We start from the raw sequence: 56,236 nt of genomic DNA, 5'->3' as shown, positions 1-56,236 counted from the left end.
GCTCGGTGTCGAGCGCCTCGTCATCGGCGCGCTCGATGGCGCTCCGCGCGTGTTCGAAGGCGCGGGCCTGATTGCTTCGCTCTCGAATGCCTCGCAGCGTGCCGCATGGCTCGCGGATGCCGGCATCGATGTCGATCCCGCGCGTGCCACCCAGCTTGCCGAGATGCTGCGACGCGTCGTCATGGATATGGAGACCACCGAATGAGCGCCCCTGAACTGAATTTTCCGGAAGTCCGCGCGACGCGCATCGACCTCGACGTGAATGGTCGCCGGTACGCACTGGAGATCGAGGACCGCACGCACCTGGCCGACGCACTGCGCGACCACTGCGGCCTGACGGCCACGCATATCGGCTGCGAGCACGGTGTGTGCGGCGCGTGCACGGTGGAGATCGACGGCACGCCGCAGCGGTCGTGCCTGCAATCGGCGGTGCGCTTCGTCGGCAAGGCGGTGCGCACGCTCGAGGCGTTCGACGACGACGCCGTGATGGCGCAGCTGCGCGCGGCCTTCACGGCGGAGCACGCGCTCCAATGCGGCTATTGCACGCCCGGCATGCTGATGACCGCCCGGGACATCGTCCTGCGCCTGCCCGACGCGGACGAAGCGCGGATTCAGGAAGAACTGGCGGGCAACCTGTGCCGCTGCACGGGATATATCGGCATCGTGCGCGCCATCCAGCGCGTGCTGCGCGAGCGCCGTGCGCAACCCGAACTGGCCGCCTGAGGAGCGCTGCATGGAAATCGAACAACGTTTCACGCTGTCTACCGCGCCGGACGCCGTATGGCAGGCATTCCAGGATGTCCGCCTGCTGGTCAACTGCCTGCCCGGTGCGTCCATTCCGGACGATGCGGCGGTGGAAGGCAACAAGGTGCCGCTGCTGTTTCAGGTCAAGCTCGGCCCGATCGCCGCGCGCTTCAAGGGGCAGGGCGAGCTGGAGCAGGACGCCGCTGCCCGCAGTGGCGCGTTCAGCGGGTCGGCCGTCGATGGCAAGACGCAAAGCCGCGTCAAGGGAGTGGCGCGGTTCGCGCTGCAGCCGGACGGCACCGGGACCGAGGTCGTCGTGGCCGTGGACTATACGGTGACGGGCGCGCTGGCGCAGTTCAGCCGCGAGGGCATCGTGCGGGCGCTGGCAGAACAGCTGACGCGCGAGTTTGCGGCGAACTTGCAGGCGGCGTTGCCCGCGGAGACGCCGATGGCCGCCGAGGTTGCCGCGCGCACGGCGAGCGCGGAGGCGGCCCTCGGTGCGCCCACCGCTGTCGCCGCTGTCGCGGCACCCGCGCCGGCGTCGGCCTCCATCGACCTGTGGAGCGTGTTCAAGGCATGGCTGCGCCAGTGGTGGCGCGGCCGCAAGAATGCCGCCTGATTCCATCCCTTGCAGTAACCCATCGTCCTGTCTCATCTCGAACAAGGAGATCCCCATGTGGATCCGCAGCAAGCGCAGCGCCCCCATCCGTCATGCCGCCACTCTGGTGGCCACGTGCGTTCTCGCCTACGGCGCGTCGTCCGCGCAGGCACAGGAAACGATCAAGATCGGCGTCACCGAGCCGCTGACCGGCGCGGTGGCCGCGTCGGGCACCTACGTGACCAACGGCGCGCGCATCGCGGCGGACGTCATCAATAGCCGTGGCGGCGTGCTGGGCCGCAAGATCGAGCTGGTGATCGAGGACAACAAGTCGAACCCGCGCGAAGCGGTCAACTCGGCCGAGAAGCTGATCCTCAAGGACAAGGTGCCCGTGCTGATGGGCGCGTGGAGCTCCACGTTCACGCTCGCCGTCATGCCGAAGCTGGTCGAGTATGGCGTGCCGATGGTCGTGGAGACCGCGTCGTCGACGAAGATCACGACCGCGGGCAATCCGTGGATCTTCCGCACGAGCCCGACGTCGGCAATGGAAGCCGCGGCATTCGCCAGGCATCTGGCCTCGTTCAGCCCCGCCATCAAGAAGGTGGACTTCCTGTCGGTCAACAACGACTGGGGTCTCGGTGCCGCCGCCGAGTTCCGCAAGGCGCTCGAAGGCAAGGGTATCGCGGTAGGCCGCACGGAAACGATGGCGCCCGACGCCACCGACCTGTCGGCGCAGCTCGCCTCGCTCAAGAGCACGGGCGCGGACACGCTGATCGTCACGTCGGGCATCGAGCAGCTGACGCTCGCGATTCGTCAGGCGGCCGAGCAGCGCCTGCCGCAACGCATCATCACGACCGGCGGCTCGTTCCCGGAGCCGCTGCTGAAGACGCCGGGCCCGAAGGGCTACGCGAGCCAGCATCTGCTGTTCTTCGCGCCGTGGGCCGTGGAACGTGCGAAGTATCCGGAAGTGGCAAAGGACTTCGTGGAAGGCTGGAACGCGCGCAAGCTCGACTTCGCCGGCCAGACCGAAGGCTTCCGCGGCTATGACGCCATCCTGACCATCGCCGAAGCCATCCGCGTGGCCGGCAAGGCCGAGCCGGCCGCCATCCGCGACGCGCTGTGGAAGGTCAAGCTCAAGGGCGTGAACGGCGACATCGCGTTCATCAAGGAGGGCCCCGCCGGCAAGGAAAGCGGCCAGGCCGAGCCGAACATCTATGTGGTCGAGCTCAAGGATGGCGCGGTCGCGGTGAAGTAATACCGCAGCCACGCACGGACAGGGGAAACACAGTGGAATCGTTCCTGCAGCATGCGCTGAACGGACTCGTGCTTGGGGCGACCTATGCGTTGCTGGGCATCGGCCTGACGCTGATCTTCGGCATCATGCGGGTCGTCAACTTCGCGCACGGCGAGCTCTATGCGCTGGGTGCCTATATCGCCTACGCGGTGGTATCGGTGCTGGGCCTCAATTTCTTCGGCTCGCTGATTCTCGCGGCCGTCGGCGGCTTTGCCGTGGGCGCGCTGATCGAGTACGTGCTGCTGCGGCGGCGAAACCTCGCGGCCATGGACGAGATCATGCTGATCATGATCGGCGTGATGATCGTGATGCAGAACGGCGAACTGCTGCTCTGGGGCGGCGTCGCCAAGGCGGTGCCGTCGCCGTTCTCGCAGGAGCCGCTCGTGCTGGGGCTCGTATCCGTCTCGCCGATTCGCCTGTTCGTGCTGTGCACGGCCGTCGTGCTGCTGGGACTGTTCTACCTGCTGATCGAGCGCACGCGGCTGGGTCTCGCCATGCGGGCGACGTTCCAGGACCGCGACGCCGCGGAGATCGTCGGCGTCAAGGTGCCGTACATGTACACGCTCACCTTCGCGCTGGGCTCGTCGCTCGCGGCGGTGGCTGGCGCGCTGCTCGCGCCCGTGTTCGTGGTCAATCCGACCATGGGCGATCTGGCCAGCCTCAAGGCGTTCGCGATCGTGATCCTGGGCGGCCTCGGCAATCTGCCGGGTGCCGCGCTGGGCGGGTTCACGCTGGGCCTCGTCGAGGAGTTCGGCGCGGGCTACGTGTCCACCGCGTACCGCGATGCCATCGGATTCCTGGTCATCCTGATCGTCATGATCGTGCGGCCGCAGGGCCTGTTTTCCACCAAGGAGCGTGTGGGATGACTCTCGCAAGATTCACGCCGTTGGCCTGTGTCGCGGCGCTCGCATTGCTGCCCGTGCTCTGGCCGGACCCTTACGTGCTGTCGGTGATGGCCTCGTGCGGCATCTTCATCGTCGCGGCCATCAGCCTGAACCTGCTGCTCGGCTATACGGGGCAGCTGAGCCTTGGCCACGTGGCCTTCTTCGGCATCGGCGCCTACACCAGCGCGCTGCTCTCGCTGGGTTTCGACGTATCGATCTACGGTTTCGACACGCCGTTCGTCGTGGCGCCGAAGCCGGTCTGGGTGGCATTCGTTGCCGGTATCGCCATGGCCAGCCTGTCGGGCTGGCTCGTCGGCAAGCTCGCATTCCGCGTGCGCGGCGCCTATTTCGTCATCGTGACCATCAGCTTCGCGCAGGTGATGCGCATGGTCGCGCTGAACTGGGTGGACCTCACCGAGGGTCCGATGGCCTTGAACAACATTCCCGCGCTGACGATGTGGGTCCCCGGCCAGGGCGTGATGGACCTGACGACCAAGGCGGCGCGCTACTGGCTCGTGCTCGCGGCGGGAACCGTTGCATGGTTCACCGTGGCGGCGATCGTGCGCAGCCGCGTGGGCCGCGCGATGGTCGCGCTGCGCGAGAACGAAACGCTGGCGCGCTCGATCGGTATCGAGGCATCGCGCTATCTGCGCATCGCCACGCTGGTCTCGGCCGGCATCGCGGGTGCGGCGGGCGGCCTCTATGCGCACACCGTGCAGATCATCGATCCGGACGTCTTCATGTTCATGTTCACGATCACGATGGTCATCATGGTGATCGCGGGCGGCAAGGGCACGCTGGCCGGCCCCGTTGTCGGCGGCCTGATCTTCGGGCTGATGCCCGAAGCGTTGCGCGGCGTGATGGCTCCGGAAATGCAATGGATGCTCTACGGCACGCTGATGATCGTGATCCTGATCCTGCTGCCGCGCGGCATCGTGCCGGCGTTCGCCAGGCTGCGCCGCCGCGCGCGGCCGACGGCGGTGGCCTCGCCGATCGCCATGGCGGTGCCGGCAAAGGGAGACGAAGCATGAGCGCGGCCGTACTGACGCTGGGTGGGGTGACGATGGACATCGCCGGTCTCAAGGCGATGGACACCGTGAGCTTCGACGTGGAGGAGGGACAGATCGTCAGCCTGATCGGACCCAACGGCGCGGGCAAGACCACGACATTCAACGCCATCTCGGGCTATATGCGCCCGACCGCTGGCGAGGTTCGCGTGTTCGGCCGCAACGTGGTGGGACTGCCGCCCGAGAAGATCGCCGAGCTGGGGCTTGTTCGCAGCTTTCAGCGCACGAACGTGTTCCCCGGCTGCACGGTGTTCGACAACGTGCTGACCGCGCTGCATCTGCAGGGCCGTTCGGGATTGTGGCAGGCGCTGACGCGCGGCCGCCGCGTCCGCGAAGAGGAACGCGCGCTGCGTGCCCGCGCCGAAGAACTGCTCGCGTTCGTCGGTCTTGCGCATCGCGCGGAAGAACTGGCATCGAGCCTTGCCTATGGCGAGCAACGGCTGCTCGGCGTGGCGATTGCCCTCGCGGCGCGGCCGCGCATCCTGTTGCTGGACGAGCCCGCGGCCGGTCTCAACCCGTCGGAGACGGACGCCTTCAAGACGATGGTCCGGCGCATTCGCGACAGCGGTGTGACGGTACTGCTGGTCGAGCACGACATGCATATGGTGATGTCGATCTCCGACCATATCGTGGTGCTCAACCACGGCAAGCGCATTGCAACCGGCAAGCCGGCGGATATTCAGCAGGACCCGGAAGTTATCCGGGCCTATCTCGGATCGGGGCTCAAACGTGCTCAAGGTTGAACAGATTTCTGTACGGTACGGCCCGGCCGTCGGCGTCGAGCGCGTCTCGATCGAGGTGCGCGAAGGCGAACTGGTCACGCTGATCGGCGCCAACGGCGCGGGCAAGTCCACGACGCTGCGCGCGATCAGCGGCCTCGAGCCGCTCGTGCATGGCCGCATCACGTTCGACGGCCACCAGATCTCCGGGGCATCGGCCGCGGCGGTGATCGAGCGCGGGGTCGCGCACTGCCCGGAAGGCCGGCGTGTCTTCCCGCAGCTTACGGTGGCGGAGAACCTCGAGATGGGCGCGTATCGCCGCATCGATCGCAATCGTGTGCGGCAGGATCGCGAGCGCATGCTCGATCGCTTTCCGCGGCTGCGTGAACGATTGAAGCAGGCGGCGGGCACACTGTCCGGCGGCGAGCAGCAGATGCTGGCGATCGCGCGCGCGCTGATGGCGCGGCCGCGACTCGTGATGTTCGATGAGCCGTCGCTGGGCCTGGCGCCGAACTTCGTCGAGATGATCTTCGACCTGATTCTGGAAGTGCGCCGCGAAGGCACCACGGTGCTGATGGTCGAGCAGAACGCCTACGCCGCGCTGGAAATGTGCGACCGCGCGTATTTGCTCGAGAACGGGCGCGTGGTCAATGAAGGGCCGGCCGACAAGATGCTGGCGGACCCGAATATCCGGCGCGCGTATCTGGGCGGCTGACGTCCGCGCGCCATTCCGGGGGCTGCCTCGCCACAAATATGAGGTATGCCACGTAAATCAACGCTCCACAATGCACACTCACCTCACATGACGAAGAAGCTTTTGAAGGGCGGACGGGTGATCGACCCCTCCAGCCAACGCGATGGCGTGTTCGATGTGCTGATCGACGGCGGTACCGTCGCGGCCATCGGCGCGGACCTGGCGGCGCAGGCCGGCGACGCGGAAGTGATCGACTGCCGGGGCAAGCTCGTGCTGCCGGGGCTCATCGATACTCACGCCCACGTGTACGAAGGCGTGACCGGCCGCTTCGGCCTCAATGCCGACATGTGTGGCGTGCATTCCGGCGTGACCACGCTGGTGGATCAGGGCGGCCCAAGCTGCATCACGTTGCCGGGCTTTCGACAGTACGTCGCGCAGCCCTCGCATACGCGCGTGCTGGCCTTTCTCTCGGCCTATCTCGTCGGCGGGCTGGAGGGCCATTACTATCCGGAGCTGTATCGGCCCGAGTGCCTCGACGTCGATGCCACGGTCAAGTCGGCGCGCAGCAATCGCGACCTCGTGCGCGGACTCAAGGCCCATGCGGAGATTGGCGGTTTTGCGCGCTGGGGTGTCGATGTGATGCGCATTGCCACGCGTATCGGGCGCGAATCGCAGTTGCCCGTCTATATCCACTTCGGTCAGCTGTGGCCGAAACCCGAAGACGGCGGCCGTGCCGTGAATCCGGATTCGATCTTCAACCAGGTGGTGGAAATGCTGAAGCCGGGCGACATCCTCGCGCACCCGTTCAGCCGCCATCCGGGCGGTTTCGTGGAGATCGACGGCAAGCTGCATCCGCTGGTGCCGGAAGCGATCGCGCGCGGGCTCAAGATCGACGTCGGCCACGGCTCGCACTTCAGCTTCAAGACCGCGCGCATCGTGCTCGATGCGGGCGTCATTCCCGATACGCTCGGGGCGGACATGCATGGCTACAACACGTCGGTGCCCGCGCCGCCGGGCACGCCTGACCATCATCCGGACGAGGAGGACCATCTGTTCAAGGGCAATTCGCGCTTCGGCCTGGTCTCCGCGATGACGAGCATGATCGCGCTGGGCCTGCCGCTCGAGCACGTGGTGGCGATGGTTACGCGCAACGCCGCGCAGATGATCGGCATGGAAGGCGAACTCGGTGTGCTCAAGGTGGGCGGCGTGGCGGACGTGAGCGTCCTCGACGATGCGCGTGGCCGCTGGGTGATGCGCGACAACGAAGGCACCGAGGTCGTGACCGACCGCTGGCTCTCGCCGAGCTTCTGTCTGCGCGCGGGTCGGCGTTTCGACGCGCAATCGCCAATCCTGCCGCTGGCGCAGGCTGCCTGAGGAGCGTCCACGATGACCACGACTGCCGACCCGGCTGCACACGCCCTCGCGCGCCTGTACGCGCGTCCGTATGCGGCAGCGCTATGGCGTGGCGTGCAACGCCGCGACGCGGTGCTGCCCGATCTGCCGCGCACGGTGCTGCTGCATGCGGGACCGCCGTATGCCAGCGCGGCGGCCGTGCCGGCGCCCGTACGCAATGCGGCGATTCAGGCCGTGATGTTCGAGGGGCTTGCCCCGGACGCCGAAGCGGCAGGGCAATTGCTGGCCGGTGGAGACGTCACGCTGGCGCCCGCGCAGGACTACGGCGTGGCGACGCCGCTCGCGCAGGTGGTGTCGGCGTCGATGCCGCTTGCAGTCGTGGGTGACGGCGCGTCCCTCGCCTATGCGCCGCTGATCGAGGGACCGCCGCCCGCGCTACGCTTCGGCACCCGCGACGCCGCGGCGCAAACGCGTCTCGCGGCGGTTGCCGCCTGCGGCCTGGACGCACTCGACGGCTGGCTGCGCGAACATGCGGTGGCCATGGGACCGCTGATTGCCGAGGCGCTTGCCAACGGCGACGACTGTCACGGCCGCACGGTTGCGGCCAATGCGGCGCTGGTCACCGCGCTCGCGGGCCTGAAGCCGGAGGCGCTGGCCGTCGTCGGCGCCAATGCGGGTTTCGTACTGCCGATTCTGATGGCGACCGCATGCTGGCATCTGCGCAGGCAGGCGTCCGGCATCGCCGCCGCGGGAGGCAACGGCGTGGACTTCGGCATGCGTCTGCATCGCGCGGCGGCATGGCAGACGGTACCCGCGGCGCCGCCGGTCGGTATTCGTCTGCCGGGCCACGATGCGACCGTCGCGCTCGGCGCGATCGGCGACAGCGCGGTGATCGACTTCGGCGGACTCGGCGGGCAGGCGCTGATGCTGGCGCCGGCACTGCGCGCGGACTGGCAGCAATGGTTGCCGGCGGACCTCGCGACGCGCCGCGCGAGCGTGACCGATGCGGTCACGGGCATCGTCGATGCCGGCCGCGTACGCGAGGCCGCATGCGTGCCAATCGTGAACCTCGCCATCCTCGACGAGGCGGGCGACGCGGGGCTAATCGGACGCGGTTTCTACGCGCCCCCATCCGCGCTTTTCGGGTAGCCTCTGATGCACGGCGCATCGGGCAAATATGTCGCCCGATGTCAGGAGCCCGGCGTGTAACACCGTGACATGCCTTTCGGGTTTGGATCGCGCGGACCGACTTCTATAGTTCGTCCCGTCACCGGCACCGCGCCACCGCGGCGGTGCAGATCCGAACCGAAAGGAGTTCACATGAAATCGCTCAAGCTCATCTCCGCCGCCGCGACGCTCGTCATCGCCAGCACCCCCGCGTTCGCCAGCTGGACCGGTCACGGCACGGCCTACACCCCGCACGGCACGTACAACGGCGCGCATGCCGTTTCGTGCGGCGGCGGCACCTGCAACCATGCCGGCGGCGCCATCGGCCCGTACGGCGGCATCGGTACCAACACGGGCGCCGTCACGCGGACCGCGCCGGGCCAGTTCTCGAACAGCGGCACCGCGACCGGCCCCAATGGCCGCCAGGTGCAGCACGACGGATCGACAAGCTGCGCCGGCGGCACGTGTTCGCATACGGGCGACCTCACCGGCTCCGATGGCCGCTCGGCCACGACGTCGGGCAGCGTGACACGCGAGGCACCGGGGCAGTACAGCTCGAACGGCACGGTCACCACCGGCAACGGCAACACCTACAACCATTCGGCCGCGACCAGCTGCGCCGGCAACACCTGCTACCGCGGCGGCACCGTCACGGGCGGCAATGGCGGCACGGTCGTTCACGGCGGCACCGCGACGCAGGTGTCGGGTGGCGTCGTGACCACCGGCGGCGGCACGACCGTCGTGCACGGCGGCGTCGTGACGACGGGCAGCACCACCACTGCGGTCGTGGCGACCGGCGGCGTGACCACGGTCGGCGCAACGGTCGCCGTCGCCCCGGCGCCAGCGGTGGTGGTGCCTCCGCCGCCCCCGCCCGCCACGCCGTACGTGCTCCCGCCGGTCACCGTGTATGCGCCGGCCGCGCCGAAGCCGCCCGTCTACGTGGCGCCCGCACCCAAGGTCGTCTATGTGGCGCCGGCACCGAAGGTCGTATATGTCGCGCCGCCCCCGCCGCGCGTCGTGTATGTGGCGCCACCCGCACGCGTGGCCGTCTATGTTCCGGGCCACTGGATCGGCCGCGTCTGGGTACCTGGGCACTACGCCTGATATCGGGCGCTCCCGCGCTCTCCTGACCTATCCCTATTTCACCCGGCCGGCCATGTCGGCCACCCCACGGAGTCCATCATGAATCGGATGATTGCCGCACTTTTCTTGTGTATCGTTTCGGCAGGTGCCTATGCACAGGCCAGCCCGCAGCCGGCTGCGGCCCCCGCCGCGCCGAATCCGCGCATGGAGCGCGCCGAGCAGCAACTGCAGTCGCGCTTCGCCAACGCCAACACGACCCGCGACGGCAAGCTGACGCGGGAGCAGGCAGCGGCCGGGATGCCGATGGTCGCACGGCACTTCGACGAGATCGACACGCAGCGCGCCGGCTATATCACGCTGCCGCAGATCGAGGCGTTCATGGCGAAGCAGATGATGAGTCGATAGCTGACCCGCACCGGGAGACGCGCATGGAGCAGGCGAACAAGATCATGGTGCTCGACGACGAGGCCGAGCTCCGCAACATGTTGCAGCGGTTCCTGACGGGCCACGGCTTCAGCGTGCGGACCGTCGCCGACGGCAAGCAGCTGGACCGCTACCTGCAACGCGAACCGTACGACCTCCTCGTGCTCGATCTGATGATGGAGCCCGAGGACGGCCTGTCCGTCTGCCGCCGCCTGCGCGCGGAAGGGCAGACGCTGCCGATTCTGATGCTGACCGCCAAGGGCGATCCCGTCGATCGCGTGCTCGGTCTCGAGACCGGCGCCGACGATTACCTGGCCAAGCCTTTCCTGCCCGACGAACTGGTCGCGCGCATCCGCGCGCTACTGCGGCGGCAGAAGATGGCGGCTGGCGATCCCACCGTCACGTCGCGGACGCTACGCTTCGGGGACTTCGAATTCGATGTCGGCAGGCAGACGCTGCGGCGCGGCGGCGAACCGGTGGAAATGCACTCGGCGCAGATGCTGCTGCTGCACGCGCTGGGCTCGTCGCCGAACCGGCCGGTCAGCCGCGACAACCTGCTTGCCCGCGCGCGCGGCCGCGACCATAACGCGCTCGATCGCAGCATCGACGTCCAGATCCTGCGCTTGCGGCAGATCATCGAGGAAGACCCGTCCAAGCCCCGCTTCGTCAAGACGGTGTGGGGCGTCGGATACATGCTGGTTGCCGGCGTGGAGGCATGATGCGGCTGCTGCCGCGGTCGCTGCTCGCACGCAATATCGCGCTCCTGGTGGCGTTGGTCGCGTTCACGCAACTGTGTTCGCTCACCGTGCTGCTGCATTTCGTGCAGCGTCCCCGCATCGAGCGGGCCGCCACGATATTCGCCGACTACGTCAGGACGCTCGACACGGTGCTCGTCGCGATGCCCCGCGAAGCCGGGCAGGCGGTGGCCGCGAAACTCGGCGCGCAGACGCAGACACCGGGAGAGTCCCCGCACCGGGGGCAGGGCCTTTCGCACTTTTTCGGCACCTGGCAGCGCGAGACGTTCGTCCGCGCGCTGCGCACGCAGTTGCCGCCCGATATGCCCGTGCGATGGGAGAGCGGCGAGATCGAACGCCTCTGGATTCGCGTGCACGTGGCCGGAGAGCCACGCTGGGTGGCCCTGCCGATGACGGCCGACGCACAGGCGAGCGGCATCACGACCACGCTGTTCCTCTCGCTCGGGCTCGCCTTGCTTGCCGCGTTGACGGGTTTGCTGCTTCAGCGTTACCTGAACCGCCCGCTCCAGACGCTGGCCGGTGCCGCGCGCGAGTTGAGTGCCGGCCGCGCGCCGCCGCCTCAGCCCACCGATGGGCCGACCGAGATCGCGCAGGTGAGCCACGCGTTCAACCAGATGCTGCAGTCGCTGCAGCAGGCGGAAGCGACGCGCGCGCTGATGCTCGCCGGTATCTCGCACGATATCCGCACGCCGCTGACGAAGCTGCGGCTGGCCATGGCGATGTCCTTGCCGCGTGGCGCCGACGACAACTTCGTCGCGTCCGCCGAGGGTTACCTCGACCAGATCGACACGATCCTGCAGCAGTTCATGGACTACGCGGGCAGCGGCGAGCGCGAGGCGCCGGAGCCCGGCGATCTCAACGCGCTGGTCGGCCAGCTTGCATCGGACTTCGCGGGCCTTGGCCACGATTTCGCGCTGACGCTCGGCGATCTGCCGCCGGTATCCTTCCGGCCCATCAGCATGATGCGGCTGCTGATGAACCTGATGCAGAACGCCATCGTCTACGGCAAGAGCGGATTCGCGGTGCGCACGTGGCGCGAGGACGGCACGGCGTACGTCGCCGTCGGCGATCGCGGCAACGGAATTTCGCCGGAAGCGCTCGAGCGGCTCAAGGAGCCGTTCAGCCGCGGCGACAACGCGCGCACGCAGACCAAGGGCACGGGGCTGGGGCTGGCGATCGTCGATCGCATCGCGCGCCTGCACGGCGGCACCCTGCATTTCCGCGCGCGCGAGGGCGGTGGCATGGAGGCCGTGGTGGCGCTGCCCGCGCCGTGAAATCTCCGTGACATGTGTCGACATACTTGATGGCTGGATAGTTGGTCGCGTGTTTTCCATACTGGGTCCCAAGCAAACGACGTCGCGACCACCGCGGCGAAACCAGACCCGGAGATCATCATGCAAACCACCACCCGCCTCTTCAAGCAAGCCAGGATCGTCGTACTGACCGCCGCCGCCGCCGCGACGATGCTCATGACCGGCTGCGCCAGCGCGCAGACCGCCGACGTCAATCGCGCGCCCTTCGCTGCGCCCGTGCATGCCGACATCATCTACGTCACGCCGTTCGTCGCCACCACCGACATGGTCCGCCTCGACAGCGGCATGGTGAAGAAGGTGGCGAACATGGCCACCGGCGAGTCGTCCTCCGACCAGCAATATCAGGCCGTGATGCAGGCGCGCGAAGCCGTAGCGAACGGGATCGTGCAAGACCTCCGCGCGAAGGGTCTCAATGCCGAACGCCTGGATGGCCCCGTTCCCGCCGGCGCAAACGCGCTGATCCTCACGGGCGACTTCGACAAGATCGACGAAGGCAAGTCGCGCCGCCGTCTGCTGATAGGCCTCGGCGCCGGCAAGAGCGACGTGGGCGCGTCGGTGCAGGTCCTGTACAAGCCCGCCGATGGCGCACCGGTGTCGCTCGAGCACTTCACGTCGAACGCCGACAGCGGCCATATGCCCGGCGTCGCCGAAACCGCTGGTGTGGGCGCGCTGGCCGGCCACGTGGCCATGTCCGCCGCGGCCGGTGCGGGCGTGCATGGTGCCTCCGAGGTCAGGCACGACACCATCTCGGCCGACGCAAAGCGGCTCGCCGATGCGATCGCGCGGCAGGTCGTGACCGACACCGCTTCGAACGGCTGGACGCGTAGCATCACGATGTGACAAATCAGAATTGCGATGCGCCCGCAAGCTTCGCGAAATACGCTGTAAGCAACGGATGTTTTCAAACGGCACGTTCGTTGCTTACGCTCTCCCGTAGAAGAAGAACAAGAACCTTCACACTCAAACGGGAGTACGTAGTGAAATCCACGAAGAAAGGTCTCGTGATCGGGACCGTACTGGCAATGGCCGTCGCGGGCTGTGGTGGCGATTCCGATCCGCCGCCGACCGGCAGTACCGGCGGTACTGCCCCCCTGCCAGCCCCCCCGCCACCCCCTCCGATCCCTCCACACCGGTACGCAGCGTCAAGTTCGATCCCTCGCTATGCACGCAGCAGGCAGGTGCCCCCTACGGTCAGACGGTCGGCATCACGGGAACCAACATGATGGTGACGTCGGCCGACGTGAATGCCTCCGCGTCCGGCTGCAAGGTGCTCGCCAATGGCGGTACGGCGATTGACGCGGCCATTGCCGTGCAGGCGGTGCTCGGCGTGGCCGAGCCGTTCGCTTCGGGCATCGGTGGCGGTACGGTGATCACGTATTACGACGCCACGAGCAAGCAGGTGCGCACGTTCGACGGTTTCTCGTCGTCGCCCGCGACCACCGGCGGCGTGGCCGATATCTATCGCGCCACGGCGCAGGACGTCTCGACGACCGCGCCTTACAACGTCTGCAAGTCCGGGCTTGTGGCCAACGCGAGTATCTCGTCGCAGCAGGGCAACACCAATATCTCCGCGCGCGCGGTCGGCGTGCCGGGCACGCTCTCGGTGCTCGACATGGTGCACAACCTCTACGGCAAGACCGCGTGGAACCGGTTGTGGGACGACGCCATCAAGCTGGCGACCGATGGTTTCCCGATGACGCGGTACATGTACGAGACGCTGTACTCGGACTCCGGCGAATACGACGACGACGGCAACCCGGTGACGGCCGGTACGGCGGTGTCGGCCTGGGTGAATTCCGCCGGCACGGCCAAGGGCGCCGCGCGTTGCAAGTATCCCGACATTAACGCACGCTACTGCGATCCGGCCGATGCGGCGAGGCAGAAGCCGCTGCCTGTCGGCACGATCATCAGGAACCCGGAACTCGCGGCGTCGATGACGACCGTGCGTGACGGTGGCGCGGCAGCGTTCTACGATCCGGCCGGCACTATCGCTCCGGCGATCATCACCAAGCTCACCACGGGCCAGCTGCCGTGCTACTCCACGCTGCCGGTTGCCGGCACCACGGCCGCCCCGTCAGTGGCGGGCACGGTCGCCAGGATCCCGAGCCTGATGACGGCGGCCGACTTCGCCGCGTATCACGCGGTGGAACGCAAGCCGCTGGTGGGCACGCGCTTCGGCTTCACCATCTACACGCAGCCGTCGCCGTCGTTCGGTGGCGTGGTCCAGCTGTACAACCTCGGCCTGCTCGAGCGCAAGAATGTGGCGGCCACCGCGTTCAACGGCACGGACTACCTGCATCTGGTCACCGAAGGCAGCCGGCTGGCCAACGCCGACCGCCGCAATATCGTGGGCGACCCGGCGTTCTCGAACGTCAATGCCCGCGTGAACACGCTGTTGTCCCCGGCCTACCTCGACGCGCGCGCCGCGCTCATCACGAGTACGGCGATCGGCACCGTGCCGGCGGGCGGCACCGCCGACGGCATCGCCGCGTTCGCCGCGACCGATCCGACCGGTTACGACACGATGGCCGCGGTCAGCAGCAAGACGCTCAAGGGCGTAAAGACGGTGCGCTCGACGATGCTGGCGAAGGCCGATGCAAACGGCGCAGCGCTGCACGCCGAGGACTGGAACACCACGAGCAACGTGGCGATCGTGGACGGATACGGCAACGCGCTGTCGATGACCACGACGATCAACACGCACTGGGGCGCGCATATCGAGGCGGCGGGCATCATGATCAACAACGCGATGTCGAACTTCTCGGCCAGCACGCCGGGCCTCGACGTGAACGGATATGCGCCGAACAAGCGTCCGCGCAGCTCGATCTCGCCGTCGATCGCGTTCGATGCCGATGGGCGGATCCGGCTGGTCTGGGGCTCCGCCGGCGGCGGTCCGATTCCCGACTACATCGTGAAGACGTTCCTTGGCCACGAGATCTACGGCATGGACCTGCAGGCCGCGATCAACGCGGACAACTTCACGGGCCAGAACGGCATTGCGCAGCTCGAGGGCGGCAAGCCGATCGCGAGCCAGGTGGCCAACCTGATCGCGACGTACGGCAACACGACCGGCACCGCGCAGGTGACGGGGCTGACGAGCGGCCTCAGCGGCATCTCCGTCTCGTATGACGGCAATGGCTTCCCGGTGTATAGCGGGGCGGCCGACAACCGCCGCAACGGCGCCGCGAACGGTTACTGACCGATCTCGACGTGCGACGAAAGCCGGCCTCGCTTCGCGGGGCCGGTTTTTTTTGCGGTGTCCCCCGGCAGCATTGCGGGTCAAAGCGGTTACCGGTCCGCTATCATTGGGCGATATTCATCCCCCTGCCGCCCATGCCAAGCCGTATCAGCGAAGAAATCACCTTCCGCAAGCTCGAGGCCCTGCTCGCGTTCATGGAGACCGGCAACCTGGCCAAGGCCGCCGAGGCGCTCGACGTGAGCACCGTCAGCGTGCACCGTGCACTGCATTCGCTCGAGGAAGGCATGCGCTGCGCGCTCTTCCGGCACGAGGGCCGCAACCTGCTGCCGACCGAGGCTGCGCACGTGCTGGCGGACGTGGCGCGCGACGTGCTCAAGGCGATGGCGGACGGCATCCGCGTCACGCGCGAGGCGGCGGGCTATTCGGCCGACCAGCTCAAGATCGGCTCGCTGTACTCGCTGACCATCCGCACGGTGCCGCAGGTGGTCATCGGCATCAAGACGCGCCGGCCGGACCTGCAGGCGGAACTCGTGCTCGGCTCCAATGCCGACCTGCTGCACAAGCTCAAGCAGGGCGCGATCGACGCCGCGCTGGCCGGCATGCCCGAACCCGACCCCGAGATCGAGTCCATTCCGTTGTTCGAGGACGACATCTTCTTCGCCGCGCCCGCCGATTCCCGCTATGCCCAGATGGAAGCCGTCGATCTGCGCCTGTGCCGCGACGAGCCGTTCGTGTCGCTGGGCGAGGGGTTCGTGACGTCGAGCGGCTTTGTCGAGGCGTTCCGCATCGCGGACTTCGAGCCGAATATCGTGATGAAGGTCGGCGATATCTTCTCGCTGATGAACCTCGTCGGCGGGGGCATCGGCTACACGCTGCTGCCGGGCCGCGTGCGCGACATGGCGGCGGGCAACGTGGCGCTGATTCCGCTGACGGCAGAGTTCGGGATGAAGCAGACCATCGGGCTCAGCTTCCTGCGCCGCCGCGAGCGCGATCCGAACCTGCTGGCGCTGGCGGCGGTGTGCCGCATGACCCGGATCGCCCGCTAGGGAAAGGTTCCGCCTAACGTTCCGCCTAAGGGCGCCCGGGGCGTTTCCGCCGAGGTTAACGATTCGACGCAGTGCGTCATTGTTCGCCGGGCGGCGCGTGAGTATCTTGGATTGCATCGACAGTACATGCAGTCCATGGAGACGCGATGCCAACGCTCACCGCAAACAGACAATGGGACACGCGCCGCGCGGAGAAGCGCCGCCGCCAGGCGCTGGGCGCCCGCTTTGCCGACGGCAAGGTGGTGCCCACCGGCGATATCGTGCCGTTTCTCGAGGCCGTCACCGCCCCGCACGACCGCGTCGTGCTCGAGGGCAATAACCAGAAGCAGGCCGATTTCCTGTCCCGCTCGCTGGCGGAAGTGGATCCGGGCAGGATCCACGACCTGCATATGATCATCCCCAGCGTGAGCCGGGTGGAGCACCTCGATCTGTTCGAGCGCGGTATCGCCCGCAAGCTCGACTTCGCGTATGCCGGCGCCCAGAGCCTGCGGATTTCGCAGTTCCTGGCCGATGGCCAGCTCGAAGTCGGCGCCATTCACACCTATATCGAGCTGTACTCGCGCCTCTATGTCGACCTGACGCCCCAGGTGGTGCTGATCGCCGGCTACAAGGCGGACCGCGAGGGCAATCTCTATACCGGGGCCAGTACCGAGGACACACCGGCGCTGGTCGAGGCGGCCGCGTTCCGCGACGGGATCGTGATCGCGCAGGTCAACGAGATCGTCGATGATCCCGCCGACATGCCGCGCGTGGATATCCCGGGCTCCTGGATCGACTACGTGGTGCAGGCGGACAAGCCGTTCTTCTGCGAACCGCTGTTCACGCGCGACCCGCGCCTGATCAAGCCCGTGCACGTGCTGATGGCGATGATGGCGATCCGCGGGATCTACGAGCGCCACAACGTGCAGTCGCTGAACCACGGTATCGGCTTCAATACCGCGGCCATCGAGCTGATTCTGCCGACGTACGGCGAGAAGCTCGGCCTCAAGGGCAAGATCTGCAAGTACTGGACGCTCAATCCGCATCCCACGCTGATTCCCGCCATCGAGAGCGGCTGGGTCGAGAGCGTGCACAGCTTCGGCAGCGAACTCGGCATGGAGAACTACGTGGCCGCGCGGCCCGACGTGTTCTTCACGGGCGCGGACGGCTCGATGCGTTCCAACCGCGCGATCTGCCAGCTGGCGGGCCAGTACGCGGTGGACCTGTTTATCGGCTCCACGCTGCAGATCGACGGTGACGGTCATTCGTCGACGGTCACGCGAGGCCGGTTGTCGGGGTTTGGCGGCGCGCCGAACATGGGGCACAACCCCGGCGGCCGGCGCCATGCCACGCCGGCGTGGCTGGACCTGATCGAGACCGACGATCCGCTCGCGCGCGGCCGCAAGCTCGTCGTGCAGATGGTGGAAACGTTCCAGGCCGGCGGCAAGCCCACGTTCGTCGAGTCGATGGACGCCGTGCAGGTGGCCAAGGACAGCGGCATGCCGCTCGCGCCCGTGATGATCTATGGCGACGACGTGACGCATGTGCTGACCGAAGAGGGCATCGCCTATCTGTACAAGGCGCGCTCGCTCGAGGAGCGCCGCAGGATGATTGCCGCGGTGGCGGGGGTCACGCCGATCGGCCTGCGCCACGATCCGGCCACGACGCGCCAGATGCGCACCGATGGGCTGATCGCGCTGCCCGAAGATCTCGGCGTGCATCGCGGCGAGGCCACGCGCTCGCTGCTCGCCGCCAAGAGCATGGCCGACCTCGTCGAATGGTCGGGCGGATTGTACGAGCCGCCCGCACGCTTCAGGAGCTGGTAATGGCAACGCCCATGCTGCAGCCCGTTGCCGACGCGCTGTCGCCGCCGCTGCGGGCCTCGATGCTCGCCAGCCTTGCCGTCGGCGCGCTGCTCGATGAGGCGGCGCTTGCGCCCAAGCCGGGGCTCGTCGACGCGCGCGGCAGCGGCGCGCACACGGACCTGACGCTCGCGCTCATGCGCACGTCCGCCCATAGCCTGCGGCCCGCGTTCGCGGCCATGGCCGCCGCCGCGCTGGAGGCGGGCGTACCCGACCAGTCGCTGCGAGAGCGGCTCGGCGCGCTGGGCCGCGAGGCTGAAGTCACGATGATGGCCGCGACGCGCGGCATCAATACGCATCGCGGCGCGATCTGGTGCCTCGGGCTTCTGGTCGGTGCCGCGGCGCTGGCATCGACGCACGACGCGCGCACGGTGGCGGCGATCGCGGCGGCCATCGCCGGCCACGCGGACCGGCATCGCCCCGCGCATACGGGCAACAAGGGCGAGCTCGCATGCCGTGTGTACGGCGTGAGCGGCGCCCGCGGGCAGGCGGAGGCCGGTTTTCCGCACGTGATGCATCACGGACTGCCGACGCTGCACGCGAGCCGAGCGCGCGGCGCCGCGGAACCGAGCGCCCGCCTCAATGCGCTGCTCGCGATCATGGCCACGCTCGACGATACCTGCGTGCTGGCGCGCGCGGGCCGCGAAGGCCTTGCGCATATGCAGGCCGGCGCGGCCGCGGTGCTGGAGGCGGGGGGCGTGGGCACGGTGTGCGGACGCAGGCAGTTGCGCGCGCTCGAAGCGGGCATGCTCGCGCGGCGTGCGTCGCCCGGCGGTGCCGCCGACCTGCTGGCCGCCACCTTATTCCTTGACCGCCTGTCCTCGCATGATGACGTGCGGTGCAACGACATTCACGGAGACTGATGATGGAACGACTCCAGTTCGAATACCCCGCTGGCGACCCGGCGACGCAACGCGTGCTCGTGGGCGTGGTCGGCTCCGGCGATCTCGAGGTATTGATCGAGCCGGGAGAGTCCGGCAAGACGGCGATCGACGTCACGACGTCGGTCGATGGCTACGGCAAGGTCTGGGACGCGCAGCTGTCGCGCGTGTTCCGTGCCGAGCCGCGCGCGGCCATGCGCATCCGCATTCACGACTTCGGCGCGACGCCCGGCGTGGTGGGCATGCGGCTGGCCGAAGCGTTCGAGCAACTGGCGGCGAACCCGTCCGGCAAGGAGGCATCATGACGCAGACCGCATTGCTGTCGCGCGAAAGCTTCGTCGAACTCGGTGCGCGCGCACGGGCGCGGGCGCTGCTCGATCCGGGCTCGTTCCGCGAACTCGCCGGTCCGTTCGATGGGCTGGTATCGCCGTGGCTCGAGCGCCAGGGCGTGGTGCCGCAGGGCGATGACGGCGTGATCGTGGCCAAGGGCACGATCGGCGGTCACCCGACGGTGGTACTGGCGATCGAAGGTGCCTTTCAGGGCGGCAGCCTTGGCGAGGTCGGCGGTGCCAAGCTCGCCGGCGCGCTGGAGCTCGCGGCCGAAGACAACCGGCAGGGCATCGCCACGCGTGCGGTCATCTTGTTCGAGACCGGTGGCGTGCGGCTGCAGGAAGCTAACCTCGGGCTCGCGGCCATTGCGGAGATTCATGCCGCGATCGTCGATCTCCGTCGCTATCAACCCGTCATCGGCGTCATCGCGGGTACGGTGGGCTGTTTCGGCGGCATGTCGATCGCGGCGGGACTCTGCAGCAAGCTCGTGATGACCCGCGAGGGCCGCCTCGGATTGAATGGCCCCGCCGTGATCGAGCAGGAAGCGGGCATCGCCGAATACGATTCGCGCGACCGGCCGTTCATCTGGAGCTTTACCGGTGGCGAGCAACGGCTGGCCACGGGGCTCGCCGATGTGTACGTGGACGACGACTCGGCCGCCGTGCGCGATGCCGTGGCGACGCTCGTGGGCCAGCCGGCCAGTGAAGACGTGCGCAGCCGCCGGCAGGACGACTATCTGCATCGGCTCGCGGATTACGATGCATCGTCCCAACCCGAACCGAAGACGGTGCGCAAGCTGTATGGGCAAGGAGGTCAATCATGAGCAACGATGCAGCAGGCAGCCAGCGCGGCGAAGCGTGGCTCGCGGCACTGACGTCCAACGCGCCGCGCGTTGCGGGATTCCCGCGTTCGGTGCAGGTGGTCGATACGCGCATGGGCGGCGCACCGGCCCGCTTTATCGCCGTGGTGCCCGATGCGGACAGTGCGTTCCCGCGCGCGCGTCGCGGCGAAGTGGGGCTGCTCGAAGGCTGGTCGCTCGCACGCGCAGTGCAGGAGGTCGTGGCGGCCGATCGCGATGCCGCGGTCAAGCGGCCGATCGTCGCGATCGTCGATACGCCGAGCCAGGCCTATGGCCGGCGCGAGGAGGCGTTCGGCATTCATCAGTCGCTGGCGAGCGCGGCCGATGCGTACGCCACCGCGCGGCTCGGCGGTCATCCGGTCGTGGCGCTGCTGGTGGGCAAGGCGATGTCCGGCGCGTTCCTCGCGCATGGCTATCAGGCGAATCGCCTTCTGGCGTTGGCGGATAGCGGTGTGCAGGTGCACGCGATGGGCAAGGAAGCGGCCGCGCGCATCACGATGCGTTCGGTCGAGGCGCTGGAAGCGTTCGCCGCGACCGTGCCGCCGATGGCCTACGACATCGACAACTATGCATCGCTGGGGCTGCTGTGGAAGACGATTCCCGTGGCCGAGGCCGCCGCGCCGACCGCGGACGATCTGGCTGCCGTGCGCGGCACGATCGACGCGGCGCTGGCCGATATCGCGGCCGATCCGCATCGCGATCTGCGCGGCAGGCTTGGCGGCGAGAACCGGCAGGCGTCGTCGCGCGTACGCGAATGCCTGGCCGCGCAGTGGCGCGGATGACCGATGGACGCGCCGCGGCCGCATGACCTCATCTGGCTGGGCGATCCGCACGCGTTCGTGGTGGAATGCGCGCTGGGTGCCGCGCTGCCCACGTGGGCCGATGCCGCGTGGCTCGCGCGCGCGCCGGTGGTCGTGCGGCGCGACCGGGACGATGCGGGGCGCATTCCGGTCGGGCTGCGCGGCATCACGCGCGCGCAGCGGCACGCTGGGTGGCTGCGCAGCGAACAATGCGCGCGCGTGGTCACGCCGGGCGAGGTCGCGCGGCAGGCGGGTTGGCGCGACCATCCGCGCCATGAGAAAATCTCCGCGTTGCAGGCACTGGCCGGGATCTCGCGGCGCCTCGATTCCCGTGCCGCCGCGGGTCACTGGCACTGGGGCCTGACGGGTGCCGTGGGCTTCAGCCTCGCCTCGGGCATCGACGTGCTGCATGCCGGCAGCGATATCGACCTGCTGATCACCGCGTCCGCGCCGCTGACGCACGACGACATGCAGTGGATGAGCGAGCTTGCCGCGCTCGCCCAGTCGGCGCATGGCGTCAGGCTCGATATCCAGATTGCCACGCCGTACGGCGGGTTCGCGCTCGCGGAACGCCTGCGCACGGGCGGGCGCGTGCTGCTCAAGACCGATCGCGGTCCGGTGCTCTGCAACGATCCGTGGGATCCTTCGCACGCGCCGCATCCGTCATCGATATCCGGCGCCTCATGAGCACGCTGCTGACGTTTCCGGGGCAGGGCGCCCAGCGCGCGGGCATGCTCCACACGCTGCCCGATCACCCGATCGTCGCGCGCACGCTCGAGGCGGCCAGCGAGGTGCTCGGCCGCGATATCCGCGCACTCGATACCGCCGACGCGCTGGCGTCGACCGTTTCGGTACAGCTGTGCCTGCTCGCCGCGGGGGTGGCGACGGCACGCGTACTGTTGGACGCCGGCGCGGAGGCCGACGCCGTCGCGGGACTTTCGATCGGCGCGTTTCCGGCCGCCGTGATCGCGGGCGTGCTCGACTACGGCGATGCGGTGCGGCTGGTGGCATTGCGCGGCAAGCTCATGGAGGATGCGTACCCGCAGGGCTACGGCATGACGGCGATCCTGGGGCTCGACCAGGCTGCGCTCGAGCGGATCATTGCGTCGGTCCATGGGGCGGAAAGCCCCGTCTATCTGGCCAACCTCAACGCGCCCGCGCAATTCGTGATCGCGGGGGAGGCCGCGGCCATGGCGCGGGTGTCCGCGCTGGCCATGGAGGCGGGCGCGCATGCGGCCAAGCCCGTGGCGATTGCCGTGCCCTCGCATTGCGCGCTGCTTGCGCCGCAGGCGAAGGCGCTGGCGCGCGCTTTCGCGGATGTCACGCCCGGGCGGCCGAAGATGCGGTATTTCAGCGCGAGCGCCGCGCGGCAGTTGCGCGATCCGGCGCGCATCGTCGAGGACCTGGCCGGCAATATGGCGTTACCCGTGCGCTGGCACGACACGATGCAGCTTGCCCGCGAGACGGGCATGCGGCTCGCGGTGGAGATGCCACCGGGCAATGTCCTGACCCGGCTTGCCGCACCGGAGTTCGAGGTGGCGGTGGCCTGCGCCGACACGCGCGTGGACAGCGTGCTCGTGCTCGCGGCGCGCTACCGCGAGGCGTAGCGCTAGGCCATACCCTCTTCGATCCAGCGTTTTTTGTCCCGCAACGGCGGCGCGCCGAACAGCCGGCTGTACTCGCGGCTGAACTGCGACGTGCTCTCGTACCCGACCGTATGCGCGGCCATTGCCACCGTGACGTCGCCGGCCAGCATCATGCGCCGCGCCTCCTGCAGGCGCAGGTGCTTCTGGTACTGCAGCGGCGACATCGCCGTCACCTCCTTGAAGTGGAAATGCAGCGACGACGCGCTCATATGCAGGTCGCGCGCCAGCGTCTCCACACGCAGCGGCTGCGCATAGCGCTCGCGCAGCAGCCGGATCGCGCGCGCCACCCGATGCATCTGGCTGTCCTTGAGCGCGCTCTGCCGCAGCAACGTGCCCTGACCGTTCATCAGTAGCCGGTACAGCAGTTCCCGTCGCACGAGCGGCGCGAGGATCGGGATATCGCGCGGGGTTTCCAGCAGCCTGAGCAGTCGCAGCACGACGTCGAGCAGCGTGGCATCGAGCCGCTGCACGTACATGCCGCGCGGCGCGTGTGCCGGTGTGGGCGGCGGCAGATGCTCGTCGCCGATCAGCGTGCCGATCTCCTCGGGATCGATCGTCAGCCGCATGCCGAGGTAAGGCTGCGTGGGGCTGAACGTCGACACCTTCGACAGCACGGGCAGATCGACCGACGACACGAGGTAATGCATCGGATCGTATTCGTAGACCTCGTCGCCGATCAGCAGACGCTTGGACCCCTGCGCGATGACCGCGAACGCCGATTGCTGGAGCACGTGCTTGGGTGTTCCCGGATGACAGACGCGGTGGATCGACAGTCCCGGCACCGCGGTGTCCGTGGACCCCTCGAGGTCGCCCGTAAGCCGCGTGAGCAGCGTCACGAGTTCGGCGCGTGCCAGATCCTCCATGCAGGGCGCGCCCGCCGGTGCGGGCGAATGCGGCGCGTCTGCGGGAGGACGGGGCAACAATTGGGCAATAGCGGGCATGGTGGGCGCAAAGGGGCGAGAGGATACGCATCGGAAGCGACTGTTTGCAGCTTATACCGGAATGCAATCCTGCCCAATCCTCCAGTAGCAGGTCTGGAGGATCGTGCAAAAAGACAATAGGATCCGGCACCTCAGAAGGGGGTTGGCGTTCGCATAATTCGCCCTGCAACTTCGCAGGAAAGGAGTCGGAACCATGCGTTACAACACTCTCGGCAATACGGGCCTGTTCGTGTCGGAACTCTGCCTCGGCACGATGACCTTCGGTGGCGATGGCGCCGTGTGGAGCCAGATCGGTACCGTGCAGCAGGCGGAAGCGGACCGCATCGTGGCGGGTGCCATCGAAGCGGGCATCAACTTCATCGACACGGCCAATGTCTACTCCGACGGCAATTCGGAAGTCATCCTCGGCCAGGCGCTGCGTAACCTCAATGTGCCGCGCGAGAACGTGATCGTCGCCACGAAGGGCTTCGGCGAGTCCGGCACCCGCGGCATCAACTCGCGCGGCCTGTCCCGGCACCATCTGCTGGACGCGGCCAAGGCAAGCCTCAAGCGGTTGCAGCTCGACCATATCGATCTGTACCAGCTGCACGGATTCGACCCGGCCACGCCGATCGAGGAAACGCTGCATGCGCTGGACCTGCTCGTGCGCCAGGGCCACGTCCGGTACGTCGGCGTGTCCAACTGGACCGCATGGCAGATCATGAAAGCGCTTGGCATCTCGGCGCACCGCGACCTGCCGCGCTTTGCATCGCTGCAGGCGTACTACACGATCGCCGGCCGGGATCTCGAACGGGAGATCGCGCCGATGCTCCAGTGCGAGGGCATGGGCCTGATGGTCTGGAGCCCGCTCGCGGGCGGGCTGCTCAGCGGCAAATACGGGCGCGACCGCGACGCGCAGACTGGCAGCCGCCGCACGACGTTCGACTTTCCGCCCGTCAACGTCGATCGCGCATACAACGCGATCGACACGATGCGCGCGATCGCGGACACCCGCCGGGTATCCGTCGCGCAGATCGCGCTGGCATGGCTGCTGCACCAGAAGGTCGTCACGTCGGTGATCATCGGCGCGCGGCGCATGGACCAGCTCGAGGACAACATCGCGGCCACGCGTGTGCGCCTGAACGCGGAAGAGCTCGAGATGCTGGACAAGGTCAGCGCGCTGCCGCCCGAGTACCCGGGCTGGATGCTGAAGTACCAGGGCGAGCGCCGCCTGCAGCAGCTGGCGGCCTTCGAGGCGCGCTGACAAAGGGGAAAGACCGTCGGTCGGCAGGGTTTTCCGAAAATGGCTAAGATGGTCAACTTGTGGTTTTACAGGTTACGCATCATGACCCAATCCCTGAAGATCGACGTCGTCTCCGATGTGGCGTGCCCATGGTGCGCGGTCGGCCTGTCGTCGCTGCAGCGCGCGCTCGAGCGCCTGGGCGACGAAGTGTCCGCGGAGATCGTGCTCCACCCGTTCGAGCTGAATCCGCAGATGCCTCCGGAGGGCGAGCCGATCGTCGAGCATATCGGCCGCAAGTATGGCCGCACCGAGGCGCAGGTGCTCGAGGCACAGGCGATGATCCGCGAGCGCGGCGCGAGCGTCGGCTTCACGTTCGGCGCGCGCACGCATATCTACAACACGTTCGACGCACACCGGCTGCTGCAGTGGGCGCGTGAAGATGGCCCGGCGGGCGCGCAGCTCGCGCTCAAGATGGCGCTGCTGCGCAGCTACTTCGGCGACAACCGGGACACGTCGAGCCACGACGTGCTCCTCGATGCCGTGGAAGCGGCCGGCCTCGACCGCGCGCAGGCCCGCACGGTGCTCGATACGGACGCCTATGCGGACGACGTGCGCGAGGAAGAAGCCAACTACCAGCGCATGGGCATCCAGTCGGTGCCGTCGATCATCTTCAACGATCGGTATCTGGTCACCGGCGGCCAGCCGCCCGAGGCGTTCGAGCAGGCCATTCGCGAGATTGTCGCGAAGTCGGGCACACCGGACTGATCGCACGGCCGCGTGGGCGCCCCGGCCCGGTCGGTTTCGGGTGGGGGCGCGGTTGCCATATACAATCGCGGATCACATTCCCCCACCCACGCGGTTTCCATGTCCGACAACACCCGGGCGTTCCTGCTCGGTCCCCTGCTCAAGGGCGTTTCGCGCTCCTTCTACCTGACCATGCGCATCCTCCCGGCAGGCATGCGCGACCCCATCGGGCTGGCCTATCTGTTGGCGCGCGCGGCGGATACCATCGCCGACACCTCGCTGGTCTCGCCCACGCGGCGGCTCGCGCTGCTGATGGCGTTTCGGGACGAGATTCTGGGTGTGCCGCCGGCGGACGGCGTGCAGGAAGGGACGGGCGCGCGCCGCGACCGGCTGCTGCAACAGCTGGCGGCGGAAGTGGGTACCCAGCAGATCCAGTCCGACGAGCGCACGCTGCTCGAGTCGCTCGGGCCGGCACTCGACGTCTTGCAGCAACTCGGAAGCCCGGATCGGCAGGCGGTGCGGGAAATCCTCACGACGCTGACGAGCGGGATGGAATTCGACCTGCGCACGTTCCCCGACGAGAACGCGGGCGAGATCGTGGCACTGCGCGAGGCCGAGGCGCTCGATCGCTACACCTACCTCGTGGCGGGCTGCGTCGGCGAGTTCTGGACCACGATGACCTATGCCCATCTGCCGGGCACGCTGCGCGAGCTGCCCGAAGTGATGCTCGCGCGGGGTGTGCGCTTCGGCAAGGCACTGCAGATGACCAACGTGTTGCGCGACTGCGGCAAGGATCTGCGTATCGGGCGTTGCTATCTGCCACTGGAACTGTTGTCGCCGCTCGGTCTGACACCGCAGGATCTGCTCGGCCCCGATGCCTCCCGGCGCGCGCGCCCGGTGCTCGACGCGCTGCTGCGGAAGACACTCGACCATTACCGCGAGGCGCTGGCCTATACGCTCGCGATTCCGCGCGGCGCCCTGCGCCTGCGGCTGGCCAGCCTGTGGCCGATCTTTATCGGACTGGAAACGCTCGTATTGCTGGCCCGTAACCCGGCGTGGCTCGATCCGCGCCAGGCGTCGAAGATCCAGCGCAACGACGTGTATCGCATCCTTGCGTATTCACTGACGACCGTCAGCTGGGATGGCCGGATCCGCAACTGGGCGGAGCGGCTGTTCGCCGACATCGAGGCGAGCCTGCGTCATTGAAGGGGGCGATCAGCGGCCGCCAATGCTGCCGCCGCCGTCCACGCCAAGCACCTGTCCGGTGATGAAGCCGGCCGCATCCGAAAGCAGAAAGCCCACCGCCGCGGCGACTTCATCGGGCGTACCGAGCCGGCCCATCGGAATGGACGCCAGGATCTTGCGCTCACCCTCGCTGCCCACGGGGCGCGACTTGCGGAACAATTCGGTCTCGATCGGGCCCGGCGCCACGGCATTCGACGTGATGCCATGGCTCGCGAGTTCGAGCGCCCACGTGCGGGTGCACCCAACCAGTGCACTCTTGGCGGCCGAATAGGCGGTGCGGTCATAGCCGCCGTGGATCGCCCGGCTCACGACATTGACGATGCGCCCGGCACGCCGCTGCTTGAGCGACTCCACGAAGAACTGGGTGACCTGGATGGCCGCTCGCACGTTGAGGTCCAGCACCTGCTGCAGCGTGCCGAAGTCGATGGCGCCAAGCGGCTGCGGACTGGCGATGCCGACATTGTTGACGATGCGGTCCACTTCGTAGGTATCGGACAGACAGGCCAGTACGTCCTGCGTCCGCGTCACGTCCGCGAGGTCGCAGGCCAGCAGCTTCCCGGGGAACGTCACGCCTTCCACGTGGCGCGCGAGCCCGACGACCTGGTGTCCCTGCGCGGCGAGCTGGCGTGCGATCGCGAGCCCGATCCCCTTGGAGGCGCCAGTAATCAGCACGGTGGTATCGCTCATGTGGCAAATCTCCCGTCGATTTTTCTGCGGTAATCGCGATAATGCCATCTTGGCGCCGATCTCGCTGACGAGACCGGTGTCAGACCCTGAACAAGACAACAACGCGATAACGGAGAAAACACATGATCGTGGAGATGCGCATCTACCACTGTGCCCCGACGCGCCTGCCGGCGCTGCTGGACCGTTTCAACACCACCACGCTGGGCTTTTTCGAGAAGTACGGGATCAGGCAGATCGGTTTCTGGACCACGCTGGCGGGCCCGAGCAATCACGCGCTGACGTACATGCTCCAGTGGGAAAGTCTTGCCGAGCGCGAGGAAAAGTGGAATGCGTTCCAGGCCGACAAGGAATGGATCGCCGCGCGCGCGGCGACCGAAGCGGAACGGCCCATCGTCGAACGCATCGAGAACCACTTCCTGGCGCCAACCGCGTTCTCGGCGCTGCGCTGAGGGCTATCCCTGCGGCCGGCGGTGGAGGACCGTCGTGTACGCGAACCGGTCCGCCGGCTGCAGGCTCACCGAAACCTCGATCAGCGTGCCCGCCTGGTCGTAGTATTGCCGCACGAACTGCAAGGCGTGCGCGCCGGGTTCCGCGGCGAGGCGTCCGGCGAGTGCTTCCGGAATGCCGACCGCGCGAACGGTCTGGCGAATCTCCTGCACATACCCGTTGTTGACCTCGCACACGAGGTCGCAGATCAACTGGTCGGTTTGCCGGAGCTTGCGGCGAATCTTTTCGCCATCCACGCTGCGCACGTACACGTAGTACCACGTCACCGCGCGGTCGGGGCGCGCGGGATCGACCCGGCCCGCCTGAATCTCCATCCAGCGCGTGCCGGGTTCGCAGCCGAGGTATTGCGCCATGTCGATATCGACGACCAGATGCCGCACGCTGTGGATCGCGCGTTCCGTGTTCGCGCTGTACTGCATCAGCTCGTCGATGGTCGAGATGCTGGGCGCGTATTCGGGCGGGCGCGGCGTCAGCGATTCGACGCGCGTGCCCACGCGCTTGCGGCGCGAGATCAGGCCAAGTGTCTGTATCTGATCCAGCGCGGCGCGGATCGTGCCGCGGCTGACCCCGTACTTGTCTGCGAGGTCGAGTTCGCCAGGAAGGCTGGTGCCGACGGGGTACGCACCGGAAGCGATTTCTTCCAGCAACTGCCCCGTCAGCTCGAGGTAACGCGGCTTCATGACGTCGTCACTGGGTGAATGGCCTGCGGATTATATAACCGTGGCCGCGTCATTCAAGCTTGATGTTCGCGTCCTTCACCACCTTCGACCACCGCGTCATTTCCTGTTTGACGTAGTCCATGAATCCGCTCGGCGTGGAACCGGTCGGCACATAGCCGAGATCGCCCACGGTCTTGCGGAACTGCGGGTCGGCCAGCACCTGCGCCACGGCCTTGTTGAGCGTGTTGATGACCGGTGCCGGTGTGCCCGCGGGCGCCAGCAGGCCATACCAGCCTTCCACCTCATAGCCCTTGAGGCCGGCCTCCTGGATGGTCGGGGTGTCGGGCGTCAGCGACAGCCGCTGCGTGCTGGTCACGCCGATCACGCGCAGCCTGCCGGCCTGTGCCTGGTTCAGGCTGTCGGGGCCGGCGAACACCGCGTTCACCTCGCCGCCCATCGCGGCGGCGATCGACGGGCCGCCGCCCTTGTAGGGCACGTGCAGCAGCTTCACGCCGGCCATCGTCGAGAACAACTCCAGCGCAAGGTGACTCGTGTTGCCGTTACCGGCGGAGCCCACCGATACCTGGCCCGGATGCGCCTTTGCGTAGCTCAGGAACTCCTGCACGGTCTTCGGCCCGAATTTGGGATTGGTGTACAGCACGAGCGGGAGCTTGGCGACCATCGAGACGGGCGCGAAGTCCTTGACCGAGTCGTACGGCAGATTGGGATACAGGCTCGGGTTGATCGCATGCGCGGCCAGCACCATGACCAGCGTGTAGCCGTCGGGGTTGGCGCGCGCGACATACTGCGTCGCGATCGAGCCGCTTGCACCGGCCTTGTACTGCACGACCACCGGCACGCCGAGCGCCTTCTGCAATCCGGCCGACAGCGGCCGCGCGACCACATCCGCGGTGCCGCCGGGCGGGTACGGAATCACGAGCTCGATCGGCCGATCGGGGAAGGCGGCCGCGCTCGCGGCCGTGGCGGCAGAGAACAGCACGCCGCCGATAAATTGTCTGATCTTGTTGTTCATTTGTCTCGCTCCATCTGTCTGGCCAACTATCTGCTTTTCCAGGTCAAAGTCTGATCATCGGTTCCGCGAACGTAAGCTGTGCCTCGGTCACGGCCTGCAACGCCTGCGGCGTCATGCCTTCCACCATCGCCTGCACGACGAAGCCCTTTTCCGGATCCACCGCGATGACCGCGAGATCGGTGTAGACGACGTCGACCGCGCCCTTGCCGGTGAGCGGGAACGTGCAGCGCTCGAGCAGCCGGGGCTTGCCCTCGCGCGTGGTGTGTTCCATCACCACGATGACCTTGCGCGCGCCGGCCACGAGGTCCATCGCGCCGCCGATACCCGGCACGCCTTCGGTGTCGTCGGTGGCCCAGCTTGCGATGTCGCCGTCGCTGGACACCTGAAACGCGCCGAGGATCGTGGCGTCGAGATGGCCGCCGCGCATCATCGCGAACGACAGCGACTGGTCGCAGATCGACGATCCGAGAATCAGCTGCACGCGTGCCTTGCTGGCGTTGATCAGGTCTTCGTCGCCTTCGTCGCCGGGCGTCAGGTCGCCGATGCCGAGGATGCCGTTCTCGCTGTGGAGCACGATCTCCTTCTTCGGGTCGAGGTACTTCGCGACCAGCGTCGGCATGCCGAGGCCGATGTTCACGTAGCTGCCCGGCGCGATATCGTCGGCCACGCGTTGCGCGACCGCGTCGCGGCTCAGTTTCTTGATGGTGTTCATTGCTGGCTGTCCTTCCGCACGACCCTGCTCACGAAAATTCCCGGCGTCACGATCTGCTCGGGCGGCAGCGTGCCGAGCGGGACGATCTCATCGACCTGCACGATCGCGCATTTGGCGGCCGTGCACATCACGGGGCCGAAGCCCCTCGCCGCAAGGCGGTACGTGAGGTTGCCCCAGCGGTCGGCGTGGTGTCCCTTCACGAGCGCGAAGTCCGCGTGCAGCGGCTCCTCGAGGACGTAGCCGCGTCCGTCGTACACGGTCTGCGGCTTGCCCTCGGCGATGGGCGTGCCGTAGCCGGTCGGCGTATAGAACGGGCCAAGGCCGGCGCCGGCCGCGCGCATGCGTTCGATCAGCGTGCCCTGCGGTACGAGTTCGAGCGCGATCTTCTTCTCCTTGTACAACGCGCGGAACACGTCGCCGCCCGAGGACTTGGGATAGGTGCAGATCATCTTGCGCACGCGTCCGGCCGCCAGCAGCGCGGCTAGGCCCGTGGTGCCGGTGCCGGCGTTGTTGCTGATGACGGTAAGGTCGCGCGCCCCCTGCTCGATGAGCGCATGGAGCAGTTCGACGGGCAGCCCGGCATCGCCGAAGCCCGTCACCATGATGGTGGCGCCGTCGTGGATGCCCGCCACCGCGTCGCGCAGCGTGGGTGCAATCTTGTTGATCATGTCGTGTCCCGTATGAAGCGTTGCGGCTACAGCGCGGCCGCGGTGCCGAGAATCGCCGTGGACTGGCTCGAGAGCGTCGCGCCGTTGCCATGCACGAGCGCGATCTCCGCGCGTTGCTGGCGTTCGCCCGCTTCACCGCGCAGTTGCCGCACGGCCTCGATGATCAGGAACACGCCATACATGCCCGGATGCCCGAACGAGAGGCCGCCCCCGTTCGTGTTGACGGGCAGCGAGCCGCCGGGCGCGATATTGCCGCCGCTCACGAAGTTGCCGCCTTCGCCCTTGGGGCAGAAGCCGAGATCTTCGAGGAAGAGAATGGTATTGATCGTGAATGCATCGTAGAGGCATAGCAGATCGATATCGTCCTTGCCGACGCCGGCCATGCGATAGGCGCGCGCGCCCGATTCCTGCGCGGCGGTCACGGTCAGGTCGTGCATCGAGGAGATCTGGCGGTGCCAGATGGCCGACGCATTGCCGAGCACGTATGCCGGCGCGTGGGGCGTGTCCCTGGCGCGATCGGCGCGCACGAGGACGAATGCGCCGGCGCCGTCGGTCAGGAGGCAGCAGTCGCGAATGGTCAGCGGGTCGCAGATCATGCGCGACGACAGCACGTCGTCGATGGTCAGCGGATCGCGCGAGAACGCCTCCGGATTGAGGCGCGCCCACGCACGCGCCGCCACGGCGACTTCGGCGAGCTGTTCGCGCGTGGTGCCGTACTGCGCCATATGGCGCGCGGCGGCCAGCGCGTAGGCGCTGATCGGCTGCATGGGCTGGTAAGGGGTTTCATAGGGCTGGGGATCGAGCACCTGGCGCATCTTCGTCACGGCAGCGCGATCGACGGCGCCCGTACGCTGGGTACTGCCGTAGCAGACCAGGACCGCATTGCATTCGCCCGAGGCAAGCGCGTGCATCGCGGGCAGCAGATGGGCCACGAAGCTGGAGCCGCCTAGCATCGTGCTGTCGAGGAACGTCGGGCGAATGCCGAGATACTCGGCCACGGGCATGCCCCACATCGTCGCCGAGGCGCTGCACGTGCACAGGCCGTCGATATCGGCCATGGTCATGCCGGCGTCGGCCACCGCGCGCGCGGCGGCCTGGGCGAGGATCTCCATTTCGGTGAAGCCATGGGCCGTGCCCATGCCGGCTTGTCCCACCCCGACGATCGCGGTGGCCCCGCGCAGATTGCTGTCGCTCATGCCGCCGCCTCCGCGCGTTCGAACACCACGAGGTGAGTGTCGCCGTCCTTGCGCACCGTCGCGCGGACACGGTCACCGATCTTCGGGACCGTCGCATCGACGCCATCGACGCGGCTCATCATGCGGAAGCCTTCGTCGAGATCGACGAGGCACAGGTTGCGATCGCCACCGGCTTCGGCGGGGCGGCGCATGACCGTGGTCGAGTAGATGGTGCCGCCGCCGGCAGGCGCGACCCAGTCGAAGGTGTCGGCACCGCAGGCCAGGCAGTTCACGCGCGGAAAGAACACGAACGTGCCGCAGCCGCGGCACTTCGGCACGCGCCATTCGCCGGCCTGCAGATAGCGGAAATAGGTTTGTTCAGGACCGACGGGCTGCGTGCCGTCCTGAGCGGTGGGTTTGGGCATGGTATGTCTCGCTGCGTCTTTTCTTATGGATCAGATCGGGTCCCAGCACACGACGTCGGGCGAACGCTCGAGGTCATGGAAGCTGGTCTGCATTGCGGGGATGGCGACCTCCGCGATGCGCTCGGGCGTCCAGCCGTCGCTGCAATGCACGGACCGCACGGGCCGGGGCTGGCTGAACAGCAGGATCTCGTTCGCGCGCACGCCGAAGATCTGTCCGGTGACGGCACGGGCCGCATCGCTGGCGAGGTACACGGCCATCGGCGCGATCTTGTGCGCCTCCATTTTCTTGAGCTTTTCCACGCGCGCGGCTTCCTCGGGCGTGTTGGCCGGAATCGAGTCCGTCATGCGGCTCCACGCGAACGGCGCGATGCAGTTCGAGCGCACGTTGAACTTCTGCATGTCCAGCGCGATCGATTTCGACAGCGCGGCAATCCCGAGCTTGGCGGCGGAATAGTTCGCCTGCCCGAAGTTGCCGATCAGACCGGAGGTGGACGTCATATGCACGTAGGCGCCGCCGTTCTGGGCCTTGAAGTGCGGTGCCGCGGCGCGGCTGACGAAGAAGGTGCCGTGCAGATGCACGTCGATGACGGCGCGCCATTCTTCCTCGTTCATGTTGTGGAAGAAGCGGTCGCGCAGATTGCCGGCGTTGTTGATGACGCCGTCGATGCGGCCGAAATGGTCGAGCGCGCTGGCCACGATGCTGGCGGCGCCCTGCCATGTGGTCACGCTGTCCGTGTTGGCGACGGCGGTGCCGCCGGCCGCGCGGATCTCCTCGACCAGACGGTCGGTGACCGTGCCGTCGCCGCCTTGTCCCGTCAGGGACACCCCGACGTCATTGACGACGACTTTTGCGCCCGCCGATGCCAGCGCCAATGCGATCCCGCGGCCGATGCCGCCGCAGGCGCCCGTCACCACCACTACCTTGCCTTCCATGTCTGCCTCGCTTGGTTCGAATCTTTTTATGTTCGAACATATTCTGTGGCATGGACATATGGAAGTCAAGGCAACCGCGATGCGGCGGCGGGCGGCTGTGGTGTGATGCTGGCGCCGCGCGCGGCGGGAGGCGATTCAGCGCATGGCGAACGCCGGCACCGTGCGCACGATCTCGCGATCGTCGATGGGCCAGTGCAGCGCGGCGGCGACGACCCCGAGCGCCATCGCGCAGAGCCACACGAGGTCGTAGGAATGTGTGGCCTCGAATACGGCGCCCCCGAGCCAGACGCCAAGGAACGAGCCGAGCTGATGCCCGAAGAACACGAAGCCGAACAGCGTCGCCAGATAGCGCACACCGAAGATCTGCGACACGATGCCGTTGGTCAGCGGTACGGTGCCTAGCCACATGAAGCCCATCGCGGCGGCGAACAGATAGAGGCTCGCGGACGTGACCGGCAGCAGCACGAACAGCGCCATCGCGGCCGTGCGCAGCAGGTAGATGGCGGAGAGCAGGTATTTGCGCGTATAGCGCGCGCCAAGCAGGCCGAACGCATAGATACCGGCGACGTTCGACAGCGCGATGATCGCAAGCGCCGCCATGCCGTCGGCCGGGCGCATGCCCTTGTCGACGAGATACGCGGGCAGGTGGCTCGCAATAAAGGCCAGTTGAAAGCCGCAGGCGAGAAAGCCGAGATTCAGCAGCCAGAAGCCCGAGTGGCCAAAGGCCTCGCGCAGCGCGGGCAGCAGGCGCGGCTGCGCCGCGGTGTCGCTCTCCGCGGCCGCATCCGGCCTGCGGTCCTGAAACGGCAGCCCCATCGGCAGCAGTGCCAGCGCGAAGATACCGAGCCACATCAGCGCGCCGCGCCATCCGAGGCCGGACAGCATCGCCTGCGCGGCCGGCACCAGCAGGAACTGCCCGATACCGCCAATGGCGCCCGCCACGCCGAGCGCCCAGCTGCGCCGTGCGGGCGGCACCATGCGGCTCAGCGCGCCGTACACCACGCCGAAGGTCGTGCCCGATTGCGCGATGCCGATGCAGATGCCGCCGGTCCAGATCAACGACTGGACTGTCGTGGCATGCGTCATCGCGATCAGCCCGATGCCGTACAGCAGCAGCCCGCCGGCCATGACCTTCCACGAGCCGAAGCGATCGGCAAGCATGCCCGTGAGGGGCTGCGCGAGGCCCCATGTGAGGTTTTGCACCGCCATCGCGAGGCCGAAGCTCTCGCGCGTCCAGCCGCGGTCCATGATGATGGGCAGGAGGAACATGCCCTGCACATGGCGCACGCCGAGGGCGATGCCCATGACCAGACCGCCCGCGAGCACGAGGCCCCAGGTCGTTTGCCACCAGCGTTGTGGAGAGTGTTCCATCGAATTGTTCCGGCGCGGATTGGGATGCCCTGATTTCAGTCGATGCGCGCGCCGTCTGCAAACGATATTTGGCCGAGTTTGCCATTCCTGCTGCGCATGGCAGCAGCTGGACGGCCATGTTTTAATGGAGGCATTCCGCTTTTACGCATGAGGGTTCCGCATGTCCGTGGCGCTTGCGAGACTGTTTCCACTCGATCTGCTCAAGGGCTTCGTTGCCGTGGGCCGGCGCATGAGCGTGACGCAGGCCGCGGACGATCTGTGCCTGACGCAGTCGGCCGTGAGCCGGCAGATCCGCGCGCTCGAGGACCAGCTCGGCGTGCAGCTGTTCGTCCGGCAGCATCGCGGCGTTGCTTTCACGCCCGAGGGCGAGCGGCTGTTCCGGACGGCCGATGCCGCACTGCAGCAGGTGCAGGACGTGGCGGCCGAAATCCGGCGCGGAGAAGGGCACCAGCCCGTCACGGTCACCGCGAGCATCGGCGTTGCCGGGCTGTGGCTGCTGCCCCGGCTCAATACGCTGCAGCGCCGGTATCCCCATCTCGACGTGCGGCTGTCCGCGAGCAACCAGATCAGCGACCTGCGTGCCGACGGTATCGACCTCGCCATTCGGTATTGCCGCGAGGCCGCCGCGCCCGCGGGCGCACTGCGGCTGTTCGGTGAGACGATCGCGCCCGTCGCGCATCCTTCGCTGGGTGTGGAGGCGGGGACGGGCGTCGACGCGCTCGCGCGTTATCCGCTGCTCGACTTCGACGACCCGCGACCGTGGCTGCAATGGCGGAGCTGGCTCAACCAGCGCGGCTATCGGCAGGCGAGCAAGCGCGGCATCCTGCGGTTCAATCTCTATGACCAGACCATCCACGCGGCGCTGGCCGGGCAGGGCGTCGCGCTGGGACGGCTCCAGCTGATCCAGCCGCTGATCGACGGCGGTCAGCTGATGGTCGTGCCGGGCCTGGCCGACCGGGTGCCGAGTCCCAATGCCTACTGGCTGATCCACGCGAGCGACCACCCGCGCGAGGACGTGCGGCGCGTTGCCGACTGGATTCGCAGCGAAGCGTCGATCGCGCATAGCGCGGGTTCGCCGCCGGGCGCGCTCACGAAGTAGCGGCCGCGCGCGGTCACCCGGTAGCAGTCGCCGGGCGAGAGCACCACGTCATCCACGAAGCAGCCGCGCGCCTCCGCGGTCAGCCATAGCATGCCCTCACGGCAGCGGAGGATGTCGCCGGGCCGCAGCGTCAGCGCGATGCAGGCGCGGTCGACAAGGATGGCAAGGTTCGTGTCCATGGGGGGCTCCGGTACGTGTCTTCAGTGTGAGCCTTGCGCGAAGGGCCTGCCATGAGCGATGCGTAGCGCAGCCATGCGGGCGCGGCATGCGGCGGCGGCCACGCGTCAAGGCCTGCGTTGCCGTAGCGACACAGGTAGTCGCCCTCGCGCGGATGTGCTGGCAGAATCTAATGTCTTACACACATGACATAGCGCCCCCAATGACCATTCGAAATCGCTTCAATGCCTTGCAGCTGGTCCGTTCGTCCATGGTTGCCGCACCCGTCGCGATGCTCGTGCTCGCGAGCCACGGCGCCGGTGCGCAGACGTTTCCCGTCGGCCCCGTGTCGCCGGCGGTGGACGGCGCGTACACGAAGCTGGAAAGCGCGCCGCTCGTGAAGAAGGTGCTGGCCGATATGCAGGCCGACGACGCGCGGACGCTGGCCGAACTGAAGACGATGACGCAGATCCCGTCGCCGCCGTTCAAGGAGAAGCAGCGTGCCGAATATTTTCTGTCGCGGCTGAAGGCGCTGGGGCTGTCCGATGCGCATATGGATAGCGAGGGCAATGCGATCGGCGTGCGCAAGGGCACCGGCAACGGTCCCCGCATCGTCGTGTCCGCGCACCTCGACACCGTGTTTCCCGAAGGCACCGACGTGACCGTCAAGGAGCGCGACGGCAAGCTCTATGCGCCGGGCATCGCCGACGATACGCGCGGGCTCGCCGTGCTGCTGTCGATGATCAAGGTGCTCAACGACAACAAGGTACGCACGGTCGGCGATATCGTGTTCGTCGGCAATGTGGGGGAAGAAGAACTGGGCAACCTGCGTGGCATGAAGGCGCTGTTCCGCGACCATCCGGATATCGACGGCATGGTGGGCCTCGAGCCCGGTACCGGCGGCAGCGTGCTGACGCAGGGCACGGGCAGCCATCGCTACGAGATCACGTTCCGGGGTCCGGGCGGGCATAGCTTCGGCGCGTTCGGACTGCCGAGCGCGATCCATGCGATGGGCCGTGCCATCGGCAAGATCAGCGATGTGCGCACGCCGACCGACCCGAAGACCACGTTCACCGTCGGTACCGTGGGTGGCGGTACCTCGGTGAACGCGATCGCCGGCGATGCGCGCATGGCGATCGATATCCGTTCGAACGGCACGCCTGCGCTGCTGGAGACGGAAAAGCAGATCATGGCGGCGATCGAAGCCGGCGTGAACGAGGAGAACAAGCGCTGGTCGCCCGAAGCGAAGAACCAGATCACCTTCGAGAAGAAGCTGATCGGCGATCGCCCGGCGGGCCAGACCGCGACGGATTCGGTCATCGTGCAGTCCGCGGTGCGCGTGATTCAGGGCAACGGCAAGGAGAAGCCTTCGCTGCGTGGCGGCAGTACCGACGCGAACGTGCCGATGTCGCTCGGGATTCCCGCGGTGATCCTGGGCAGCGGCGGCAAGTCCGGCGGTTCGCACTCGCGCGACGAGTGGTTCGATCCGACCCATGCGTGGGAAGGTGCCCAGCTGGCGATGACGACCGTGCTGGGCCTCGTCGGCGTCGAGGGCGTGGTGCAGCCCGTGCTGCCCAGGCGCGCGCGCTGATTGCCGGCTACCTCGGTAACGTCGGGATCTGCTGTGGCGCACCGCCCGGCAACGGGGTCTGCGCCACGTTGAGCACGGCCGCCAGCATGCTGTAGTAGCCGTTGATCGCAATCAGATCGATCACACCGCGTTCGCCGAAGCGATCCTTCACACGCGCGTAGGTGGGATCGCTCACGCTGCGGTTGCGCAGCAGTTCGTCGATGAAGTCGTAGACCATCTCCTCGTCCGCGGTCATGCCCGTCGGCCGGCGTCCTTCCGCGATGGCCTGCGTCACCGCGGGCGACACGCCCGCCTTGACCGCCAGCTTCTGGTGGGCCAGCCACTCGTACTGATTGCTCCAGTCGCGCGCGGTCAGCAGGATCACGAACTCGCTCAGGCGCGCATCGAGCGCGCTTTCGTAACGCAGGTAGGATCCCATGCGCTGCAACCGGTTGAGTAGTTCGGGGCTGCGCAGCAGCGGCACCCACGGGCCCGCGCCGATATTGCGCGGGGTACCGCCGGCGGGGGTGCCTTCCGACAGCAGTTCGACCGATTTCTTCTGGGCATCGGAGAGTTTGTCGGCCGGAATCGGCGGCATACGGTCGTCCGCGGCCATGGCGTTACCGGCCAGCGTCGTGAGCGTGGCTGCGGTCAGGCCGGCGATCAGGGTTACCTTCAGGGCGTGCTTGAAAGTCATGTGGGGTGTCGTCCTCGTCGTGGTTTTTCCGCATCATCCACTCGGGTGATGACGGGCGCAATGATTTTCCTGCAGCATGCGACCAACGCCGAGGCGGAAAGCCCGCGTTGAACGGGGAGCATCGTGGCCGACGGGCGCGGCGGAATCGCCGCCGCGCCCCTGAAGCCTCCGGACCGGTGTCGCTGAACTACGCGATGGAAGGAGGGGGCAGCGTGAAAATCCCGCGCGCCGTATCAACGGGCGCGCAGCGCGTCCACGATGTTCATGCGGGCGGCGCGCAGTGCCGGAAGGAAGCCGCCGATCAGGCCCATGGCCATCGAGAACAGCAGTGTGCGCACGACGACGGATGGGGTCAGCAGAAAGCGGAACGACAGGTCGGCAAAGGTCTGGAAGTTGGTCGTGGAGAACGACGCGAACTGCATCAGCGCCGCGCCCATCAGGCCCGCGATGCCGCCAACGAGCCCCAGCAGGATCGCCTCGATCAGGAATGCCACCAGCACGTTCGCGCGCTTGAAGCCGAGTGCGCGCAGCGTGCCGATCTCGGCCACACGGTTGGCCACCGATGCATACATCGTGATCATGGCGCCGATCATCGCGGCGATCGAAAAGATGGTGGTCAGCGTGACGCCGAGGATATTGATGAACGTGGAGAGCGCACGCGACTGGTCGCTGTAGAACGTCTGCTCGCGCTTGGCCTCGTTGGCGAGGCGCGGATCGACGTCCACATCGGCGCGAAAGCGTTCGAACTGGTCGCCGTGCGCAAGGCGCACGATCATCGCCGAATAGTTGGTCCGCCGGAACGACTGCATCAGCTGATCCACATCGCCCCACACCTCGGAATCGAAGCCGCTGCCTCCCGCGTCGAAGTGGCCGACGACGGTCCAGTCGCGCTGGGCAAAGTGCAGGTGCTCGCCGATCTGCATGCCGCTGAAGCCCTTGGCGATCCCGCTGCCGACGACGATCTCGGACGAGCCCGGCCGGAACATCCTGCCGGCCGAGAGGCGGATCTGCGGACGCAGTTCCAGGCCTCTCGGCGACACGCCGCGGATGACGACGTTGGACGCCTTGTCCGAGCCGATCTTGTTCAGCGAGATCAGGACGATGGCTTCCTTCGACGACATCGGCCGGCCGTCCCCACCGAGCGCCACGGCGGGATGCATCTCCATGATGCTGGCCTGATCGCGATAGATCGCGCTCTGGATCTCGGTCTCGGCGCCCTTGCGGATGACGACGACGTTGTCCGGTTCGCCCGTGGTGACGAGCGTCTGCTTGAGTCCGGCATCGAGCATCAGCATCGTGGCATAGACGAAGACCACGAGCGCGAGCCCGCCCGCCGTCAGCGCGGTGGTCAGCCGGCGCGCCCACAGGTTGCGTGCGATATAGCTGAAGGGAATCGCCATTGCCGTCGCCTTCGCCTCCGCCTTACCCGATGGCCCGCAGGCCCTCGACGATGCGCACGCGCGCGGCCTGTATCGCCGGCACGATGCCCGCGACGATCCCGACGACGAGTGCGCACAGCGCCTGCATCTGCATCGTTTCGCGCGATACGCTGAACACCGGCAGCACGCCTCCGACGGCCTGCTTGAACGCGGCCGCCAGCGGCGGTGTGGCCAGCATGCCGATGGCGCCGCCGACGATGCCCATCAGGATGGACTCGCCGAACACGATCAACGCGAGAAAGCCCGGGCCGAACCCCAGTGCCTTGAGCGTGGCGTACTCCACCGTGCGCTCGCGCGCGCTCATGGCCATCGCGTTGGCCATCACGGCCATGATGATGACGATGACCACATACGACACGAGCCGGATGGCCGCGATGATCTGGTTGGACATCGCGACGAAGCCGAGCTGGAAGGCCTGCTCGGTCTCCGTGAGCGTTTCGGCCAGCGAGTTCTTGAATACGGCGTCCACGTTGCGCGAGATCGTCGCGGCGTTGTCCGGATCGGCCACGCCGAGCACGAAGACGCCGACCTGATCGACCTGGCGCGAGGCGCGCTTGCGTACGGTTTCGTTCAGGTAGTCCCAGTGGAAGAGCATCGTGCGCGTGATGGTGCTGGCGTCGCGCCCGTCGAAGATGCCGCGCACGATGAACTCCCATGTGCCGGGATAGATCGTGCCCTTGATCGGAATCACGTCGCCGACCTTGAAACCGAACTGGTCCGCGAGCTGGCGCCCCACGAGCGCGCCCTTGCGGTCGCGGTTGTAGTCGGTGCGTTGCGCCTCGGGCAGGATGAACTCGGGATACAGGTCGAGGTAGTTGTCCGATACCGCGAACTGCGCAAAGAAATTCTTGGGCTCGCGGTAGGTGCCGCCGAACCAGCTGGACCGCGCGATCAGCGTCACGCCGTCCACGCCGCGGATGCGGTTCTCGTAGCTCAGCGGCAGCGGAAAGACGAGCGAGATAGCGTTGCGCGTGATCAGGCGCGCGTTGGAGGCCGCGGAAGCCCCGGCATACCACGCGTCCACGACGGTCTGCAGCAGGCCGAACGCCAGCACCGCGATGACGAGCCCGAGCAGCGTCAGCGAGGTGCGCAGCTTGTGGCGCAGCAGATTCCGGGAGATCAGCTTGAGCACGTACATGTCGATGCCCGCCTAGCGGTGCCCCTCGCGATCGAGCTCACCACGACTCAACTCGCCTTTTTCCAGATGCACGAGCGATTTCGCGGCATTGGCCGCATGCGCGTCGTGCGTGACCATGATGATGGTCTTGCCGAGTTCGCCGTTCAGGCGCTGCATCATGGCCAGGATCTCGGTGGCGGATGCGCGGTCGAGGTCGCCCGTGGGCTCGTCCGCGACGATCAGCATCGGATCGGTGATCAGCGCGCGCGCGATCGCCACGCGCTGCTGCTGTCCACCCGACAGCTCGGACGGATAGTGATCCATGCGATCGGCCAGGTTGACCATGCCCAGTACCATTTCCACGCGTTCCCGCCGCTCCGCGCGCGAAAGGCGCGTCATCATCAGCGGCAGCTCGACGTTCTCGAACGCGTTGAGCACCGGCATCAGGTTGTAGAACTGGAAGATGAAGCCGACGTGCCCAGCGCGCCATTCGGCCAGCGCGGCTTCCGGCAGCTGCGAGATATCGAGCCCGGCCACGAGCAGCTCGCCGCTATCGGGGCGATCGATGCCCGCGATCAGATTCAGCAGCGTGCTCTTGCCGGAGCCGGAAGGCCCCATCAGCGAGATGAAATCGCCCTCGGCGATCTCCAGCGTGATATCGGTCAGCACGGGCACCGTCTGCGCGCCGCGCCGGTACGACTTGGCGACGTGGCGGATATCGACGAGTGGGGTGGCGGCGGGCGTGTTCATGAACCCTTCTTGGCCACGCTTACCCTGGCACCGTCACCGAGCTTTTCGCCCGGAGCCAGCACCACGACATCGCCGGCCTTGACGCCCTGCACCGACACCAGATCGCCGATCTTCGCGCCGGCGGTGACCGGTACCTCGGCCGCCTTGCCGTCGCGGACCACGAACACCACCTGCCTGCCGTCGCGCGAAACCACGGCGCCGGGCTGCACGGCCGTCACGGGCTTGCGGTCCTCCGCGGGCGCGGCCTTCGACAGGAAGGCGATCTTGGCACTCATGTCGGGCAGCACGCGGGCGTCGCGATCGACGAAGCGCACCTTGACCAGCACCGTGGCCTTCGAGCGGTCCACGGTCGGCACGATGCGCGACACCTGTCCGGCAAAGCGCGTGTCGGGCAGCGCGTCGAGCAGCAGCTCGCACGGCTGGTTCAGCACGATCTTGGCGATATTGGATTCGGCCACGTCGGCCTCGACTTCGAGCGTATCCATGTCGGCGAGGGTGACCACCGCGCCCTTGGTGTCCGAGGCCTGCGAGAACGGCGTGATGTTGTCGCCGACGTTGGCCTGCTTGGTCAGCACCACGCCGTCGAACGGCGCGCGGATCACGGTCTGGTCGACCGCGACCTGCGCGGCCTGCGCGTTGGCTTCGGCGGAGGCGATCGATGCCACCGCGCTGCTCACGGAGGCCTTGGCCTTGTTGTAGCGTGCGAGGTCGGCATCGTACTGGGCCTGTGGGATGGCCTTTGGCTCCAGCAGCGTCTGCGACCGGCGCAGGCTGATCTCGGCATCGCGCAGCTCGGCCTGCTGCAGTTCGAGGTTGGCGCGCGCCACCTTGACCTGTGCCGCGGCTTGCGCCAGCGAGGCCGACACGTCCCGGCTTTCCAGCCGCGCGATGATCTCGTCCCGCTTGACGCGCGAGCCTTCCAGCACGCCGAGCCATTCGAGGCGCCCCTGCGCCTTGGAGGCGACCGCGGCCTTGCGTTGCGGCACGACATAGCCGGTGGCGTTGAGCAGCGTGTAGTTCTGCGTCGGATAGGCGGTGGTGACCGTCGCGGTCTCCACGGCCTGCGGGCCGGCCAGCCGCATGGCGACGCCCGCGAGCACCAGCAGCACGACGAGAATGGCCCCATAGCGGAACCACGGGCGCCTGCGGCGGGGCGCCGCGGCGGGTGCGCGGCGGTCGATTTTCAGTTTGGAGAGATCTTGATCAGCCAATTTCCGGGACCTGTTGCCATTGCGGACGCGATCGGAGCGCGCGATCGGAATCCGTTCGGGACCGATAGCGCTTCCGAAGTATAGCGTCCGCCGCATGACGGCCCCGGCGCAACCCCGGCGCTACAGTTCGTCGTCGAACCGGAAACCCGCCTTGGTGACCTTGGTCGCGGGGCCGGAGATGGCCTGCACGCGCACGGCGGTCATGCCCTGGCTGCGCGCATGCTGGATGAAATAGTTGAGCGCGGCGGCGCCCGCGCCGCGCACCGCGCCGTCACGCTCGGGGTCGAGCACGTTGTCGGGCGCGCTGACCACCATGAGGACCTCGGCATCGGTGCCGCCCCCGACGGGAATCTGCCCATAGAGCACGGCAACGGGCCGGCGGCGGAAGAAGACCGTCACGAAGACGCTATCGGCATACGTTCGCGCATAGGCGTGCCGCAGCGCGTCGTCGATCCCCTGCGTCATCGAGTATCCGGTCGCCGCGAGGAAATCGCGGCCCGCATGGGGCAGGTCGCGGCGGCACGGTGGGGAGAGGGGCGTGGTGGGCGAAACATCCGCCGGCTCGGGCAGCTCCGGCTGGAAGCCGTGTGTGGGAATCCGGATGCCGGGCAGCAGCGCCTGCATGTAACGCAGCTGCCATTCATACATTTCCACGCGAAGCGCCGTGATGTCGCTCGTATCCTCGCGCGTCGACACGCTGATGACAAACGGCTCGTCGACCAGCGTCGAGGGCGTGCCATGGCGGCGTTCGTGCGGCAATACGACGCGGTAGCGATAGTCGGCCAGGTCGTATCGATACCAGCCCAGCGTGTTCACGCCGGCTCGCGACACGCCGGCTTCGCCGGCGGGCGTGCCGCAGGCGACCGCGCCGAGCGCGTCGCGATCGGCGGCCAGTGGCTCGAGGTCGATCCGCGCGGCCATCGAGTAGGCGCGGATGACATTGGCCATATGGAATCCCAGCACGGCATCGGCAAGCCGCGTGTCCTCGGTATCGGTCTGCTCGCGGACGGCCGCCACGAACTCGGCCTCCTGATCGGCACTGCCCGCATCGCGGCGCACGGGCTGGCTGTCGAGCACGCGGCGAATGACCGCGCGATAGCGCGCGATGTCCCACCCCCTGGGAAACAGCGCCTGATACAGCGTGACGATGGCGGTCACGCGGCTGGCGCAGGCCTCCCAGTTGCCGATTCCGCGCTTGCCGATCCTTCGCTTGCCGCGCGTCCTGGCGAACGTGCGATGCGCCATCGCGAACACCCGATCGACGGAGATCCGGCAGACCCGCGCCGCCGCGCCCATGGCGAGCGGATCGCGATCGTCGGCGAAATACTGCGTCAGTATCGCCGCGCCGCGCGGTGGCCGGAGATCGCCGGCCCGCGCCTCCGCGCTCGCGTCTGGCTTGAGCCCAGTGAGGGCGTTGCCCAGTAATGCCTGCTCGCCGAAGCCCCTCGGCGGGTCGACGAGCGCATCTGCCCACGAGCCGATGGCCTTGCGCGGACGATCGAGCACGATCGCGCCTCGCTGGCTTGCGTTGACGATCGAGATCACGTCGTCCGCCTCCTCCGGCCATGGCAGCGTCGTGACGGGCATCGCATCGACGAAGCGGCCGTCGGCATCGCTGCGCACCAGCTGCACATCGATGGAATCGCCCACGCGGAAGGACATCGCCACCGTGGCGCGGTGCACGCGCGGATTGCCGGGCAGCACCAGCGATGCGCGATCGCGGCCTTTCACATGCACCCAGCTCGCGCCGCTGCTGTGGGAGATCGTCAGGCGGCCGCCGTACCGGAGCATCGCGTGCGCGTCCCGCCCAACATCCAGCGGCAGGGCGAGCTGGGGCAGGCGGTGTGCATCGCGCTTCCAGTCCGCGCCGAACATCGCGCGCAGATCGTAGGCGTCGGACGCCGGTATGACGCAGCGGCCTTCGCACAGGCGTGCGCGCGCGACCTGCAGCGAACGGATGGCATCGTTGAGCGCATGCCTGTTCAACGCCGACCAGTTGGCGTTCGCGGTGAACGACATCATGCGGCCCGTGCCATGCTTGCCGGCGTACGCGCGAACGACGAGGCCCGGCGGCACGCGCAGCGAGGAGATCATCCGGTCGAGCACCGAAAGATCGCCCACGATGTCGCCGGGCGCATGACAGCGCTCGCGGCTTCTGAAGTTCGCGTCTTCGTAGACACAAGCCACGGGCACCATCACGGCCGATGCGATCGCGCCGCGCGGAATGCCGCGCAGGGCGAGCGCGTCGGCATTGCCGGAGGCCGAGAGCCGCCAGAGGTTGCCGGACATCGCCGGTCCGTCGGACAGGTACATCAGCCCATGCCACGGAATGCGGACTTCCTCGAGAATCCGCCGCGCGGCGGGGCTGGCCTCCTGTAGCGCGATGACCGTGTCCGCGGGCATGCAGCGTGGCGGCTCGCGCTTCGATGCCAGCGACATGACGACGCAGGCTTTGGGCAGCGGTGCGCCCTGCGCCGCCGCCCGGGGGCCGCCGACGACTGCCACGCCGGTCGCGGTGGCCATGACGATTCGCAATATTCGGGTCATCTCCATTCCCGTTTCGCAAGAGGGGCGACTGGCACGACGCGTCTATTCGACAAGGCGATAGCCCATGCGATGCTTGATGGCGACCGAGGGCGCCGTCACCGCGTAGGCGCGCACCGCGGTCATCCCGAGCGAGGCGGCGTGTTGCACGAACGCATGGGACACGGCGGAACCGGCGCCATGCACGGCGCCCTCGGTATGGCGGTCCAGCACGCTGCGCGGCGCGCTGACAAGGAATCGGCTTTCCGCCACGCGTTCCCCGCTGGTCGGAATCGTGCCGAACAGTACCGCCACGGGCGAGCCCCGGAACGACGCGACAACGAAATGCGAACTCGCATCGGCTTCGCGCGTGGCCTCCTCGATGCCGTTGGCGATCGACGCGCCCGACATCGCCAGCACGAGGTTGGCCTGCGGGGTGGCCGCGGAGCAGGCTTGCGTGGCGGGCTCGCCGAGCGGCGCCACGCCGGCGCCGGCCGCATCGGTGACGGGCACCCCCGTCGCACCTTCCGCCGAGGCGGAGAACTCCCGCAGGTAGGCATCGCTCCAGTTCTGCATGAGCGCCCGGATGGACACCAGCAGTTCCGTGTCCTCCGCTCCCGCATGCATGAACGTAAACGGCTCGGGCGTGTCCTGGAACGCGCCCTGATGCCAGATGCGCGGATGGACCGTACGGGGCGTGTAGCCCGTCAGATCCAGCCAATAATCGCCCATCATCCCGCGCTGGGCGCGCGCGATGGCATCGGCGGAACCCGCGAGCGCGGCGCAACCGGGCGGCGCCGAGGTACCCGGCTGTTCGAGCGCGGCGAGCATGTCCATATTCCGGGCGAGCGAGTAGGCATGGAGCACATTGGCCTGATGGAAGGCCGCGATGGCGTCCCCGTACCGGCGATCCACATCGCCCGTCTGCTCCCGGACGGCGTGCACGAATTGCGCCGCGGGCGGTGTGCCCGCCACGCTGGCGGGCATCCGTCCATGATCGAGTGCGTCCCGGACGATGTTGCTGAATCGCTCGAGGTTCCAGCCATCGGGGAACAGGGTCTGGTAAAGCGAGACGATCAGCGTGGTGCGGCTCACGCAGGCGGACCAGTTCGGAATGCCTCGCATGGGCCGGGCGTTGAAGATCTGATACAGCGAGACGCGGCACACTCGCGCCGCGGCGCCCATCGCGAGCGGGTTGCCGGCATCGGCGAATGTGCGTACGAGCGTTGCCTCGGGGGCGCGCGCGGCGGGCGGCGCGGGGATCTGTGCCGGGCTATCGGTGCCTGCAGCGGTCGGGCGCGCGGGCTCGCAACCCCGCAGGAACGCGTTGCCGACGGCAAGGACCGGCACGCGCTGGCAGGTGGCGTCGCGTATCACGCGGTTGAGGGGATCCACGGCGTTGACCGTCAGATCCGCGCGTATCAGCGCGCGGGCAGGATGCGCATTGCGAATCGACACCACTTCATCGCGCTCCGTGGGCCACGGCAGCGAGTGGATGAGCGTGGCGTCGAGATAGCCCCGGTCCGCACCGCTGCGGATCAACTGCACATCGAAGCCCTGGCCAGGACGGAATTCCATGGCCACGGTCAGGTAGCGTGCGCGGTGGTCGCTCGACAGCGCCGCCAGCTGGCGATACGGCCAGAACGTCGTGATGATGGCGCCCGTATGCATCAGTTGCAGGTAAAGACCGTTGCCGAACTCGACGACCGCCCTGGCCTCGGGATCGATACGGAATGTCATGGCAAGCTGTGGATGGCCATGCGAGATATCGGACCACGTCCGGCCGAATTGCGCCGGCAGATCGTACGCATCGGCGTCGGGAATCGGGCAATCCGTACGGCACCGGATACTGACGCGAGCGACTTGCGCGGAGCGGATGGCATCGTCGATACCGAGTTTGCGAAGGCCCGCCTGATCGATGCTTCGGCGCAGCGTGGCGCTGCGACCTCTGGCGCCGGCCTCCGCATACACGCGCGCGCCAAGTCCCGGAGGCAGGCGGATCGACGAGGTCTTGCCGTCGAGCCGGGCAAACGACGGTTCCATCTCGCCCGGCGCGACGCACGACTGCTCCCCCTGAAAGCGGTCGTCGGCGTGAAAGCAGGCGACGGGCGCCAGCGCTGCGGACACGATCGACTGGGGCGCGATGCCCTCGGCAATCAGGGCGGCCTTGTCCATCGACTGTCCGACGCGCCAGAGGCGGCCCGTCAGGCGAGGGCGATCGGACAGGTACAGGGCATCGCCCGGACCCAGCGTAATGTGTTCGAAGGGGTAGAACGTACCCTGGAAGGCGCGTGCGTAGGTATGGAAGTCGATCTCGTCGTCGCTGCCAAGGCAGAGCTTCGGTGACGCGCCCGCCGTCATCGCAAAGAAGCACGCGCGCGCGCCGGCATCGGCAGAGATAGCCCCCGCCAGCAGGGCAAACAGCACAGCGACGCAGCGACGCGGGATTGGGCATGGCAAGGTCATTGCGAGGTTTTCGTCCCATCCGGTCAATCGATGGATCGGTCAATGGGTGGATCGGTCAATGGGTGGATCGATCAACGGTCAGTCGAGCAGGCGAAAGCCCACGCGTTGCTTGATGGCGACCGATGGTTCGGTGACGGCCAGCGCGCGCACCGCCGTCATGCTCCGGCTCAGCGCAAACTGAATGAACGCATGCGTCGCCGCGGAGCCCGCCCCGCGCACGGCGCCATCGGCATAGCGGTCGAGCACGTTCTGCGGCGCGCTCACGACGTAACGGCTTTCTGCCGTTTGAGAGCCGTCGGCCGGGATCTCTCCCAGCAGCACCGCCACCGGCTCGCCGCGGAACGACACCACGATGAAATGGTCCGACGGGCCGGGAGACAACGTCGCTTCCGCGATGCCCATGGCAATGGAGTTTCCGGACATCGCCAGTAGCCGGATGGATTCGGGGTCCGCCAGCGGACAGAGGGCCGGTGGCGGCGCCGGAAGCGGGGCGGCGCCAGCCACGTCGCGCGGCGGATCGCTGCCGGGATTGGCATCGGCCAGCAGCGTAGTGGCGGCCTCGAACGCGTACAGATAGGAGTTCCCCCAGCCATGCATCAGATAGCGGATGGACTCCATCAGCCCCGGCGTGTTCACGCCGCCCGCCTCGTAGGTGAACGACTCATGCGAGTTCTGGAACGCGCCGTTCCGCCAGACGCGCGGAATAACGGTGCGCGGCACATAATCGCCAATCGCCACCTGATACCACCCCATCATGCCGTGCCGCATCGCGGAGATGGACGCGTCGAGGGCGACGCCCTGGGGACAGCCGTGTGGGCCGCTGCGCTCGGCCCGTTCGATCGCGAGTTCCATGTCCTGCGTCCGCGCGCGCGAGTAGGCGTGGATGACGTTGGCCTGATGAAACGCGGCAATGGCGTCATCGAGACGCCGGTCCGTGCCGCCCGTCTGTTCCTGCACCGCGGTCACGAACTGCTTTGCCAGTTCGGTGTCCTTGACCCCGGGCGTGATGCCTTGATGGAGCGCGTCCGTCACGATGTTGGTGAAGTCCCGGAGATTCCATCGGTCGCCGAACAGGGTCTGATATAGCGTGATGATCAACGTAGTGCGGCTGACACAGGCGGACCAGTCGGCAATGACCCGCATGGGGCGTCTGACGTACAGCCGCTCCGGCATGACCTGGCAGACCCGTGACGCAGCGCCCATTGCCATGGGGTTTCCCGCGCCTGCGAATGTGCGGACGAGCACGGATTCGGACAGGCTTGGGAAACGGTTCGGCGGACTGGACAGCGGCGGCGCCGGCAGATGATCGAGCGGGCTGGCACATCCGAACAGGAACGCATGTCCGACGCCGAGCATGGGCTCGGTCCGACAATGCGCGTCGCGCGCGACGCGGGCGTCGGACGCTGCCGTCTGCATGGAGATCAGCGTCTGCACGAGCGCCTTTGCGGGTGCGGCGTTGCGGATCGACAGCATCTCCGCGCGCCGGGATGGCCATGGGAGGGTGAGGATGGCCGAGGCATCGATAAAGCGCCGTTCCGCATCGCTGCGAATGACCTGAACATCGAAGGCGTGCGGGGCGCGGAACTCGAAGGCGATGGTGAGGTGCCGCACATCCTGACGGGTCGGCAGCAGCGCATGCCGCCGATAGGGCCAGAACGTGGTGACCATTGCTTCCGATTGCATGACTTGCAGGTAGAGCGAATCGCCGAACTCGACCAGTGCGCGGGCATCGGCGTCGACCCGCAGCGTCACCGCGAACTGCGGATTGCCCCGCGACAGGTTCCACCACCCGTCGCCGAACAGCGTCGGCAGATCGTAGGCATCCGTCTCGGGGATCGGGCACTCGGCATGACAGCGGATACTGGTGCGCGCCACCTGGGCGGCCCGGATCGTGCCCGCCATGCCCAGCCGTTGCAGCGCGGCAAGATCCTGATTGCGGCGCACGAAGGCGTTGCGCCCGCGGCCCCCCGACTCGGCATAGACGCGAACGCCGAGGCCCGAGGGCACACGGATGGAAGCCACCTTCCCATCCAGCTTGCCAAGCGTCGGCAGAATTTCTCCGGGCTGGGCGCAGGATTTCTCTCCGGCCAGGCTGTTGTCGCCAAAGAAGCAGGCCACCGGCGCAAGGCGAGCGGATGCCGTGGAGTATGGCGCGATGCCCAGCGCGGAGATCTCCGACAGGTCGAGCGATCGGTCGATTCTCCAGATGCGTCCCGCGAGCCGGGGCTTATCGGAGAGATAGAGCACGTCCCCGCGTGCCATCAGCAGGCGATCCACGGGGTAGAACTTGAGGCTGCGCGCCTGTGCGTAGGGGCGCAGGTCGATCTCGTCGTCGTCCTGCATGCAGAGATGGCTGGGCAGGAACGACGCATCGGTGAAGAGACACGTCTTGGCATGGGCAACGCACGGCAAGCCGAGCAACGTGGCGACAGACGCCGCGGCTAGCGAGCGTGCGGGGTGCCTGCGGGATCCGGAGAGGCGCGACAAGACGACTCCTGTGAGTGCCGCGGTGCGACATGCACCGTTGGTGTGCAACCACAGTAGGCATCGCCGTCGGGATCGGACATGGCCAACTTACGAAATATTGGCCCAAGACTTGCTGCACAATGCGGTTTCCCAAGACATCGTGCATGTCCCATACAGGAGAGTTTCGACGATGAGCGCAGCAACCCCCGTCTTCCATATGCTGGCCGGCGCGCCGGATCCCGTGGCGCCGTTCAGCCATGCCGTGGAGGCCAATGGCTTCGTGTTCGTGACGGGCCAGATGCCCTTTCTCGGCACGGGCCTGGATTCCGGTTACCCCGAAGGCATCGAGGCGCAGACCCATCAGGTCATGAAGAACCTGACCACGGTGCTCGAGGGTTGCAAGCTCGGCCTCGAAAACGTGGTACAGGTGCGCGTGTACCTGACCGATTTCGATCGCGACTACGACACCATGAACAGGACGTACGCGAGCTACTGGCCCGTCGGCCGCCGTCCCGCGCGCACGTGCATCGGCGTGACGGGCCTGGCCAAGGGCGCGCTGATCGAGATCGACATGGTAGCGGTGCGCCCGACGGGCGCCTGATCCTTCGTCCGCCGCCGTCCTTACTTGCGCGGTGCCGGCGCGTTCTCGACGAACGCCTCGATGCCGCGCAGCTTGCCGACCACCTCGGCGATGTTCGGCCATAGCGACAGCGGCAGTCCCGCACGCTCCGCATTGATTGCCTGCGGGAACAGGAACAGGTCACCGACGGTCGGCGTATCGCCTGCTACGAACGCTCCTGCATGCGATCCCGAACGGCGCGACGCCAGCAACGATTCCACGGCACCGAAGCCTTCCCGGATCCAGTGCCGGTTCCAGTCGCCGATCGCGTTCGCATCCAGACCCAGCGCGCCGAGCTGCGCAGCCACGCGCGGCGGCACCAGCGCGTGGATCTCCGCGGCGATCGCCAGCGCCACCGAGCGGGTGAACGCGCGCGCTTCCGCGTCGGCGGGCAGCAGCGGCGGTTGCGGGAACCGCTCGTCCAGATACTCGATGATCGACAGCGACTGCGTGATCAGCGTGCCGTTCTCGGTCAGCAGCGCGGGCACGAGGCCCTGCGGATTCAGCGCGAGGTAGTCGCGCTGGCGATTCTCCGCGTCGGGGCCGAGGATCGACACCGGCAGAATTTCCGGCACGATGCCCTTGAGTGCCAGCGCGATACGCACGCGCGAGGTGGCCGAGGAAATTTCGTTGCTGTACAGCTTCATGACGTGCTCCATTGTCGTAATGTGGGTCTGTCCCGGCCGAATGCGGTCAGCCAAACGTGATCAGCCGAACGTGATCAGCCGAACGTGATCAGCCAAACGTAAAAACGTAGGCCTGCGCGCCGGGGTCGAGGAATCGGATCTCGAACGTGTGCTCGCCGACATTGCCGGCCTGGCGCACGAGCTGGTACAGGCGCGTCGCCGTGACGGCGCCATTGCCGGCCGCGTCGGTATCGGCGCCATGGCTCGTGCCCGGCGCCTTGCCATCGACCGTGACGAGGAAGCGCACCGCCTTGCCGTCGGCAGCGGGCCCGAGCACGAGGTGCAGGTCGCGCGCGCGGAAGCGGAACACGACGCTGCCGTCGGCGCGGTTCACCGTCGCCTTGTCCGCGCTCACGGTCCAGTTGCCGTTCAGGCCCCAGTGGTTCAGGCGCGGGGTGTCCGCCTTGTAGTCGCGCGGCGCATCGGGCAGCAGCCGCCCGCCGAAGCCGCCTGCCTCGAAGTTCGACGCCTGCTGGTAGCCGAGGTAGGTCTCGCCGGAGCCGATGTTCCGCAGATCCGGTGCGGCCTGGGCGCCGCTGGCCTCCGGCGCGACCATGTCCGTCGGCACGTCGCGATTGCCGGCTTCCTTGAGCAGCGCCTGGATGACCTGTTCCGAGCGCGCGTAGTCGCCCTCGCCGAACTGGTGATGGCGGATCTGCCCCGCGGCATCCACGAAATAGGCGGCCGGCCAGTAGTTGTTGTCGAACGCGCGCCAGATGTTGTAGTCGCTATCGACCGCCACCGGGAACTGGATGCGGAAGTCCGCGAGCGCGCGGCGGATGTTCGCGGACTTCTTCTCGAACGCGAACTCGGGCGTGTGCACGGCGACGATCTGCAGGCCCGGATATTTCGCGGCCCAGGCGCGCAGGTACGGCAGTGTGCGGATGCAGTTGATGCACGAGTACGTCCAGAAATAGACCAGCGTGGGTTTGCCGCGCAGTTGTTCGCGCGTAAGCGCCGGCGAGTTCAGCCATTCGGTCGCCCCGTCGAGCGCGGGCATGCGGCCCTCGACCGGCAGGCCACTGCGGTAGTTCATGTTGCCGATGCCATCGCGCACCGTGCTGCCACTGTCGTTGGCGGCGAGCAGCCTGCCCGGGGCCTCGCTGCGGGCGCCCGCGTGCAGGCCGTCGATCAGTGCCTGCTCCAGCCGGCTCGTGTTGTCGCCGCCCAGCCGGGCCAGCAGCCCCGTGTCCGCGCCGAAGCCGATGGCGATCACACCGGCAAGCACGCCCACCCCGAGCCCGCGGCGCAGGCCTTGCGCGGCACCGAGGGAGTTGCGCATCGCGGCGAACGCGCGGCCGCCGATGCCGAGCGCGACCGCGAGCGACGTGACCGCGCCGGCGGCGTAGGCCGCAAGCAGCAGCGTGGACTGGACGCTGGCACCGCGCAGTGCCGCACCGGTCAGCACGAGGCCGAGGATCGGACCCGCGCACGGCGCCCACAGCATGCCCGTGGCGACGCCGAGCACCAGCGAGCCGCCGACCGCGCGAGCGGTGGACGATGGCGTGGCGGCGGCATGGCGTTCGGCCAGCCGGTTGCCGAGCGCGACGAGCGGCGCGCTCAGCGCGTCCGCGAGCTTCGGCAGCAGCAGCGACAGCCCGAACACGCCGAGCACCACGAGCGCCGCGATGCGTCCATACTCGTTGAGGTGAACCACCCAGCCGCCGGCGACGGAGGCGAGCGACGCGACCGCCGCGAACGTGAGGGCCATGCCCGCGAGCATGGGCAGCGTGCCGGTGGCGAACGGCCGGCCGGCGCGGGAAAACACGAACGGCAGCACCGGCAGGATGCAAGGGCTCAGGATCGTCAGCGCGCCGCCAACGAAGGCAAGTATCAGCAAGGTCATGATCGGGACTCATCAGGCTGGGTATGCCGTCATGAGACCGCGCGGGGTTGTCTCCGATGTGTCGTCGCCGCGGGGCTACGTAAGGGACTGTGCGGAAAGCGCCTCCAGATACATTGCGATACACAACAATGACGATACAAACGAATACAATGCTGCGCATGCAGGCGGGACGTGCTTCGCCGCGTTCTTTTATTGATTCCGCAAGGCAGAACCTATGGATGCGCATATCGACCACGTCCTGATCGTCGATGACGATCGGGAAATCCGGGAATTGGTCTCGACGTACCTCACCAAGAACGGACTGCGCGTCACGGTGGCGCCCGATGGCCGGCATATGCGGCAGTTTCTGGATACCAATGCCGTCGACATGATCGTGCTCGACGTCATGCTGCCCGGGGACGACGGGCTCGTCCTTTGCCGGGAGCTGCGCGCAGGCAAGCACAAGTCCACGCCGATCCTGATGCTGACCGCGCGCGACGACGAGACCGATCGCATCATCGGGCTGGAGATGGGCGCGGACGATTACCTCGCCAAGCCGTTTGCCGCACGCGAGCTGCTGGCGCGCATCAAGGCCGTGCTGCGCCGCACACGCATGCTGCCGCCCAACCTGCAAATCACCGAGGCCGGGCAACTGCTGGCATTCGGCGACTGGGAGCTCGATACCACCGCGCGCCATCTGATCGACAAGGAAGGCACGATCGTCGCGCTGAGCGGCGGCGAGTACCGGCTGCTGCGCGTATTCGTCGATCATCCGCAGCGCGTGCTCAATCGCGATCAGCTGCTGAACCTCACGCAGGGCCGCGAAGCCGAACTGTTCGAACGTTCGGTAGACCTGCTGGTCAGCCGGCTGCGCCAGCGCCTCAACGACGACGCGCGCGAACCGATGTATATCAAGACCGTCCGCAACGAGGGCTATGTGTTCTCGGTGCCCGTCGAGATCAAAGAAGCCCGTCAATGAGCCGCCCCATGAGCGCGCCGGCCACGGCAGCCGCTGGCAACCAGGCATCGCCGGCCCGCAGGTGGCCGTGGCCGCGCTCGCTCGGCTCGCGGCTGTTCCTGATCCTGCTGGCCGGCCTGATCATCGCGCACGGCATGTCGTTCGCGGTGCTGTTCTACGAGCGGTACATGTCCGCGCGGCAGGTGATGCTCGGCACGCTGGAAACCGATATCGCCACCTCGCTGACCGTGCTCGACCGGCTGCCCGCGGCGGAACGGCCGCAATGGCTGCCGATCGTGAATCGCGGCAATTACCAATACATCCTCGGCCCCGGCCTTCCTGGCGTGCCCGCGCACGACCAGCGCAGCGCGGACATCGCGGCACGCATCACCGAGGCCAGTGGCGGCCGCTTTCCGGTCAAGGTGGAGTCGATCCCCAATGACGGCAAGCGCGTGCAGGCGCACCTGACGCTGAGCGACGGCAGCCCGCTGACGATCGACGTGCATCCGCGCATGACCCCGGTCGCGCAATGGCTGCCCTACGTGCTGGTGGCGCAGCTGGTATTGCTGATCCTGTGCTGCTGGTATGCGGTACGGCAGTCCATTCGCCCGCTCGTCGCGCTGGCCGATGCGGCCGATGCGCTCGATCCCAATGCCAAGGGGCCGCCGCTCAGCGAGCGCGGGCCCACGGAGGTGGCGCATGCGGCCACGGCATTCAACGCGATGCGTACCCGTATCGCCCGTTTCGTCGAGGAGCGCGTGCAGATTCTCGCCGCCATCTCTCACGACCTGCAAACGCCCATCACGCGCATGAAGCTGCGTGCCGAAATGGCCGAGGACTCGATCGAGAAGACCAAGCTCGTGCACGATCTGGCGGAGATCGAGCGGCTCGTGCAGGAAGGGCTCGCCTATGCGCGCACGACGCAGGGCGATGGGGAGAAAGCGTCGCGTATCGACATCGGCGCGTTCGTCGAGAGCCTGACCTACGATTACCAGGACACCGGCAAGGATGTGACCATCGTCGGCAACGTGGGCGGCGCGGTGGTCACGCGGCCGCACGCGCTGCGGCGCGTGATGACCAACCTGATCGACAATGCACTCAAGTTCGGCGGTGCCGCGGAACTGCTGGTGGCGCGCGACGGCGATGTGGTGACGATCCAGGTCATGGACCGTGGCAGCGGCATTCCCGAGGACAAGCTCGAGGCGGTCCTGCAGCCGTTCGTGCGGCTCGAGAATTCCCGCAGCCGCGAGACCGGCGGCACCGGCCTGGGCCTGGCGATCGCGCATCAGCTCGCTATTGCCATCGGCGGTTCGCTGCGCCTGCGCAACCGCGAGGGCGGCGGCCTCACCGCGGAGATCCGGCTCGCCTGACGGCTGGCCTGATATCCAGGCCGTATCCCGGCGGCGATGTATCGCATCTGTTTCATCGCCGCACGGATTTGAAAAGTTTCTTGTCGCGCGAACGCGCAGATACACAGTGATACATGGGCCCCTCCGGCCCCTCACATAATCCGGTTACCGCGCTGGATAGCGCATGATTGCCGCGCTGCGGAGCCGTGTTATGACCTTGCCCGACCATATCCTGATCGTCGACGACGATCGCGAGATCCGCGAACTCGTGGGGACCTACCTCGAGA

The 56,236-nt window shown here is 67.5% G+C and carries 54 protein-coding genes and 1 pseudogene (2 of these 55 running past the window's edge); 34 read left to right on the top strand and 21 right to left on the bottom strand.

Annotation, left to right across the window (positions count from 1 at the left end):
• The 24 genes from FOB72_RS26170 to mdcH all read left to right on the top strand — a co-directional run.
• Nucleotides 1–205: the 3' end of an FAD binding domain-containing protein gene (locus tag FOB72_RS26170; protein ID WP_150375713.1), read on the top strand. Its footprint begins 614 nt before the window's first position; 205 of the gene's 819 nt are visible here — the last part of the coding sequence; its start codon lies beyond the left edge, outside the window; it ends in the stop codon at nt 203–205.
• A complete protein-coding gene (locus FOB72_RS26165) occupies nt 202–723 on the top strand; it encodes a (2Fe-2S)-binding protein (RefSeq protein ID WP_150375711.1) in 522 nt (173 codons plus the stop codon). Before FOB72_RS26170 ends, FOB72_RS26165 begins: the two co-directional genes overlap by 4 nt.
• 10 nt (nt 724–733) lie before the next feature.
• The gene (locus tag FOB72_RS26160; protein ID WP_150375709.1) at nt 734–1,363 is read left to right on the top strand and encodes an SRPBCC family protein; all 630 of its coding nucleotides are present in this window, start codon (nt 734–736) and stop codon (nt 1,361–1,363) included.
• 55 nt (nt 1,364–1,418) lie between these two features.
• Nucleotides 1,419–2,597, top strand: a complete 1,179-nt coding sequence (locus FOB72_RS26155) for an ABC transporter substrate-binding protein (protein ID WP_150375707.1) — start codon at nt 1,419–1,421, stop codon at nt 2,595–2,597.
• Between the two features lie 32 nt (nt 2,598–2,629).
• Nucleotides 2,630–3,502: a branched-chain amino acid ABC transporter permease gene (locus FOB72_RS26150; RefSeq protein ID WP_150375705.1), complete on the top strand. Its 873-nt coding sequence runs from the start codon at nt 2,630–2,632 to the stop codon at nt 3,500–3,502.
• Entirely contained in the window at nt 3,499–4,551 is a 1,053-nt protein-coding gene (locus FOB72_RS26145) for a branched-chain amino acid ABC transporter permease (protein WP_150375703.1), read from the top strand. Before FOB72_RS26150 ends, FOB72_RS26145 begins: the two co-directional genes overlap by 4 nt.
• Nucleotides 4,548–5,330 carry an ABC transporter ATP-binding protein gene (locus FOB72_RS26140; protein ID WP_150375701.1) on the top strand — a complete coding sequence of 261 codons (783 nt, stop codon included), beginning with the start codon at nt 4,548–4,550 and terminating at the stop codon, nt 5,328–5,330. The genes FOB72_RS26145 and FOB72_RS26140 overlap by 4 nt, the downstream gene beginning before the upstream one ends.
• Nucleotides 5,317–6,021, top strand: a complete 705-nt coding sequence (locus FOB72_RS26135; protein ID WP_150375699.1) for an ABC transporter ATP-binding protein — start codon at nt 5,317–5,319, stop codon at nt 6,019–6,021. Before FOB72_RS26140 ends, FOB72_RS26135 begins: the two co-directional genes overlap by 14 nt.
• An 87-nt stretch (nt 6,022–6,108) precedes the next feature.
• A complete protein-coding gene (locus FOB72_RS26130; RefSeq protein ID WP_150375697.1) occupies nt 6,109–7,374 on the top strand; it encodes an amidohydrolase/deacetylase family metallohydrolase in 1,266 nt (421 codons plus the stop codon).
• 12 nt (nt 7,375–7,386) lie between these two features.
• A complete protein-coding gene (locus FOB72_RS26125) occupies nt 7,387–8,502 on the top strand; it encodes a DUF1116 domain-containing protein (protein ID WP_150375695.1) in 1,116 nt (371 codons plus the stop codon).
• Between the two features lie 171 nt (nt 8,503–8,673).
• Nucleotides 8,674–9,624: an SPOR domain-containing protein gene (locus FOB72_RS26120; RefSeq protein ID WP_150375693.1), complete on the top strand. Its 951-nt coding sequence runs from the start codon at nt 8,674–8,676 to the stop codon at nt 9,622–9,624.
• Nucleotides 9,625–9,702: 78 nt separating this feature from the next.
• On the top strand, nt 9,703–10,008 hold the full coding sequence (locus FOB72_RS26115) for an EF-hand domain-containing protein (RefSeq protein ID WP_150375691.1): 306 nt from the start codon (nt 9,703–9,705) through the stop codon (nt 10,006–10,008).
• A gap of 23 nt (nt 10,009–10,031) precedes the next feature.
• On the top strand, nt 10,032–10,745 hold the full coding sequence (locus FOB72_RS26110) for a response regulator (RefSeq protein ID WP_150375689.1): 714 nt from the start codon (nt 10,032–10,034) through the stop codon (nt 10,743–10,745).
• On the top strand, nt 10,745–12,055 hold the full coding sequence (locus FOB72_RS26105; RefSeq protein ID WP_150377430.1) for an ATP-binding protein: 1,311 nt from the start codon (nt 10,745–10,747) through the stop codon (nt 12,053–12,055). Before FOB72_RS26110 ends, FOB72_RS26105 begins: the two co-directional genes overlap by 1 nt.
• 120 nt (nt 12,056–12,175) lie before the next feature.
• On the top strand, nt 12,176–12,934 hold the full coding sequence (locus FOB72_RS26100; RefSeq protein ID WP_150375687.1) for a DUF4410 domain-containing protein: 759 nt from the start codon (nt 12,176–12,178) through the stop codon (nt 12,932–12,934).
• A gap of 379 nt (nt 12,935–13,313) precedes the next feature.
• A complete protein-coding gene (locus FOB72_RS26095) occupies nt 13,314–15,293 on the top strand; it encodes a gamma-glutamyltransferase family protein (RefSeq protein WP_150375685.1) in 1,980 nt (659 codons plus the stop codon).
• Nucleotides 15,294–15,427: 134 nt separating this feature from the next.
• Nucleotides 15,428–16,339: a LysR family transcriptional regulator gene (locus FOB72_RS26090; protein WP_150375683.1), complete on the top strand. Its 912-nt coding sequence runs from the start codon at nt 15,428–15,430 to the stop codon at nt 16,337–16,339.
• A gap of 146 nt (nt 16,340–16,485) precedes the next feature.
• The gene (gene mdcA / locus FOB72_RS26085) at nt 16,486–18,144 is read left to right on the top strand and encodes a malonate decarboxylase subunit alpha (protein ID WP_150375681.1); all 1,659 of its coding nucleotides are present in this window, start codon (nt 16,486–16,488) and stop codon (nt 18,142–18,144) included.
• A complete protein-coding gene (locus FOB72_RS26080; protein WP_150375679.1) occupies nt 18,144–19,043 on the top strand; it encodes a triphosphoribosyl-dephospho-CoA synthase in 900 nt (299 codons plus the stop codon). Before mdcA ends, FOB72_RS26080 begins: the two co-directional genes overlap by 1 nt.
• 2 nt (nt 19,044–19,045) lie before the next feature.
• The gene (locus tag FOB72_RS26075; protein WP_150377428.1) at nt 19,046–19,366 is read left to right on the top strand and encodes a malonate decarboxylase subunit delta; all 321 of its coding nucleotides are present in this window, start codon (nt 19,046–19,048) and stop codon (nt 19,364–19,366) included.
• Nucleotides 19,363–20,214: a biotin-independent malonate decarboxylase subunit beta gene (locus FOB72_RS26070; RefSeq protein WP_150375677.1), complete on the top strand. Its 852-nt coding sequence runs from the start codon at nt 19,363–19,365 to the stop codon at nt 20,212–20,214. The genes FOB72_RS26075 and FOB72_RS26070 overlap by 4 nt, the downstream gene beginning before the upstream one ends.
• Nucleotides 20,211–21,032 (top strand): biotin-independent malonate decarboxylase subunit gamma, encoded by an 822-nt coding sequence (gene mdcE / locus FOB72_RS26065; protein WP_150375675.1) that lies wholly within the window; start codon nt 20,211–20,213, stop codon nt 21,030–21,032. The genes FOB72_RS26070 and mdcE overlap by 4 nt, the downstream gene beginning before the upstream one ends.
• Nucleotides 21,033–21,035: 3 nt before the next feature.
• A complete protein-coding gene (locus FOB72_RS26060; protein WP_150375673.1) occupies nt 21,036–21,737 on the top strand; it encodes a malonate decarboxylase holo-ACP synthase in 702 nt (233 codons plus the stop codon).
• Nucleotides 21,734–22,657 (top strand): malonate decarboxylase subunit epsilon, encoded by a 924-nt coding sequence (gene mdcH, locus FOB72_RS26055; RefSeq protein WP_150375671.1) that lies wholly within the window; start codon nt 21,734–21,736, stop codon nt 22,655–22,657. The genes FOB72_RS26060 and mdcH overlap by 4 nt, the downstream gene beginning before the upstream one ends.
• A 2-nt stretch (nt 22,658–22,659) precedes the next feature.
• Here mdcH and FOB72_RS26050 read toward each other — a convergent pair whose 3' ends face one another.
• Complete coding sequence (locus tag FOB72_RS26050; protein WP_150375669.1) at nt 22,660–23,637, bottom strand: AraC family transcriptional regulator; 978 nt, start codon at nt 23,635–23,637, stop codon at nt 22,660–22,662.
• 193 nt (nt 23,638–23,830) lie between these two features.
• Between FOB72_RS26050 and FOB72_RS26045 the strand changes: the two genes are divergently transcribed.
• The 3 genes from FOB72_RS26045 (at nt 23,831) to FOB72_RS26035 (ending at nt 26,809) form a co-directional block, all read left to right on the top strand.
• Nucleotides 23,831–24,880, top strand: coding sequence for an aldo/keto reductase (locus FOB72_RS26045; RefSeq protein WP_150375667.1), 1,050 nt, complete (start codon nt 23,831–23,833; stop codon nt 24,878–24,880).
• Nucleotides 24,881–24,961: 81 nt separating this feature from the next.
• Nucleotides 24,962–25,624 (top strand): DsbA family oxidoreductase, encoded by a 663-nt coding sequence (locus FOB72_RS26040; protein WP_150375665.1) that lies wholly within the window; start codon nt 24,962–24,964, stop codon nt 25,622–25,624.
• Nucleotides 25,625–25,723: 99 nt separating this feature from the next.
• A complete protein-coding gene (locus FOB72_RS26035) occupies nt 25,724–26,809 on the top strand; it encodes a phytoene/squalene synthase family protein (RefSeq protein WP_150375663.1) in 1,086 nt (361 codons plus the stop codon).
• A gap of 9 nt (nt 26,810–26,818) precedes the next feature.
• Here the strand turns inward: FOB72_RS26035 and FOB72_RS26030 are convergent, their stop codons facing one another.
• Nucleotides 26,819–27,535 carry an SDR family oxidoreductase gene (locus tag FOB72_RS26030; protein ID WP_150375661.1) on the bottom strand — a complete coding sequence of 239 codons (717 nt, stop codon included), beginning with the start codon at nt 27,533–27,535 and terminating at the stop codon, nt 26,819–26,821.
• Nucleotides 27,536–27,657: 122 nt separating this feature from the next.
• On the opposite strand from FOB72_RS26030, the gene FOB72_RS26025 reads away from it, so the two are divergent.
• Nucleotides 27,658–27,984: an NIPSNAP family protein gene (locus FOB72_RS26025; protein WP_150375659.1), complete on the top strand. Its 327-nt coding sequence runs from the start codon at nt 27,658–27,660 to the stop codon at nt 27,982–27,984.
• Nucleotides 27,985–27,987: 3 nt separating this feature from the next.
• On the opposite strand, the gene FOB72_RS26020 is transcribed toward FOB72_RS26025, so the two are convergent.
• The 8 genes from FOB72_RS26020 to FOB72_RS25985 form a co-directional block, all read right to left on the bottom strand.
• Complete coding sequence (locus FOB72_RS26020) at nt 27,988–28,722, bottom strand: GntR family transcriptional regulator (RefSeq protein ID WP_150375657.1); 735 nt, start codon at nt 28,720–28,722, stop codon at nt 27,988–27,990.
• A gap of 49 nt (nt 28,723–28,771) precedes the next feature.
• A complete protein-coding gene (locus tag FOB72_RS26015) occupies nt 28,772–29,734 on the bottom strand; it encodes a tripartite tricarboxylate transporter substrate binding protein (protein WP_150375655.1) in 963 nt (320 codons plus the stop codon).
• Between the two features lie 43 nt (nt 29,735–29,777).
• On the bottom strand, nt 29,778–30,446 hold the full coding sequence (locus FOB72_RS26010) for a 3-oxoacid CoA-transferase subunit B (protein WP_150375653.1): 669 nt from the start codon (nt 30,444–30,446) through the stop codon (nt 29,778–29,780).
• Nucleotides 30,443–31,114, bottom strand: a complete 672-nt coding sequence (locus FOB72_RS26005; protein WP_150375651.1) for a 3-oxoacid CoA-transferase subunit A — start codon at nt 31,112–31,114, stop codon at nt 30,443–30,445. The genes FOB72_RS26010 and FOB72_RS26005 overlap by 4 nt, the downstream gene beginning before the upstream one ends.
• A 26-nt stretch (nt 31,115–31,140) precedes the next feature.
• On the bottom strand, nt 31,141–32,310 hold the full coding sequence (locus FOB72_RS26000; RefSeq protein ID WP_150375649.1) for an acetyl-CoA acetyltransferase: 1,170 nt from the start codon (nt 32,308–32,310) through the stop codon (nt 31,141–31,143).
• On the bottom strand, nt 32,307–32,714 hold the full coding sequence (locus FOB72_RS25995) for a Zn-ribbon domain-containing OB-fold protein (protein ID WP_150375647.1): 408 nt from the start codon (nt 32,712–32,714) through the stop codon (nt 32,307–32,309). Before FOB72_RS25995 ends, FOB72_RS26000 begins: the two co-directional genes overlap by 4 nt.
• Nucleotides 32,715–32,744: 30 nt before the next feature.
• Entirely contained in the window at nt 32,745–33,647 is a 903-nt protein-coding gene (locus FOB72_RS25990) for an SDR family NAD(P)-dependent oxidoreductase (RefSeq protein WP_150375645.1), read from the bottom strand.
• 135 nt (nt 33,648–33,782) lie between these two features.
• Entirely contained in the window at nt 33,783–35,018 is a 1,236-nt protein-coding gene (locus FOB72_RS25985; protein ID WP_150375643.1) for an MFS transporter, read from the bottom strand.
• 160 nt (nt 35,019–35,178) lie between these two features.
• On the opposite strand from FOB72_RS25985, the gene FOB72_RS25980 reads away from it, so the two are divergent.
• Complete coding sequence (locus FOB72_RS25980; RefSeq protein ID WP_150375641.1) at nt 35,179–36,117, top strand: LysR substrate-binding domain-containing protein; 939 nt, start codon at nt 35,179–35,181, stop codon at nt 36,115–36,117.
• Between the two features lie 41 nt (nt 36,118–36,158).
• Here the strand turns inward: FOB72_RS25980 and FOB72_RS32840 are convergent.
• Nucleotides 36,159–36,209: pseudogene (locus FOB72_RS32840) on the bottom strand (hypothetical protein); the annotation flags it as partial.
• 287 nt (nt 36,210–36,496) lie between these two features.
• On the opposite strand from FOB72_RS32840, the gene FOB72_RS25970 reads away from it, so the two are divergent.
• Nucleotides 36,497–37,864, top strand: a complete 1,368-nt coding sequence (locus FOB72_RS25970) for a M20/M25/M40 family metallo-hydrolase (protein WP_150375637.1) — start codon at nt 36,497–36,499, stop codon at nt 37,862–37,864.
• Nucleotides 37,865–37,871: 7 nt separating this feature from the next.
• Here FOB72_RS25970 and FOB72_RS25965 read toward each other — a convergent pair whose 3' ends face one another.
• The 8 genes from FOB72_RS25965 to FOB72_RS25930 all read right to left on the bottom strand — a co-directional run bounded on the left by FOB72_RS25965 (nt 37,872) and on the right by FOB72_RS25930 (nt 50,533).
• Nucleotides 37,872–38,540, bottom strand: a complete 669-nt coding sequence (locus tag FOB72_RS25965) for a carboxymuconolactone decarboxylase family protein (RefSeq protein ID WP_150375635.1) — start codon at nt 38,538–38,540, stop codon at nt 37,872–37,874.
• Nucleotides 38,541–38,773: 233 nt separating this feature from the next.
• Nucleotides 38,774–39,940, bottom strand: a complete 1,167-nt coding sequence (locus FOB72_RS25960; protein WP_150375633.1) for an ABC transporter permease — start codon at nt 39,938–39,940, stop codon at nt 38,774–38,776.
• A 22-nt stretch (nt 39,941–39,962) separates the two neighbouring features.
• Nucleotides 39,963–41,117 carry an ABC transporter permease gene (locus FOB72_RS25955; RefSeq protein WP_150375631.1) on the bottom strand — a complete coding sequence of 385 codons (1,155 nt, stop codon included), beginning with the start codon at nt 41,115–41,117 and terminating at the stop codon, nt 39,963–39,965.
• Nucleotides 41,118–41,129: 12 nt separating this feature from the next.
• Nucleotides 41,130–41,846: an ABC transporter ATP-binding protein gene (locus FOB72_RS25950; protein WP_150375629.1), complete on the bottom strand. Its 717-nt coding sequence runs from the start codon at nt 41,844–41,846 to the stop codon at nt 41,130–41,132.
• On the bottom strand, nt 41,843–43,057 hold the full coding sequence (locus tag FOB72_RS25945; RefSeq protein ID WP_150375627.1) for an efflux RND transporter periplasmic adaptor subunit: 1,215 nt from the start codon (nt 43,055–43,057) through the stop codon (nt 41,843–41,845). The genes FOB72_RS25950 and FOB72_RS25945 overlap by 4 nt, the downstream gene beginning before the upstream one ends.
• Nucleotides 43,058–43,177: 120 nt before the next feature.
• On the bottom strand, nt 43,178–45,580 hold the full coding sequence (locus FOB72_RS25940; protein WP_150375625.1) for a hypothetical protein: 2,403 nt from the start codon (nt 45,578–45,580) through the stop codon (nt 43,178–43,180).
• Nucleotides 45,581–45,646: 66 nt separating this feature from the next.
• Nucleotides 45,647–48,007, bottom strand: a complete 2,361-nt coding sequence (locus FOB72_RS25935; RefSeq protein WP_150375623.1) for a hypothetical protein — start codon at nt 48,005–48,007, stop codon at nt 45,647–45,649.
• A gap of 117 nt (nt 48,008–48,124) precedes the next feature.
• Nucleotides 48,125–50,533 (bottom strand): hypothetical protein, encoded by a 2,409-nt coding sequence (locus tag FOB72_RS25930; protein ID WP_150375621.1) that lies wholly within the window; start codon nt 50,531–50,533, stop codon nt 48,125–48,127.
• Between the two features lie 169 nt (nt 50,534–50,702).
• Between FOB72_RS25930 and FOB72_RS25925 the strand changes: the two genes are divergently transcribed.
• The gene (locus tag FOB72_RS25925) at nt 50,703–51,113 is read left to right on the top strand and encodes a RidA family protein (RefSeq protein WP_223851575.1); all 411 of its coding nucleotides are present in this window, start codon (nt 50,703–50,705) and stop codon (nt 51,111–51,113) included.
• Between the two features lie 20 nt (nt 51,114–51,133).
• Here FOB72_RS25925 and maiA read toward each other — a convergent pair whose 3' ends face one another.
• Together maiA and FOB72_RS25915 are read right to left on the bottom strand one after the other, a co-directional pair.
• On the bottom strand, nt 51,134–51,778 hold the full coding sequence (gene maiA, locus FOB72_RS25920; RefSeq protein ID WP_150375619.1) for a maleylacetoacetate isomerase: 645 nt from the start codon (nt 51,776–51,778) through the stop codon (nt 51,134–51,136).
• Nucleotides 51,779–51,866: 88 nt separating this feature from the next.
• Nucleotides 51,867–53,663, bottom strand: a complete 1,797-nt coding sequence (locus FOB72_RS25915; RefSeq protein ID WP_150375617.1) for a cytochrome c biogenesis protein CcdA — start codon at nt 53,661–53,663, stop codon at nt 51,867–51,869.
• A 214-nt stretch (nt 53,664–53,877) separates the two neighbouring features.
• On the opposite strand from FOB72_RS25915, the gene FOB72_RS25910 reads away from it, so the two are divergent.
• The 3 genes from FOB72_RS25910 to FOB72_RS25900 all read left to right on the top strand — a co-directional run.
• Nucleotides 53,878–54,621 (top strand): response regulator, encoded by a 744-nt coding sequence (locus tag FOB72_RS25910; RefSeq protein WP_150375615.1) that lies wholly within the window; start codon nt 53,878–53,880, stop codon nt 54,619–54,621.
• Complete coding sequence (locus FOB72_RS25905) at nt 54,618–55,970, top strand: sensor histidine kinase (protein ID WP_411859846.1); 1,353 nt, start codon at nt 54,618–54,620, stop codon at nt 55,968–55,970. Before FOB72_RS25910 ends, FOB72_RS25905 begins: the two co-directional genes overlap by 4 nt.
• Nucleotides 55,971–56,160: 190 nt before the next feature.
• Nucleotides 56,161–56,236, top strand: partial view of a response regulator gene (locus tag FOB72_RS25900; protein ID WP_150375613.1) — the start only. The gene runs 665 nt beyond the window's last position; 76 of the gene's 741 nt are visible here — the first part of the coding sequence; the start codon lies at nt 56,161–56,163; the stop codon falls past the right edge of the window.

Origin of the sequence: Cupriavidus pauculus (genome assembly GCF_008693385.1) — a bacterium.
Taxonomy (GTDB): domain Bacteria; phylum Pseudomonadota; class Gammaproteobacteria; order Burkholderiales; family Burkholderiaceae; genus Cupriavidus; species Cupriavidus pauculus_D.
The sequence above is the reverse complement of the archived record's forward strand: the minus strand, read 5'-3'. Positions and strand labels throughout refer to the sequence as shown.

What these genes read in the sequence shown, in the direction of transcription:
- FOB72_RS25980 (WP_150375641.1), top strand. Translation starts at nt 35,179, where the DNA reads ATGTCCGTGGCGCTTGCGAGACTGTTTCCACTCGATCTGCTCAAGGGC.
- FOB72_RS26025 (WP_150375659.1), top strand. Translation starts at nt 27,658, where the DNA reads ATGATCGTGGAGATGCGCATCTACCACTGTGCCCCGACGCGCCTGCCG.
- FOB72_RS26040 (WP_150375665.1), top strand. Translation starts at nt 24,962, where the DNA reads ATGACCCAATCCCTGAAGATCGACGTCGTCTCCGATGTGGCGTGCCCA.
- FOB72_RS25995 (WP_150375647.1), bottom strand. Translation starts at nt 32,714, where the DNA reads ATGCCCAAACCCACCGCTCAGGACGGCACGCAGCCCGTCGGTCCTGAA.
- FOB72_RS26160 (WP_150375709.1), top strand. Translation starts at nt 734, where the DNA reads ATGGAAATCGAACAACGTTTCACGCTGTCTACCGCGCCGGACGCCGTA.
- FOB72_RS26060 (WP_150375673.1), top strand. Translation starts at nt 21,036, where the DNA reads ATGGACGCGCCGCGGCCGCATGACCTCATCTGGCTGGGCGATCCGCAC.
- FOB72_RS26080 (WP_150375679.1), top strand. Translation starts at nt 18,144, where the DNA reads ATGGCAACGCCCATGCTGCAGCCCGTTGCCGACGCGCTGTCGCCGCCG.
- FOB72_RS26145 (WP_150375703.1), top strand. Translation starts at nt 3,499, where the DNA reads ATGACTCTCGCAAGATTCACGCCGTTGGCCTGTGTCGCGGCGCTCGCA.
- FOB72_RS25965 (WP_150375635.1), bottom strand. Translation starts at nt 38,540, where the DNA reads ATGACTTTCAAGCACGCCCTGAAGGTAACCCTGATCGCCGGCCTGACC.
- FOB72_RS26020 (WP_150375657.1), bottom strand. Translation starts at nt 28,722, where the DNA reads ATGAAGCCGCGTTACCTCGAGCTGACGGGGCAGTTGCTGGAAGAAATC.
- FOB72_RS25940 (WP_150375625.1), bottom strand. Translation starts at nt 45,580, where the DNA reads ATGGCCACCGCGACCGGCGTGGCAGTCGTCGGCGGCCCCCGGGCGGCG.
- FOB72_RS25915 (WP_150375617.1), bottom strand. Translation starts at nt 53,663, where the DNA reads ATGACCTTGCTGATACTTGCCTTCGTTGGCGGCGCGCTGACGATCCTG.
- FOB72_RS26100 (WP_150375687.1), top strand. Translation starts at nt 12,176, where the DNA reads ATGCAAACCACCACCCGCCTCTTCAAGCAAGCCAGGATCGTCGTACTG.
- FOB72_RS26165 (WP_150375711.1), top strand. Translation starts at nt 202, where the DNA reads ATGAGCGCCCCTGAACTGAATTTTCCGGAAGTCCGCGCGACGCGCATC.
- FOB72_RS26075 (WP_150377428.1), top strand. Translation starts at nt 19,046, where the DNA reads ATGGAACGACTCCAGTTCGAATACCCCGCTGGCGACCCGGCGACGCAA.
- FOB72_RS26120 (WP_150375693.1), top strand. Translation starts at nt 8,674, where the DNA reads ATGAAATCGCTCAAGCTCATCTCCGCCGCCGCGACGCTCGTCATCGCC.
- FOB72_RS26045 (WP_150375667.1), top strand. Translation starts at nt 23,831, where the DNA reads ATGCGTTACAACACTCTCGGCAATACGGGCCTGTTCGTGTCGGAACTC.
- FOB72_RS25985 (WP_150375643.1), bottom strand. Translation starts at nt 35,018, where the DNA reads ATGGAACACTCTCCACAACGCTGGTGGCAAACGACCTGGGGCCTCGTG.
- FOB72_RS26140 (WP_150375701.1), top strand. Translation starts at nt 4,548, where the DNA reads ATGAGCGCGGCCGTACTGACGCTGGGTGGGGTGACGATGGACATCGCC.
- FOB72_RS25910 (WP_150375615.1), top strand. Translation starts at nt 53,878, where the DNA reads ATGGATGCGCATATCGACCACGTCCTGATCGTCGATGACGATCGGGAA.
- FOB72_RS26010 (WP_150375653.1), bottom strand. Translation starts at nt 30,446, where the DNA reads ATGAACACCATCAAGAAACTGAGCCGCGACGCGGTCGCGCAACGCGTG.
- FOB72_RS26090 (WP_150375683.1), top strand. Translation starts at nt 15,428, where the DNA reads ATGCCAAGCCGTATCAGCGAAGAAATCACCTTCCGCAAGCTCGAGGCC.
- FOB72_RS25970 (WP_150375637.1), top strand. Translation starts at nt 36,497, where the DNA reads ATGACCATTCGAAATCGCTTCAATGCCTTGCAGCTGGTCCGTTCGTCC.
- FOB72_RS26125 (WP_150375695.1), top strand. Translation starts at nt 7,387, where the DNA reads ATGACCACGACTGCCGACCCGGCTGCACACGCCCTCGCGCGCCTGTAC.
- FOB72_RS25950 (WP_150375629.1), bottom strand. Translation starts at nt 41,846, where the DNA reads ATGAACACGCCCGCCGCCACCCCACTCGTCGATATCCGCCACGTCGCC.
- FOB72_RS25905 (WP_411859846.1), top strand. Translation starts at nt 54,618, where the DNA reads ATGAGCCGCCCCATGAGCGCGCCGGCCACGGCAGCCGCTGGCAACCAG.
- FOB72_RS25960 (WP_150375633.1), bottom strand. Translation starts at nt 39,940, where the DNA reads ATGGCGATTCCCTTCAGCTATATCGCACGCAACCTGTGGGCGCGCCGG.
- mdcH (WP_150375671.1), top strand. Translation starts at nt 21,734, where the DNA reads ATGAGCACGCTGCTGACGTTTCCGGGGCAGGGCGCCCAGCGCGCGGGC.
- FOB72_RS25955 (WP_150375631.1), bottom strand. Translation starts at nt 41,117, where the DNA reads ATGTACGTGCTCAAGCTGATCTCCCGGAATCTGCTGCGCCACAAGCTG.
- FOB72_RS26115 (WP_150375691.1), top strand. Translation starts at nt 9,703, where the DNA reads ATGAATCGGATGATTGCCGCACTTTTCTTGTGTATCGTTTCGGCAGGT.
- FOB72_RS26005 (WP_150375651.1), bottom strand. Translation starts at nt 31,114, where the DNA reads ATGATCAACAAGATTGCACCCACGCTGCGCGACGCGGTGGCGGGCATC.
- mdcE (WP_150375675.1), top strand. Translation starts at nt 20,211, where the DNA reads ATGAGCAACGATGCAGCAGGCAGCCAGCGCGGCGAAGCGTGGCTCGCG.
- FOB72_RS26035 (WP_150375663.1), top strand. Translation starts at nt 25,724, where the DNA reads ATGTCCGACAACACCCGGGCGTTCCTGCTCGGTCCCCTGCTCAAGGGC.
- FOB72_RS25925 (WP_223851575.1), top strand. Translation starts at nt 50,703, where the DNA reads ATGAGCGCAGCAACCCCCGTCTTCCATATGCTGGCCGGCGCGCCGGAT.
- FOB72_RS26050 (WP_150375669.1), bottom strand. Translation starts at nt 23,637, where the DNA reads ATGCCCGCTATTGCCCAATTGTTGCCCCGTCCTCCCGCAGACGCGCCG.
- FOB72_RS25990 (WP_150375645.1), bottom strand. Translation starts at nt 33,647, where the DNA reads ATGGAAGGCAAGGTAGTGGTGGTGACGGGCGCCTGCGGCGGCATCGGC.
- FOB72_RS26015 (WP_150375655.1), bottom strand. Translation starts at nt 29,734, where the DNA reads ATGAACAACAAGATCAGACAATTTATCGGCGGCGTGCTGTTCTCTGCC.
- FOB72_RS26095 (WP_150375685.1), top strand. Translation starts at nt 13,314, where the DNA reads ATGATGGTGACGTCGGCCGACGTGAATGCCTCCGCGTCCGGCTGCAAG.
- FOB72_RS26105 (WP_150377430.1), top strand. Translation starts at nt 10,745, where the DNA reads ATGCGGCTGCTGCCGCGGTCGCTGCTCGCACGCAATATCGCGCTCCTG.
- FOB72_RS26000 (WP_150375649.1), bottom strand. Translation starts at nt 32,310, where the DNA reads ATGAGCGACAGCAATCTGCGCGGGGCCACCGCGATCGTCGGGGTGGGA.
- mdcA (WP_150375681.1), top strand. Translation starts at nt 16,486, where the DNA reads ATGCCAACGCTCACCGCAAACAGACAATGGGACACGCGCCGCGCGGAG.
- FOB72_RS26030 (WP_150375661.1), bottom strand. Translation starts at nt 27,535, where the DNA reads ATGAGCGATACCACCGTGCTGATTACTGGCGCCTCCAAGGGGATCGGG.
- maiA (WP_150375619.1), bottom strand. Translation starts at nt 51,778, where the DNA reads ATGAAGCTGTACAGCAACGAAATTTCCTCGGCCACCTCGCGCGTGCGT.
- FOB72_RS26070 (WP_150375677.1), top strand. Translation starts at nt 19,363, where the DNA reads ATGACGCAGACCGCATTGCTGTCGCGCGAAAGCTTCGTCGAACTCGGT.
- FOB72_RS26155 (WP_150375707.1), top strand. Translation starts at nt 1,419, where the DNA reads ATGTGGATCCGCAGCAAGCGCAGCGCCCCCATCCGTCATGCCGCCACT.
- FOB72_RS26110 (WP_150375689.1), top strand. Translation starts at nt 10,032, where the DNA reads ATGGAGCAGGCGAACAAGATCATGGTGCTCGACGACGAGGCCGAGCTC.
- FOB72_RS26130 (WP_150375697.1), top strand. Translation starts at nt 6,109, where the DNA reads ATGACGAAGAAGCTTTTGAAGGGCGGACGGGTGATCGACCCCTCCAGC.